66 protein-coding genes (2 of these 66 cut by a window edge) are annotated in these 53,521 nt (G+C 72.0%); 39 read left to right on the forward strand and 27 right to left on the reverse strand.

All coding sequences use genetic code 11. The features are described from left to right. Both CLV56_RS14390 and CLV56_RS14395 read right to left on the reverse strand, forming a co-directional pair. Positions 1-466: the 5' portion of a TrkH family potassium uptake protein gene (locus CLV56_RS14390; RefSeq protein ID WP_100415193.1), read on the reverse strand. It extends 905 nt beyond the left edge of the window; 466 of the gene's 1,371 nt are visible here — the first part of the coding sequence; it begins with the start codon at positions 464-466; its stop codon lies off the left edge, out of view. Between the two features lie 11 nt (positions 467-477). Beyond that, complete coding sequence (locus tag CLV56_RS14395; RefSeq protein ID WP_039361820.1) at positions 478-1,341, reverse strand: formate dehydrogenase accessory sulfurtransferase FdhD; 864 nt, start codon at positions 1,339-1,341, stop codon at positions 478-480. A 55-nt stretch (positions 1,342-1,396) separates the two neighbouring features. Here CLV56_RS14395 and CLV56_RS14400 point away from each other — a divergent pair, with 55 nt between their 5' ends. The 4 genes from CLV56_RS14400 to CLV56_RS14415 are packed head-to-tail and all read left to right on the forward strand — an operon-like array spanning position 1,397 to position 3,840. Beyond that, positions 1,397-2,596 carry an acyl-CoA dehydrogenase family protein gene (locus CLV56_RS14400; protein WP_039361822.1) on the forward strand — a complete coding sequence of 400 codons (1,200 nt, stop codon included), beginning with the start codon at positions 1,397-1,399 and terminating at the stop codon, positions 2,594-2,596. Positions 2,597-2,603: 7 nt separating this feature from the next. Further along, a complete protein-coding gene (locus CLV56_RS14405) occupies positions 2,604-2,966 on the forward strand; it encodes a hypothetical protein (RefSeq protein WP_039361824.1) in 363 nt (120 codons plus the stop codon). After that, positions 2,959-3,414 (forward strand): hypothetical protein, encoded by a 456-nt coding sequence (locus CLV56_RS14410; protein WP_039361827.1) that lies wholly within the window; start codon positions 2,959-2,961, stop codon positions 3,412-3,414. The genes CLV56_RS14405 and CLV56_RS14410 overlap by 8 nt, the downstream gene beginning before the upstream one ends. A gap of 24 nt (positions 3,415-3,438) precedes the next feature. Next, positions 3,439-3,840 carry an FAD synthase family protein gene (locus tag CLV56_RS14415; protein ID WP_039361830.1) on the forward strand — a complete coding sequence of 134 codons (402 nt, stop codon included), beginning with the start codon at positions 3,439-3,441 and terminating at the stop codon, positions 3,838-3,840. Positions 3,841-3,844: 4 nt separating this feature from the next. Here CLV56_RS14415 and CLV56_RS14420 read toward each other — a convergent pair whose 3' ends face one another. Next, entirely contained in the window at positions 3,845-4,480 is a 636-nt protein-coding gene (locus CLV56_RS14420) for a DedA family protein (protein WP_245857946.1), read from the reverse strand. Positions 4,481-4,529: 49 nt separating this feature from the next. Further along, on the reverse strand, positions 4,530-5,036 hold the full coding sequence (locus CLV56_RS14425) for a DnaJ family domain-containing protein (RefSeq protein ID WP_211288155.1): 507 nt from the start codon (positions 5,034-5,036) through the stop codon (positions 4,530-4,532). A gap of 140 nt (positions 5,037-5,176) precedes the next feature. On the opposite strand from CLV56_RS14425, the gene CLV56_RS14430 reads away from it, so the two are divergent. The 6 genes from CLV56_RS14430 (at position 5,177) to CLV56_RS14455 (ending at position 10,074) form a co-directional block, all read left to right on the forward strand. After that, a complete protein-coding gene (locus tag CLV56_RS14430) occupies positions 5,177-6,607 on the forward strand; it encodes an HNH endonuclease signature motif containing protein (RefSeq protein ID WP_039361832.1) in 1,431 nt (476 codons plus the stop codon). 39 nt (positions 6,608-6,646) lie between these two features. After that, positions 6,647-7,657: a threonine dehydratase gene (locus tag CLV56_RS14435; RefSeq protein WP_039361834.1), complete on the forward strand. Its 1,011-nt coding sequence runs from the start codon at positions 6,647-6,649 to the stop codon at positions 7,655-7,657. Positions 7,658-7,779: 122 nt separating this feature from the next. Then, the gene (locus CLV56_RS14440) at positions 7,780-8,592 is read left to right on the forward strand and encodes a hypothetical protein (RefSeq protein WP_039361836.1); all 813 of its coding nucleotides are present in this window, start codon (positions 7,780-7,782) and stop codon (positions 8,590-8,592) included. After that, a complete protein-coding gene (locus CLV56_RS14445) occupies positions 8,589-8,990 on the forward strand; it encodes an acyl-CoA thioesterase (RefSeq protein ID WP_100415195.1) in 402 nt (133 codons plus the stop codon). The genes CLV56_RS14440 and CLV56_RS14445 overlap by 4 nt, the downstream gene beginning before the upstream one ends. A gap of 26 nt (positions 8,991-9,016) precedes the next feature. Continuing rightward, complete coding sequence (locus CLV56_RS14450; protein ID WP_039361840.1) at positions 9,017-9,664, forward strand: SRPBCC family protein; 648 nt, start codon at positions 9,017-9,019, stop codon at positions 9,662-9,664. 5 nt (positions 9,665-9,669) lie between these two features. Next, entirely contained in the window at positions 9,670-10,074 is a 405-nt protein-coding gene (locus CLV56_RS14455; RefSeq protein ID WP_039361842.1) for an ArsR/SmtB family transcription factor, read from the forward strand. A gap of 3 nt (positions 10,075-10,077) precedes the next feature. Here the strand turns inward: CLV56_RS14455 and CLV56_RS14460 are convergent, their stop codons facing one another. Both CLV56_RS14460 and CLV56_RS14465 read right to left on the reverse strand, forming a co-directional pair. After that, positions 10,078-10,950, reverse strand: coding sequence for an RNA polymerase sigma-70 factor (locus tag CLV56_RS14460; protein WP_039361845.1), 873 nt, complete (start codon positions 10,948-10,950; stop codon positions 10,078-10,080). Next, positions 10,947-11,555, reverse strand: a complete 609-nt coding sequence (locus tag CLV56_RS14465; RefSeq protein WP_039361848.1) for a carboxymuconolactone decarboxylase family protein — start codon at positions 11,553-11,555, stop codon at positions 10,947-10,949. Before CLV56_RS14465 ends, CLV56_RS14460 begins: the two co-directional genes overlap by 4 nt. 125 nt (positions 11,556-11,680) lie before the next feature. Between CLV56_RS14465 and CLV56_RS14470 the strand changes: the two genes are divergently transcribed. The 7 genes from CLV56_RS14470 (at position 11,681) to CLV56_RS14500 (ending at position 15,398) form a co-directional block, all read left to right on the forward strand. Then, a complete protein-coding gene (locus CLV56_RS14470) occupies positions 11,681-12,025 on the forward strand; it encodes an iron chaperone (protein WP_039361850.1) in 345 nt (114 codons plus the stop codon). Positions 12,026-12,146: 121 nt separating this feature from the next. After that, positions 12,147-12,611 carry an SRPBCC domain-containing protein gene (locus CLV56_RS14475; protein WP_039361853.1) on the forward strand — a complete coding sequence of 155 codons (465 nt, stop codon included), beginning with the start codon at positions 12,147-12,149 and terminating at the stop codon, positions 12,609-12,611. Next, positions 12,608-12,946, forward strand: coding sequence for an ArsR/SmtB family transcription factor (locus CLV56_RS14480; protein WP_039361856.1), 339 nt, complete (start codon positions 12,608-12,610; stop codon positions 12,944-12,946). Before CLV56_RS14475 ends, CLV56_RS14480 begins: the two co-directional genes overlap by 4 nt. A gap of 89 nt (positions 12,947-13,035) precedes the next feature. Further along, on the forward strand, positions 13,036-13,479 hold the full coding sequence (locus CLV56_RS14485; RefSeq protein ID WP_039361860.1) for an SRPBCC family protein: 444 nt from the start codon (positions 13,036-13,038) through the stop codon (positions 13,477-13,479). A 113-nt stretch (positions 13,480-13,592) separates the two neighbouring features. After that, a complete protein-coding gene (locus CLV56_RS14490) occupies positions 13,593-14,147 on the forward strand; it encodes a dihydrofolate reductase family protein (protein ID WP_039361863.1) in 555 nt (184 codons plus the stop codon). Between the two features lie 40 nt (positions 14,148-14,187). Further along, positions 14,188-14,661: an SRPBCC family protein gene (locus CLV56_RS14495; protein WP_039361866.1), complete on the forward strand. Its 474-nt coding sequence runs from the start codon at positions 14,188-14,190 to the stop codon at positions 14,659-14,661. 80 nt (positions 14,662-14,741) lie between these two features. After that, positions 14,742-15,398 carry a maleylpyruvate isomerase family mycothiol-dependent enzyme gene (locus CLV56_RS14500; RefSeq protein ID WP_039361868.1) on the forward strand — a complete coding sequence of 219 codons (657 nt, stop codon included), beginning with the start codon at positions 14,742-14,744 and terminating at the stop codon, positions 15,396-15,398. Here CLV56_RS14500 and CLV56_RS14505 read toward each other — a convergent pair. The 3 genes from CLV56_RS14505 to CLV56_RS14515 all read right to left on the reverse strand — a co-directional run bounded on the left by CLV56_RS14505 (position 15,389) and on the right by CLV56_RS14515 (position 18,001). Further along, complete coding sequence (locus CLV56_RS14505; RefSeq protein ID WP_039361873.1) at positions 15,389-16,432, reverse strand: S66 family peptidase; 1,044 nt, start codon at positions 16,430-16,432, stop codon at positions 15,389-15,391. The genes CLV56_RS14500 and CLV56_RS14505 overlap by 10 nt on opposite strands. A gap of 21 nt (positions 16,433-16,453) precedes the next feature. Continuing rightward, on the reverse strand, positions 16,454-16,864 hold the full coding sequence (locus CLV56_RS14510) for a YunG family protein (protein ID WP_039361878.1): 411 nt from the start codon (positions 16,862-16,864) through the stop codon (positions 16,454-16,456). Between the two features lie 216 nt (positions 16,865-17,080). Further along, positions 17,081-18,001, reverse strand: coding sequence for a methylenetetrahydrofolate reductase (locus CLV56_RS14515; protein ID WP_039361879.1), 921 nt, complete (start codon positions 17,999-18,001; stop codon positions 17,081-17,083). A gap of 133 nt (positions 18,002-18,134) precedes the next feature. Here CLV56_RS14515 and CLV56_RS14520 point away from each other — a divergent pair, with 133 nt between their 5' ends. Then, positions 18,135-18,863: a DinB family protein gene (locus tag CLV56_RS14520; protein WP_039361882.1), complete on the forward strand. Its 729-nt coding sequence runs from the start codon at positions 18,135-18,137 to the stop codon at positions 18,861-18,863. Here the strand turns inward: CLV56_RS14520 and CLV56_RS14525 are convergent. Continuing rightward, entirely contained in the window at positions 18,830-19,423 is a 594-nt protein-coding gene (locus CLV56_RS14525; RefSeq protein WP_039362194.1) for a GrpB family protein, read from the reverse strand. The genes CLV56_RS14520 and CLV56_RS14525 overlap by 34 nt on opposite strands. Before the next feature lie 18 nt (positions 19,424-19,441). Here CLV56_RS14525 and CLV56_RS14530 point away from each other — a divergent pair, with 18 nt between their 5' ends. Both CLV56_RS14530 and CLV56_RS14535 read left to right on the forward strand, forming a co-directional pair. Beyond that, on the forward strand, positions 19,442-20,206 hold the full coding sequence (locus CLV56_RS14530; RefSeq protein ID WP_039361884.1) for a DinB family protein: 765 nt from the start codon (positions 19,442-19,444) through the stop codon (positions 20,204-20,206). A gap of 45 nt (positions 20,207-20,251) precedes the next feature. Beyond that, positions 20,252-21,559, forward strand: a complete 1,308-nt coding sequence (locus CLV56_RS14535; RefSeq protein ID WP_039361886.1) for an MFS transporter — start codon at positions 20,252-20,254, stop codon at positions 21,557-21,559. 18 nt (positions 21,560-21,577) lie between these two features. On the opposite strand, the gene CLV56_RS14540 is transcribed toward CLV56_RS14535, so the two are convergent. Both CLV56_RS14540 and CLV56_RS14545 read right to left on the reverse strand, forming a co-directional pair. Next, a complete protein-coding gene (locus CLV56_RS14540) occupies positions 21,578-22,186 on the reverse strand; it encodes a dihydrofolate reductase family protein (protein WP_039361889.1) in 609 nt (202 codons plus the stop codon). A gap of 82 nt (positions 22,187-22,268) precedes the next feature. Continuing rightward, a complete protein-coding gene (locus CLV56_RS14545) occupies positions 22,269-22,964 on the reverse strand; it encodes an aspartate/glutamate racemase family protein (RefSeq protein WP_039361891.1) in 696 nt (231 codons plus the stop codon). A gap of 91 nt (positions 22,965-23,055) precedes the next feature. Between CLV56_RS14545 and CLV56_RS14550 the strand changes: the two genes are divergently transcribed. The 4 genes from CLV56_RS14550 (at position 23,056) to helR (ending at position 27,660) form a co-directional block, all read left to right on the forward strand. Then, positions 23,056-23,634, forward strand: coding sequence for a dihydrofolate reductase family protein (locus tag CLV56_RS14550; RefSeq protein ID WP_039361894.1), 579 nt, complete (start codon positions 23,056-23,058; stop codon positions 23,632-23,634). Between the two features lie 23 nt (positions 23,635-23,657). Then, entirely contained in the window at positions 23,658-24,416 is a 759-nt protein-coding gene (locus CLV56_RS14555; RefSeq protein ID WP_245857948.1) for a sulfotransferase-like domain-containing protein, read from the forward strand. Continuing rightward, positions 24,416-25,315, forward strand: coding sequence for an aminotransferase class IV (locus CLV56_RS14560; protein ID WP_039361897.1), 900 nt, complete (start codon positions 24,416-24,418; stop codon positions 25,313-25,315). The genes CLV56_RS14555 and CLV56_RS14560 overlap by 1 nt, the downstream gene beginning before the upstream one ends. A gap of 101 nt (positions 25,316-25,416) precedes the next feature. Next, complete coding sequence (gene helR, locus CLV56_RS14565) at positions 25,417-27,660, forward strand: RNA polymerase recycling motor ATPase HelR (RefSeq protein WP_039361899.1); 2,244 nt, start codon at positions 25,417-25,419, stop codon at positions 27,658-27,660. A 10-nt stretch (positions 27,661-27,670) separates the two neighbouring features. Here the strand turns inward: helR and CLV56_RS14570 are convergent, their stop codons facing one another. Then, positions 27,671-27,994: a hypothetical protein gene (locus CLV56_RS14570; protein WP_039361901.1), complete on the reverse strand. Its 324-nt coding sequence runs from the start codon at positions 27,992-27,994 to the stop codon at positions 27,671-27,673. A 69-nt stretch (positions 27,995-28,063) separates the two neighbouring features. Here CLV56_RS14570 and CLV56_RS14575 point away from each other — a divergent pair, with 69 nt between their 5' ends. Next, complete coding sequence (locus CLV56_RS14575) at positions 28,064-28,579, forward strand: MarR family winged helix-turn-helix transcriptional regulator (RefSeq protein WP_100415197.1); 516 nt, start codon at positions 28,064-28,066, stop codon at positions 28,577-28,579. 15 nt (positions 28,580-28,594) lie between these two features. Here CLV56_RS14575 and CLV56_RS14580 read toward each other — a convergent pair whose 3' ends face one another. The 6 genes from CLV56_RS14580 to CLV56_RS14605 form a co-directional block, all read right to left on the reverse strand. After that, positions 28,595-29,236, reverse strand: coding sequence for a VOC family protein (locus CLV56_RS14580; protein WP_039362201.1), 642 nt, complete (start codon positions 29,234-29,236; stop codon positions 28,595-28,597). An 83-nt stretch (positions 29,237-29,319) separates the two neighbouring features. Beyond that, complete coding sequence (locus CLV56_RS14585) at positions 29,320-30,003, reverse strand: class I SAM-dependent methyltransferase (protein WP_245857950.1); 684 nt, start codon at positions 30,001-30,003, stop codon at positions 29,320-29,322. Next, positions 29,996-32,386 carry an ATP-binding cassette domain-containing protein gene (locus CLV56_RS14590; RefSeq protein WP_039361906.1) on the reverse strand — a complete coding sequence of 797 codons (2,391 nt, stop codon included), beginning with the start codon at positions 32,384-32,386 and terminating at the stop codon, positions 29,996-29,998. The genes CLV56_RS14585 and CLV56_RS14590 overlap by 8 nt, the downstream gene beginning before the upstream one ends. Beyond that, complete coding sequence (locus tag CLV56_RS14595; protein WP_100415483.1) at positions 32,383-32,808, reverse strand: pyridoxamine 5'-phosphate oxidase family protein; 426 nt, start codon at positions 32,806-32,808, stop codon at positions 32,383-32,385. Before CLV56_RS14595 ends, CLV56_RS14590 begins: the two co-directional genes overlap by 4 nt. Before the next feature lie 57 nt (positions 32,809-32,865). Further along, entirely contained in the window at positions 32,866-33,276 is a 411-nt protein-coding gene (locus CLV56_RS14600; protein WP_039361911.1) for a VOC family protein, read from the reverse strand. Positions 33,277-33,280: 4 nt separating this feature from the next. Beyond that, complete coding sequence (locus tag CLV56_RS14605) at positions 33,281-33,727, reverse strand: helix-turn-helix transcriptional regulator (protein WP_039362204.1); 447 nt, start codon at positions 33,725-33,727, stop codon at positions 33,281-33,283. An 82-nt stretch (positions 33,728-33,809) separates the two neighbouring features. Between CLV56_RS14605 and CLV56_RS14610 the strand changes: the two genes are divergently transcribed. From CLV56_RS14610 to CLV56_RS14630, 5 genes are all read left to right on the forward strand, one after another. Next, positions 33,810-34,307, forward strand: a complete 498-nt coding sequence (locus CLV56_RS14610; RefSeq protein ID WP_100415198.1) for a class I SAM-dependent methyltransferase — start codon at positions 33,810-33,812, stop codon at positions 34,305-34,307. A 109-nt stretch (positions 34,308-34,416) separates the two neighbouring features. Further along, positions 34,417-34,998 carry a DUF4956 domain-containing protein gene (locus CLV56_RS14615; RefSeq protein WP_039362209.1) on the forward strand — a complete coding sequence of 194 codons (582 nt, stop codon included), beginning with the start codon at positions 34,417-34,419 and terminating at the stop codon, positions 34,996-34,998. After that, the gene (locus CLV56_RS14620; RefSeq protein WP_211288156.1) at positions 34,995-35,834 is read left to right on the forward strand and encodes a polyphosphate polymerase domain-containing protein; all 840 of its coding nucleotides are present in this window, start codon (positions 34,995-34,997) and stop codon (positions 35,832-35,834) included. Before CLV56_RS14615 ends, CLV56_RS14620 begins: the two co-directional genes overlap by 4 nt. Further along, on the forward strand, positions 35,831-37,756 hold the full coding sequence (locus CLV56_RS14625) for a carbohydrate-binding domain-containing protein (RefSeq protein ID WP_100415199.1): 1,926 nt from the start codon (positions 35,831-35,833) through the stop codon (positions 37,754-37,756). The genes CLV56_RS14620 and CLV56_RS14625 overlap by 4 nt, the downstream gene beginning before the upstream one ends. A 122-nt stretch (positions 37,757-37,878) precedes the next feature. Next, the gene (locus tag CLV56_RS14630) at positions 37,879-39,162 is read left to right on the forward strand and encodes a cation:proton antiporter (protein ID WP_100415200.1); all 1,284 of its coding nucleotides are present in this window, start codon (positions 37,879-37,881) and stop codon (positions 39,160-39,162) included. A gap of 317 nt (positions 39,163-39,479) precedes the next feature. On the opposite strand, the gene CLV56_RS14635 is transcribed toward CLV56_RS14630, so the two are convergent. After that, on the reverse strand, positions 39,480-40,091 hold the full coding sequence (locus tag CLV56_RS14635) for a nucleoside deaminase (protein ID WP_039361914.1): 612 nt from the start codon (positions 40,089-40,091) through the stop codon (positions 39,480-39,482). A 33-nt stretch (positions 40,092-40,124) separates the two neighbouring features. Beyond that, complete coding sequence (locus CLV56_RS14640) at positions 40,125-41,003, reverse strand: hypothetical protein (protein ID WP_039361916.1); 879 nt, start codon at positions 41,001-41,003, stop codon at positions 40,125-40,127. 95 nt (positions 41,004-41,098) lie between these two features. Between CLV56_RS14640 and CLV56_RS14645 the strand changes: the two genes are divergently transcribed. Further along, a complete protein-coding gene (locus CLV56_RS14645; protein ID WP_039361920.1) occupies positions 41,099-41,470 on the forward strand; it encodes a DUF1330 domain-containing protein in 372 nt (123 codons plus the stop codon). Between the two features lie 206 nt (positions 41,471-41,676). After that, entirely contained in the window at positions 41,677-42,816 is a 1,140-nt protein-coding gene (locus tag CLV56_RS14650) for a magnesium and cobalt transport protein CorA (protein ID WP_342745038.1), read from the forward strand. A gap of 17 nt (positions 42,817-42,833) precedes the next feature. On the opposite strand, the gene CLV56_RS14655 is transcribed toward CLV56_RS14650, so the two are convergent. Then, positions 42,834-43,169 (reverse strand): YnfA family protein, encoded by a 336-nt coding sequence (locus CLV56_RS14655; RefSeq protein ID WP_039361925.1) that lies wholly within the window; start codon positions 43,167-43,169, stop codon positions 42,834-42,836. A 54-nt stretch (positions 43,170-43,223) separates the two neighbouring features. Here CLV56_RS14655 and CLV56_RS14660 point away from each other — a divergent pair, with 54 nt between their 5' ends. The 3 genes from CLV56_RS14660 to CLV56_RS14670 all read left to right on the forward strand — a co-directional run bounded on the left by CLV56_RS14660 (position 43,224) and on the right by CLV56_RS14670 (position 44,843). Continuing rightward, positions 43,224-43,868, forward strand: coding sequence for an MBL fold metallo-hydrolase (locus tag CLV56_RS14660; RefSeq protein ID WP_039361928.1), 645 nt, complete (start codon positions 43,224-43,226; stop codon positions 43,866-43,868). A 4-nt stretch (positions 43,869-43,872) separates the two neighbouring features. Beyond that, a complete protein-coding gene (locus CLV56_RS14665; protein ID WP_039361931.1) occupies positions 43,873-44,589 on the forward strand; it encodes a VIT1/CCC1 transporter family protein in 717 nt (238 codons plus the stop codon). Positions 44,590-44,654: 65 nt separating this feature from the next. Continuing rightward, the gene (locus tag CLV56_RS14670) at positions 44,655-44,843 is read left to right on the forward strand and encodes a DUF1918 domain-containing protein (RefSeq protein ID WP_039361933.1); all 189 of its coding nucleotides are present in this window, start codon (positions 44,655-44,657) and stop codon (positions 44,841-44,843) included. A gap of 19 nt (positions 44,844-44,862) precedes the next feature. On the opposite strand, the gene add is transcribed toward CLV56_RS14670, so the two are convergent. Next, on the reverse strand, positions 44,863-45,906 hold the full coding sequence (gene add / locus CLV56_RS14675; protein WP_039361936.1) for an adenosine deaminase: 1,044 nt from the start codon (positions 45,904-45,906) through the stop codon (positions 44,863-44,865). Between the two features lie 128 nt (positions 45,907-46,034). Here add and CLV56_RS14680 point away from each other — a divergent pair, with 128 nt between their 5' ends. The 4 genes from CLV56_RS14680 (at position 46,035) to CLV56_RS14695 (ending at position 50,255) form a co-directional block, all read left to right on the forward strand. Then, positions 46,035-47,564 carry a helix-turn-helix domain-containing protein gene (locus CLV56_RS14680; protein WP_039361938.1) on the forward strand — a complete coding sequence of 510 codons (1,530 nt, stop codon included), beginning with the start codon at positions 46,035-46,037 and terminating at the stop codon, positions 47,562-47,564. Positions 47,565-47,580: 16 nt separating this feature from the next. Continuing rightward, on the forward strand, positions 47,581-48,369 hold the full coding sequence (locus CLV56_RS14685; protein ID WP_039361941.1) for a glycerophosphodiester phosphodiesterase family protein: 789 nt from the start codon (positions 47,581-47,583) through the stop codon (positions 48,367-48,369). Beyond that, a complete protein-coding gene (locus CLV56_RS14690) occupies positions 48,366-49,727 on the forward strand; it encodes an MFS transporter (protein WP_039361944.1) in 1,362 nt (453 codons plus the stop codon). Before CLV56_RS14685 ends, CLV56_RS14690 begins: the two co-directional genes overlap by 4 nt. A 108-nt stretch (positions 49,728-49,835) precedes the next feature. Then, on the forward strand, positions 49,836-50,255 hold the full coding sequence (locus CLV56_RS14695) for an RNA polymerase-binding protein RbpA (protein WP_039361945.1): 420 nt from the start codon (positions 49,836-49,838) through the stop codon (positions 50,253-50,255). A gap of 89 nt (positions 50,256-50,344) precedes the next feature. Here CLV56_RS14695 and CLV56_RS14700 read toward each other — a convergent pair whose 3' ends face one another. The 4 genes from CLV56_RS14700 to CLV56_RS14715 form a co-directional block, all read right to left on the reverse strand. Next, positions 50,345-50,872 carry an FxsA family protein gene (locus tag CLV56_RS14700; protein ID WP_039361949.1) on the reverse strand — a complete coding sequence of 176 codons (528 nt, stop codon included), beginning with the start codon at positions 50,870-50,872 and terminating at the stop codon, positions 50,345-50,347. Between the two features lie 21 nt (positions 50,873-50,893). After that, complete coding sequence (locus CLV56_RS14705; RefSeq protein ID WP_039361952.1) at positions 50,894-51,649, reverse strand: polyprenol monophosphomannose synthase; 756 nt, start codon at positions 51,647-51,649, stop codon at positions 50,894-50,896. Then, positions 51,646-53,187, reverse strand: a complete 1,542-nt coding sequence (gene lnt / locus CLV56_RS14710) for an apolipoprotein N-acyltransferase (protein ID WP_157805180.1) — start codon at positions 53,185-53,187, stop codon at positions 51,646-51,648. Before lnt ends, CLV56_RS14705 begins: the two co-directional genes overlap by 4 nt. 191 nt (positions 53,188-53,378) lie before the next feature. Continuing rightward, positions 53,379-53,521 carry the end of an amidohydrolase gene (locus CLV56_RS14715; RefSeq protein ID WP_157805181.1) on the reverse strand. It continues 1,396 nt past the right edge of the window, so the window shows 143 of its 1,539 coding nt (coding positions 1,397-1,539); the start codon falls outside the window, past its right edge — the gene reads right to left on this strand; the stop codon is at positions 53,379-53,381.

The raw sequence follows: 53,521 nt of genomic DNA on the forward strand, positions 1-53,521 counted from the left end.
TCATGTAGCGGACCGTGAGGACGAGCGCGGTGACGGCCTCCACGGCCACGGTCACGACCGCGATCCGTGCGAGCGTCCGGCGGAGGTCTCCGATGCCGAGCGACTTGGTCTCCGCCTGCGTGTTGAGGGTCAGGCGCAGCCTGAGCTTGCCGGCGACGAGCTGTGCGAGCAGCGAGGCGAGGGTCATGATCCCGAAGCCGCCGACCTGGATCAGCGCGAGGATCGCCACCTCGCCGAACGTGCTCCAGTGCCCGGGGGTGTCGACCACGGCCAGGCCGGTCACGCACACCGCCGACGTGGCGGTGAACAGCGCGGTCACGAGCGAGGTCCCGGTGCCGTCCTCGCTCGAGACCGGCAGGGCGAGGACGGCGGTTCCCAGGGCGATCAGGGCGCCGAACGACAGCGCGATCGTCCGGGCCGGGTGGAATCGCCCGAGAACGCTCGCCCAGGGCCGCAGCCGCGCCACGCGCCGGCCGCTCAGCCGGCCACGGCGGGCTGGGGGACGTGGTGGAGGACGACGCGTCCGTCGCGAGCGAAGGCCGCCAGCGTGATCGCGGCACGCTCGGCCAGGTCGATCGCGAGCGTCGTCGGAGCGCCGACGCCGACGACCGCGCCGATCCCGGCGACTGCGGCCTTCTGGACGATCTCGAACCCCACACGGCCGCTGGTGCACAGCGCGTCCCCGGCGACGTCGACGCGGTTGAGGAGCGCGTACCCGACGGCCTTGTCGACGGCGTTGTGCCGGCCCACGTCCTCGCGCACCACGACCGTGCCGCTGTCGGCGGTGCTCGTGTCGTCGGTGAAGATTCCCGCGGCGTGCGCGCCGCCGGTGCGGTCGAACTGCTGCTGGCGGGTGCGCAGCCGGTCGGGGAGCGCGGCGAGCAGCGCCGGATCCCACGGAGGAGCGGGCGCGGCGTGCGCGCGATCCGAGGCGGTGCGCCCGGCGAGCGCCTCGACCTCGTCGAGGGAGTCGGTCCCGCAGACGCCGCAGGCCGACGTGGCGCGGGCCTGCCGGTCCACCCAGGAGCGGCGCACCGGCCCCGTGAGGTCGACCGTGACGACGTTGAACCTCTGGTCGGGCCGCAGCGTCTCGTCGGTGCAGTACGCGACCCGGGCGAGGTCGTCGATCCCCGCGACGACGCCCTCCGCGAGCAGCAACCCGGCAGCCAGCTCGAAGTCCGCGCCCGGCGTGCGCATCGTCACGCCGAAGCGGCGCGGGGGCTCGCCTGCGGCCGACACCCGGATCTCGAGCGGCTCCTCGGTCAGCACGCGGTCCTCGCGGGCGCGCAGCGAGCCGTCGGCCCACTCGACCACGCGTCGCCTCGCGGTGGGTCTGCTCATGCTCCGAGCCTACGGCGGTGGGGCCGGCGCGCAGCGCAGGACTAGCATCACCAGCATGACGAGTCACCGCCCACCGGCCCTCGATCCCGACGATCTGCTCGGGATCGACGACGTCCTCGACGCCGAGGAGATCGCGATCCGCGACACCGTGCGCGAGGTCCTGGCCAAGGAGGTCACGCCGCACGTCGCCGGCTGGTTCGAGTCCGGCGAGCTGCCGGGCGTCCGGGACCTCGCGAGGACGTTCGGCTCGCTCGGGCTGCTCGGGATGCACCTCGACGGGTACGGGTGCGCGGGCGCGAGCGCCACGGCGTACGGCCTGGCGTGCCTGGAGCTGGAGGCCTGCGACTCCGGGATCCGCTCGATGGTGTCCGTGCAGGGGTCGCTGGCGATGTTCGCGATCCACGCGTTCGGGTCCGAGGAGCACAAGCAGGAGTGGCTGCCGCGGATGGCGTCCGGCGAGGCGATCGGGTGCTTCGGGCTGACGGAGCCGGACGCCGGATCCGACCCGGCGAGCATGCGGACCCGCGCCCGCCGCGACGGCGACGACTGGGTGCTCGACGGCGCCAAGATGTGGATCACGAACGGCTCGGTCGCGGACGTCGCCGTGGTCTGGGCCCGCACCGACGAGGGCGTGCGCGGGTTCGTGGTCCCGACGGCCACGCCGGGCTTCGAGGCACGCACGATCAAGCACAAGATGTCGCTGCGCGCGTCGATCACCTCCGAGCTGGTGCTGGACGGCGTCCGGCTGCCGGCCGACGCGGTGCTGCCCGACGTGACCGGCCTTCGGGGCCCGCTGTCGTGCCTGAGCGAGGCGCGCTACGGGATCGTCTGGGGTGCGATGGGCGCCGCGCGGTCGTCGTACGAGGCCGCGCGGGACTACGCGCTGAGCCGCGAGCAGTTCGGGGCGCCGATCGCGTCCTTCCAGCTGACCCAGGCGAAGCTCGCCGACATGCTGCTCGAGCTCCAGAAGGGCGTCCTGCTCGCGCTGCACCTCGGCCGGCGCAAGGACGCGGTCGGGCTGCGCCCGGAGCAGGTCAGCGTCGGCAAGCTCAACAACGTCCGCGAGGCGCTGGAGATCTGCCGCACGGCCCGCACGATCCTCGGCGCCAACGGCATCTCGCTCGAGTACCCGGTGATCCGGCACGCGAACAACCTCGAGTCCGTCCTCACCTACGAGGGCACCTCGGAGATGCACGCGCTGATCGTCGGCCAGGCGATCACCGGGATCCCCGCCTTCCGGCCGCCGCAGGCCTGAGGGACGCATGGCACTCTGGTCCGCATGGCTCGTCGCCGTGCTCGCGCTCGTCGCGGCGGCGTACGCGGGGTGGCTGATGGTACGCAACCGCCCGGTCGACAACCCGCTCTTCTACCTGGCGTCCGTGCTCGAGGTCGCGCTGGTCGCACAGCTCGTCGGCGGCTGCATCGCGCTCGCACAGACCTCGCGCGCGGTCGAGGGGATCACCTTCGTCGGGTACCTGCTCACCTGCGTCGTGATCCCTCCGGTCGCGATCGTGTGGGGCGTGGCCGAGAAGTCGCGCTGGGGGACCGCGGTCGTCCTCGTGGCGATGCTCACGATCGCGGTCCTCGTGCTGCGCCTGGTCCAGCTGTGGAGCGGACATGTCTGAGGAGTCCGGAGGTGCGTCGGGGGCCGCGCCCGGCCGTGGGCAGCACACCGCGTCCGGCTTCGGCCGCGTCCTGGTCGCGGTCTACGCGGTCTTCGCGTTGTCGGCGACGGCGCGGTCGGTCGTCCAGCTCGCACTCGAGTTCGACGATGCGCCCGTCGCGTACCTCCTGTCCGCCTTCGCCGCGCTGGTCTACGTCGTCGCGACGGTGGCGCTGGTCAAGGGCGGGCCGAGGTGGACCCGGGTGGCGACGATCGCGATCTCGGTGGAGCTGGTCGGTGTCCTCGCGGTCGGCACGCTCACGGTGATCGACCCGGAGCTGTTCCCCGACGCCACCGTGTGGTCGGCGTTCGGGCAGGGCTACGGGTACGTCCCGTTGATCCTGCCGGTCGTCGGGCTCTGGTGGGTCCGGCGGCATCGAGGCGGCAGCGGGGCCACGGCCTCCCGATAGCGACCGACCGGTAACCTCGACCGGGTGAGCCAGCGCACCGTCATCACCTTCGGGACCTTCGACGTCTTCCACGTCGGCCACGTCCGCATCCTCGAGCGGGCCGCCGCCCTCGGCGACCGGCTCGTGGTGGGGGTGTCGGCGGATGCCCTGAACATCCGCAAGAAGGGCCGCGCACCGGTCTTCACCCAGGAGGAGCGGATCGAGATCGTGTCCGCGATGCGGGTCGTCGACGAGGTGTTCGTCGAGGAGAGCCTCGAGCTCAAGGGCGAGTACATCACGAAGTTCGGCGCCGACGTGCTCGCGATGGGCGACGACTGGAAGGGGCGCTTCGACGAGTTCGCGTCGCTGTGCGAGGTCGTCTACTTCCCGCGGACGCCGTCGGTCTCCACGACCGCGCTGATCGAGCACATCGCGACGAGCTCCTGAGCCGCTACGGGTCGTTGCGCTCGGTCGTGCGGCGCAGCTGCACGATCCGGACGACGACGAAGACCATCACCGCGGTGACGCCGACCAGCAGGACCGTCCTGGAGTAGGTCGACACGATCTCGCTGACGCGCTCCCAGTTCTCGCCGAGGCCGTAGCCGAGCATGATGAACAGGACGTTCCAGATCGCGCTGCCGGCCGTGGTGAGCAGCAGGAAGACCGGCAGACGCATCCGTTCGAGACCGGCCGGGATCGAGATCAGGCTGCGGAAGATCGGGATGAACCGGCCGAAGAACACGGCCTTCGTCCCGTGCCGTGCGAACCACGCCTCCGTCCGCTCGACGTCGGCGACCTGGACGAGCGGGAGCCGGTCGACGATCCGGATCAGCCGGTCGCGCCCGAACCACAGGCCGAGCCCGTAGAGCGCCAGCGCGCCGACGACCGAGCCGATCGTGGTCCAGATCATCGCGGCCGCGAGGTTCATCTTGCCCGCGCTGGCGGTGAAGCCAGCGAGCGGCAGGATCACCTCGCTGGGAAGCGGCGGGAACAGGTTCTCGAGCGCGATCGCGAGACCGGCGCCGGGAGCGCCCAGCCAGTCCATCATGTCCGTCGCCCAGCCGGCGATCCCGTCGATCTCGCTCACGGGCCGAAGCCTAGCGACCGGGTCCCAGCACGATCACCCGGGACGACCCTCACCCCGCGCGCCGCCGGCGCCGTCGCTCGTCCCATCGCGCCACCTCGTCGTCGACGTCGCGCGTCGCGGTGACGACCGGGGGACCGCCGCGGAGCTGGCGGCGTGCCTCGACGACCCGGCGGTTGAACGCGTCGACCGCGTCGCGAACCTGTGCGGCGCTGCCCAGCCGGTCGAGGCTGCCGTCCAGCGCGGCGTCGTCCTTGCGGAGCTGGAGGGCCTCCGGGAGGACTCCGGTGATCCGCTCGCGCTCGACGAGCCTGCGGACCCACCAGTCGGGGGAGCGGTCGTCGTCGATCCCGGGGATCGGCTTCCCGGCCAGCGGCAGGTCGTCGAACTCGCCCCGGTCCATGGCGGCGCGGATCTGCCGGTCGACGTACAGCACCTCGTCCACTCGCACCTGGTCCGGATCGACCCAGCCGGAGCGCTGCCGGCCTCGTCGCCGGTCGGCCTGCGGGCGATCCGCGGGAGTGCGGTCGTGGTTGCTGCGGTCGTGGTCGTCGGACATCGACATCCCTCCCGCCCCCAGGCTACGACGCCCCGGAAGCTCCCTGCAGACCCGTCACCGATGTCCTGATGCAGAACCGTCACCGAGGTCCTGGTGCATCGCGACGCGGAACTGTCACCGCCTCCCAGTAGCGTGGACACATGTTCGATACCGGTGCCACCGAGGCGGTCAGTGACCTGCTCGACGCGCTCGAGAAGGCCGTCGGGTCGGTCATCGGCCTCGCCCGGGTCGACGTGGCCGAGGAGGAGCCGACCGCGCTGGCGCTCGGTGCGGGCGAGGTCGACGTCGTCGCGGCGTGCGAGCGCGTCGTGCGGGTGGCGCACGGCCTTCAGCTCGATGCGGTCCTCGCGCTCGACGAGCGACGCCGGGCGACCGAGGGACGGCTGCAGGACGAGGAGACGATGGTGCGGTCGCTGTCGTCGGAGATCGCGCTGGCCCGCCAGGTCTCGAGCCCGGCGGGACGTTCGACCTACGCGCTGGCGCACCTGGCGACCCGGTTCCCGCGGATCCACGCGCTGCTGCGCGACGGGACGGTCTCCAAGGCCGTGGTCGAGGCGGTGTGCCGGGAGACCTCGGTGCTGTCGGCCGACGACTGCGACTGGGTCGAGGAGCGACTCATCGGTGACCTCCCGGGATGGGGCCCGCGTCGGGCCGCCGACGCGACGCGCGCGCTGGTCCTGTCGGTGGACCCGCACGCGGCGTACGAGCGGTCGGTCCGGGCACGCGAGGATCGCGGTGTGGGTGTGACACGTCATCCCGACGCCACGAGCACGCTCCACCTCCACGCGCCCGCGGAGCAGGTCGCCGCGGTCTACGCACGACTCGACCACGAGGCGTCGGCGCGGCGTGCGGACGGCGATGCGCGGACCATCACCCAGCTCATGGCTGACGTCGCCGTCGAGGTCCTGACCGGGGCGCCGGTCGGGGCCGAGGGTTGGTGCAGCGTCCCTGCGACAGTCGACGTCGTGATGCGCCCGGAGACGCTGTTCGGCGACGAGGACTCCGCCGGCGTGCTGCTGGGATACGGGCCGGTCCCGGCCGAGCTCGCGCGACGGCTGGCGACGGACGAGCGGGCCTGGTTGCGGCGGTTCTTCACCGACCGCGACGGGACCCGGCTGGTCGACTCCGAGTCGCGCCGGCGGCGGTTCCCCGCGGGTGTCGCGCGGGCGATCCGTGCGACCGACGGCCACTGCACCCGCCCGTGGTGCGACTGCGGCGGGCGCGACCTGGACCACCAGACACCGTACGCCGCGGGCGGCCTGTCGACCGCAGCGAACGGCGGACCCGTCTGTCGGACGGACAACCTCACGAAGGAAGCGCACGGATGGCGCGTCGACCGCGTGCACACGGACGTCGGAGAGGTGGTGCGGTGGCGCACACCGACCGGGCACTCCTATTCCGCTCCACGCCCGCGGGCGCCCGGTGCGTATCCGGGCACGATCCGGCCCCGGGGATCGGTTCCTGAGCACCAGCTGCGAGGTCTCGTGAACCGCGCGCGGGCGGACGAGCGGGCGGACACGGCTGCCGACGCGCGCGGCCGGCAACGACCCCGGGCACCCCCGACATGCTGACCCGCCGCACGAGGACGACCCGCCTGGCACAGTGGAGCCGTGACGACCTCGACCGGTAGCACTCCGAGCACCTTGCCGAGCCTGTCCGAGATCGAGGAGGCTGCGCGGGAGGTTGCGCGCGCCTTCGGGCCGACGCCGCAGCAGGAGTGGCCGATGCTGTCGGAGGTGGTCGGCACGACGAGCTGGTTGAAGCACGAGAACCACACGCCGGTCGGTGCCTTCAAGATCCGCGGTGGTCTCGCGTACGTCGCCGGGCTCGTCGACAGCGGAGCGCTGGAACGCGCCGGCGGTGGGACGAGGGGCCTGGTGTGCGCGACCCGTGGCAACCACGGCCAGTCCCTGGCGTACGCCGCGGCGCGGCACGGGCTCGAGCTGACGATCGTCGTCCCGCACGGCAACAGCCGGGAGAAGAACGCCGCGATGAACGCGCTGGGCGCACGGCTGATCGAGCACGGGGACGACTTCCAGGCGTCGCTCGAGCACGCCGCCGACCTCGCGACCGATCGCGACCTCCATCTCGTCCCCTCGTACGACCGCGGGCTCGTCGCCGGCGTCGCCACGTACGGGCTCGAGCTGATGCGTGCCGTGCCCGACCTGGATGCGGTCTACGTGCCGATCGGGCTCGGGTCGGGGATCTGCGGCCTGCTCGCCGCCCGCGACGCGCTCGATCGCGACGTCGAGATCGTCGGTGTGGTCTCGGCGCACGCCCCTGCGTACGCCGAGTCCCTCGCCTCCGGTCAGGCGGTGTCCGCGCCGGTCAGCACCGCGCTCGCCGACGGGATGGCGTGCCGCACCCCGAACGCCCAGGCGTTCGCCGTGATGCGTGCGAAGGTCCGGCGGATCGTTCGCGTGACCGACGAGCAGGTGGCGGAGGCGATGCGTGTGATCTTCGCGACGACCCACAACGTGGCCGAGGGTGCGGGTGCCGCCGCCGTGGCGGCCGTGCTCGCCGACCGCGACCGCGTGCGGGGGCGTACGGTCGCCGCGGTCCTGAGCGGCGGGAACGTCGACTCGGACGTGTTCGCGCGGGTGCTGGCCGGACGCGAGTGAGAGGGCCGAGGGGAGGACCTTAGGTCCCGGACTGTCGCATCGCAGGACCCTGGCCGTTCCCTCCCGCTCCGCGGGACGCTGACCGCGAGGAGGTGGCGGCGATGGGGAGCCGGACGAGAGGGATGTGCGTGGTCCTGGGCCTCGCGGTCGTGGCCGGGACGCTCCCGGTCCTGGCGATCGAGGGACTCCTGCGCGGCACGGAGGTGATGAACGGCTCGGCTCGCGGCACGGCGCTCGTCATGCTCCTGGTGGCCCTGCCGGTCCTGTTCGCGGGGATGCGGGCCGCGGAACGCTCGGTACGCGGGCACGCGGTCGCGATCGGCGCACTCGCGTACCTGACCTACAACGCGATGCTGCTCGTGTACGCGACTCCGTTCAACGTGCTGTTCCTGGTCTCCGTGGCCACGCTGGGGCTGGCGTTCTGGACGCTGGTGAGCGCTCTGCTCGACCCGCTGCCGCTGTTCGAGCCCGGGCCCGACATGCCGGTCCGGATGATCGCAGGTTTCATGCTGGTCGTGGTCACCCTCAACGCGCTCGCCTGGGTGGGCGCGGTGGTCCCGGACCTGGGCGAGCACCCGCCGGCCTTCCTCGAGGGGACCGGCCTGACGACCAACCCGATCTACGTGCAGGACCTGGCGTTCTGGCTGCCGGCTCTCGCCGTCGTCGCGGTGCTGCTGTGGCGGCGGACTCCTGCCGGCGGGTTCCTCGCCGGCGCCGGCCTCGTGTTCTGGCTGCTCGAGGCGATCGGGGTCGCCGTCGACCAGGTGCTCGGGCACGCGGCAGACCCCACGTCACCGGTCGCGACGCTTGCGGGTGCGTGGATGTTCGTCGTGCTGGCGGCAGTGACCGTGGTGCCGTTGCTCGCCTGGGTGCGGGCCGCGCCTGCGGCACGGACCGCCCGGGACGGGTCCGCCGTGCCACGATGGCGGGCATGACGAGCCCCGCCCGCAGCACGAGCAGAGAACGAACGACCCGCTGGACCGCGCCGGTGCGGTACGCCGAGACCGATCAGCAGGGCGTCGTGTTCAACGCGCACTACCTGACCTACTGCGACGAGGCCCTGGCCGCCTTCTGCATCGAGCGCGGCCTCGGGGCGTTCGCCGAGGACGTGATGCTGAAGTCGTCGACGCTCACCTGGGCGGCGGGCGTGCGGCACGGGGACCGCGTCGACGTCGACGCGTCGTGCGAGCGGGTCGGTCGGACGAGCCTCCTGATGCGCTTCGTGATCTCGGTCGAGGGCGCGATCTGCTGCGAGGTCGACACGACGTACGTGTACGCACCGGACGGAGAACCGATGGAGGTGCCGCACGCTGCCCGTGCCGTGCTAGTATAAGTTGCGACTTATATAAGGAGGACGGCATGGCTCTGCTCGAGGACCCGATCGCGACCGCGAGGCTGATGACCCGCGAGGTCCGCACCGGCGAGCGTGACGGCGTCGCCACCAGGATCGCGGTGGCGCGCCGGACGTACCGGACGGATCAGGCCGACCTGTGGGACGCCCTGACGGACGCCGAACGGCTGCCGCGGTGGTTCCTGCCGGTCTCGGGGGACCTGAAGGTCGGCGGCCGCTACCAGTTCGAGGGACAGGCGGGCGGCGTCGTCGAGGAGTGCGACGCGCCGCGGACGCTCGCGGTGACCTGGGAGTTCGGCGGCACGGTGTCGTGGCTGCGGGTGAATCTCCTTCCCGCCGACGACGGCACGACGTTCGAGCTCGTGCACGAGGCGGTCGTGGACCCGGACATGTGGGCACAGTTCGGACCGGGGGCCGTCGGCATCGGCTGGGACCTCGCGCTGATGGGGCTCGGCCTGCACCTGGACAGCGGTGCGGCGGTGGATCCTGCCGAGGGACTCCGCTTCCCGCTGACGCCCGAGGGGCTCGACTTCGTCCGCACGGCCGCAGCCGGCTGGTGCGACGCGGCGATCGCCGACGGGGACGACCCCGAGGCCGCCCGCGCGTCGGCTCAGGGATCCGTGACGTTCTACACCGTCGAGCCGGACGGAGCCTGACTATCGTGTCCGGGCGGAGCGCAGGTGCGTTGTTCGATGCGCTGGGCGACCCCGTCCGCCGTGTCGTCCTCGGGCTGGTCTCGGCGGGGGAGACCCCGGCGGGGGAGATCGTCGCCGCCGTCCAGCAGCACGCACCGATGTCCCAACCGGCGGTCTCCCAGCACCTGCGGGTGCTGCGCGATGCCGGACTGGTCTCGGTGCGTGCCGACGGGACGAAGCGGCTGTACGCCGTCGACCCCGAGGCGGTGTCGCGCGCGCGAGCGTGGCTGGAGTCGCTCGTCGACCCCCTCGCCGGGATCGAGCAACCGCTCGACGCGCTGGCGACCGAGGTGGCGCGCGGTCGACGCGCGGCACGGCGGGCGGCGCCGGCGGCGACACGGGCTGAGGACGCAGCCGCGGAGGCCGGCTGACCGCTACCGCGACAACGCGGCCTCGACCTCGAGACGACCGAGCTTCTCCGGGTTCCAGATGCCGAAGATCCGGGTGATCCGGCCGCCCTCGATCGTGAGGCTCACCGCGCCCGCGAGGTCGTCGCCCACGAGGATCCGCGCCCCCGGCGCCCCGTTGAGCGTCGCCGCGACCGCGGAGACCGGACCGCCGGCCCGGGCGTGGGCGACGGTGACGAGCTTCGCGATGCGGTCGGCGCCGATGATCGGGTGCCGTGCAGCAGGCGCCACACCGCCGCCGTCGGACAGGATCACCACGTCGGGTGCGAGCACGTCCATCAGGCCCTGCACGTCCCCGGTCGTGAACGCAGCGAGGAACTTCTCCACGACCACCTCCTGCTCGTCGCGGTCCACCGCGACCCGCGGGCGGCGGGCGGCGACGTGCTCGCGGGCGCGCCGCGCGATCTGCCGTACGGCCGCGGGCTTCTTCTCGATCGCCTGGGCGATCTCCTCGTACGGCGCGTCGAACACCTCGCGCAGCACGAACACGGCGCGCTCGGTCGGCGACAGGGTCTCGAGCACCGTGAGCATCGCGATCGAGACGTTCTCCGCCAGCTCGACGTCTTCAGCCACGTCGGGGCTGGTCAGCAGCGGTTCGGGAAGCCACTCGCCGACGTACGTCTCGCGGCGGCGCGACAGCGCACGGAGCCGGTTGAGCGCCTGGCGGGTGACGATCCGCACGAGGTACGCCCGCGGGTCGCGCACCCCCGACCGGTCGACGCCGTCCCACCGCAGCCAGCTCTCCTGCACCACGTCCTCGGCGTCGGCGACGGAGCCGAGCATCTCGTACGCGACGGTGAAGAGGAGGCTGCGGTGGGTGACGAACGGGTCGTCGCTCATGCCTGGGAGAGTACGGCCAAGGTGACCGGCGCGTCAGGTGCGACCGCGAGGGGCGGGAGACCGCAGGCGCTCGACAGGCCCTGCGCCTCGATCCCCAGGGCGATGTTCATCCGTGTGGTCAGATTCATCATCCCGATGCGCGCGCTGAGCTCGATCACGGCGGGGATCCCCAGGTCCTCGACGAGCTCGTCCACCATCACGTCGGTGACCGTCAGCGGCGTCTCGCTCATCGCCTCCGCGAAGGCGAGCACGCGACGCTCCGTCGGCGTGAAGACGTCGGAGTCCCGCCAGCGGGGGACCTCGCGGGCCTTCTCCTCGTCGAGGTTGTGGTCGTGCGCGAGGTAGTAGTGCAGGTCGAGGCAGAAGCTGCACCCGACGTGGGCCGAGACGGCCATGTTCGCGAAGGTCGCGAGGTTGGGGTCGACCTGGTCCCAGCCCTCGGCCTTGCGCCCCGCCTTCATCAGATCCTTCAGCACGTCCTGGTGGTGCCACAGCACCCCGAGCGACTCGGGGACCTGTCCGAGGATCTTGCGGCTCATCGTCTTCGCGAGCCACCCGTACAGTCCGGTGACCTCGGCTGCGGGGATGCGAGCGGTGCTCGTCATGTCTCCTCCTGGTGATCGTGGTCGGCTTCGGTGCCGTTGGCATGAAGACACCGGCCGGGCTCGTTCTGTGACACCGGCGCACAGCATCCCGGCAGGTCCGCGCGCAGGTCCCTACGCTGAGCGTCATGGGGACGGTCGACGACTACCTGGAGACCCTCGACGAACCGCGGCGCGGTGTGATCACGGCGCTGTACGCAGCCGCGCACGACGCCGTACCGGACGCCGAGCAGGGCAAGGGCTACGGCATGCCGGCGCTGGTGTACCGCGGCAAGCCGCTCGTGAGCGTGATGGCGACGGCGTCGCATCTCGCGCTCTACCCGTTCAGCGGGGAGATCGTGGGGGAGCTCGCCGACGAGCTGGCGGGGTTCGACGCGTCGAAGGGGACGATCCGGTTCCAGCCGGACGCACCGCTGCCGACGGACCTCGCCGTACGGATCGTCGAGGCACGCAAGCGGCAGATCGACCGGTAGAACCGGGGAGACTGCGGTAGAACCGGGGGAGGCTTGCGGATTCGCAACTGATGGTTGCGAATCCGCGGCTGCGGGCGTACGGTATTACGCAACCGATGGTTGCGAGTAGCCGGGAGAGCCGATGGAGTACGCCAGCATCGAACGCGAGATCCACATCGACGCGCCGCCGGAGGTGGTGTTCGAGGTGGTGACGCAGCCCGAGCACGTGCGCGTCTGGTGGGAGAACGAGACCGACATCCCGCCGACCCCCGGCGCGACGGGGGAGATGGTCTGGGGCGACGCCGACACCCCGCGGGCCCACGTCACGCCGATGACGGTGGTCGTTGCCGAGCCGCCCCGGCTCTTCACGTTCCGCTGGACCCATCCGGCGGCGGAGACACCCGTGGACGGCAACTCGCTGCTGGTGACGTTCGAGCTGGTTCCCGTCGGCACCGGGACGCTCCTGAAGATGACCGAGACCGGGTTTCGGGAGCGCGGATGGGAGACCGCGGTGCTCGAGGAGACGTACGCCGACCACGTGAGCGGCTGGGCCTACTTCGTGCCCCGCATCGCCGCCCGTGCCGAAGCCCTGGTGGCAGCGCGATGAGCGAGCCGGTCGACGACGCGCTCTGGTCCGCGATCGGCGACCCGACCCGGCGGCGGATGCTCGACCTGCTGCTCGCCGGCGGTCCCGGGACGGCGACGTCTCTGAGCGAGCAGCTCCCGGTGACCCGGCAGGCGGTCGCGAAGCACCTCGGCGTGCTGGACCGCGTCGGCCTCGTGGAGGCGACGCCGTCCGGGCGGGAGAGGCACTACCACGTCGACGAGGCCCAGCTCGAGCGAGCGGCGGCCCAGCTGAACGCCGTCGGCCAGACCTGGGACGCCCGCCTGCGGCGGATCAAGACGATCGCGGAGGCGATCCAGCGCGACCGCGAGGCCTGAGGAGCCCGCTCGCACCACCCCGTACTGCCCGCCGCGTCCGCGGTGGGAGGAATCCGTGCGCCCTCGCGCACTGACAGGAAGGACATCGGATGCTCAACATCCTGCACCGCGTCGGCGCCACGTCGACGTCTCCGGACGCCGCTTTCACGGCGCTGACCACCATCGACGGGCTCGCCGGCTGGTGGACCCGCGACACCACGGGCAGCGCGGACGTCGACGGCGTGATCGCGTTCCGGTTCCCGCCCGGCGGGTTCGACATGAAGGTGCTCGAGCTCGTCCCGGGCAAGCGCGTCCTCTGGGAGGTCGTCGACGGACCACCGGAGTGGATCGGCACGCACGTCAGCTTCGACCTCCGCCAGGAGGGGGAGTACACGATCATCCTGTTCGAGCACCGCGGCTGGGCCGAGGAGGTCGAGTTCATGTACCACTGCAGCACGAAGTGGGCGTCGTACCTGCTCAGCCTCAAGCAGCTGCTCGAGACAGGGGAGGGAGCCCCGTCGCCCGACGACGTGCAGATCAGCGACTGGCACTGACGACGTCCGCGGCTCGCGATCCGCGTCTCGGTCCGCCCGTCACCGATGAGTTCCTGTCCGGGGTCGCGTCGACCTTCGTAGAGACCGAAGGAATCGACACGGAGGAGGACGGCATGCGCCGACTTCTGCTGAACGAGAACATCACGGCTGACGGGCGGATCGAGATGCTGGACAGCTGGTTCGATCCGTCTCCGGAGGGCGATGTCGACGACCTGCAGGCGGAGCTCCAGCGGCAGGGCGAGGCGTCCGACGGGGTCCTGCTCGGACGTCAGACGTTCGAGGACTTCCGTGGGTACTGGCCGCAGCACACCGACGAGCCTGCCGGCGCCCACCTCGATCAGGTCGAGAAGTACGTCGTCTCGTCGTCGATGACCGATCCGCAGTGGCGGAACTCCACCGTCCTGGGGGGCGATCCTGTCGACGAGGTCCGTCGGCTCAAACTGACCGACGGCGGCGACATCGTGATGTCAGGGAGCATCACCTTGGCGCACGCTCTGCTGGCGGCAGGCGAGCTGGTCGACGAGATCTGCCTGTTCGTCTACCCGTACGTGCAGGGACGCGGACGCGGCCTGGTCGCGGACGGGACCGTGCTTCCGCGTCTCGAGCTGCTCGAGGCGCGGGGGTTCCGGTCGGGCGTGGCGATGCTGCGCTACGCGTGCGTGAGCTGAGCCGTGTGGCCCAGGGTGCGGCGCGTGGTTCGATGGCCCCATGACCGAGGGTGAGGCAGAATCGCGCGTCGTCAGCTCCAGCCGTGACATCGCCGCGGGACCGGCGGAGATCTTCGAGCTGATCGCCGACCCGGCCCAGCAGCCGCGATGGGACGGCAACGACAACCTGTCCGAGGCTGCACCCGAGCAGCGGGTGCGTGCCGTCGGCGACGTCTTCGAGATGACGACGACGAAGGGCCAGCTCCGCGAGAACCACATCGTGGAGTTCGAGGAGGCGCGCCTGATCGCCTGGCGGCCGGCCGAGCCGGGCCGCAAGCCCCCGGGCCACCTCTGGCGGTGGGAGCTGGAGCCGATCGACGACGCGACGACACGGGTCACCCACACGTACGACTGGTCGCAGCTGACCGACACCAAGCGGCTTCCGCGGGCGCGCGCGACCACGGCTGACAGCCTGCGCGCGTCGATCGACCGGCTCGCGGGGCTGGTGGAAGAGGGGCCCGACGGGGAGGCGTAGCCGACCGATGAGTTCCGGGCACCGAACGGGTCCGTGTGCCTGGCACCATGGCCGACCCGATCAGACGAGGACTGTGCGCGATGGCACGAGCTGACGACGACCGACTCTGGGACCTGGCGCGGATCGAGCGCGCGGCGCTCGTGAAGGACCTCGAGACACTGGACGCCGAGCAGTGGCGTCACGCGACGCTGTGCGGGCGGTGGGACGTGGAGGAGGTCGTCGCCCACCTCACGGCTTCGGGGAGCGTCGGCTCGTGGCGGTGGTTCCGCAGCATGATCGGCGCCGGCTTCCGGACCGACGTGCACAACCAGCGGCGGATGGAGGAGCACCGGGGGAGCGACCCCGCGGAGACGCTCGAACGATTCCGGGCCGTGGTCGACAGCACGACCGCGCCGTCGAGCCACACCCCGGCGTACCTCGGCGAGGTCGTCGTGCACGCGCAAGACATCCGTCGGCCCTTGGGACTGGCGCACCGACCGAGCGTCGAGGCGTCCACGCCCGTCGCGGAGTTCTTCGTCCGGCAGAACTTCACGGTGTCGAGCCGTACGCACGCCGCTGGGCTCCGGTTGAGCGCGGACGACGGGCCGTTCGAGGCAGGGGAGGGGCCGCTGGTGACCGGGTCCACGCTCGCGCTGGTGATGGGCATGGCAGGTCGCGACGCGTATCTCGACGAGCTCGACGGTCCGGGAGCGGCGCTGCTGCGGTCGCAGGTGCGGGCGGCCGCAGATCACCGGTAGTCGGCGAACAGACGCTGGGTGCTCCCGTCGACGGTCATGAATCCGCCGTACGGCACGATCCACTGCGGGCGGGTGTGCCCGAACGGTGGTCCGACCACGATGACGGCGTCGGGGTTGTAGCGACTCACGACCGCGATCGCCGCATCGCGCTGCTCGTCCCGTTTCGCGCGCCGTACCTCGGCAGGCGGCCGTACGACGAAGTCCGACGTCGGCGGACGCGCGACGACCACGGCCTCGACGGCTGCGAGAAGGCCGCGCTCGCCGAGCGACCGGAGGATCCAGCCGAACTCGCGGGCCGGCATCAGCTCCTCGGAGGTCTCGACCAGCAGGACCCCGCCGTCGAGGACCGCAGGGTCGGTGGGGAAGCGGCCCGCGGTGAGGATCCACTGGAGGACGTCGACGCAGCCGCCCCAGGTCCGGCCGGTGACGGTCCGTTCGGGCCCGGCCCAGGTCCACGGCTCGGTCGGTTCACGCTCACCGAACTCGGACAGCGAGCGAGGATCCTCCCAGTCGATGCCGATGTCCTCGGACTCGCCGGGTTCGACGAGCTCGAGGCGCTCACCCGTGAGCAGTGCCGCTCGGAGGCTCTGCTCGTGGACCGGATCGACGTGCGGGCCCGCTCCCAGGTGGACCTGGGTCGAACCGCCGTAGAAGCCCGGCACGCCGTGGCTCCACAGCCAGTTCAGGAGGTTCGTGTTGTCGCTGTAGCCGAGGAAGGGCTTCGGGTCGCGGCTGGCAAGCTGCGCGTCGAGGTGGGGGACGACCGTGATCTGGTCCTCGCCGCCGATCGTGGCGAGGACAGCACGGATCTCGGGGTCTCCGAACGCGGCGTTCAAGTCGGCCGCACGGTCCTCGGCTGAGGCGTCCAGGCGGCGTGTCGTCGGGTACTCGACCGGTACGAGTCCCGTGAGCGCGGCGAGTCGCTCGAGTGCCTGGTCGTGGACGGCCGGTGCCACGGCGGGCGCGGCGAACGAAGGGGAGAGGACGGCGACCTTGTCGCCAGGCTGGGCCTTCGGAACCGACACGAACTCCATGCCTCGACGGTAGGGCGTGTGTCACCTGGTTTTCGGGTCGTCCGCGGCGTCGAGGCGGTCGAGGACGCGAGTGCTGAGACGCTCGTACTCGCGCTCGACGCGGTGAGGGCCGGTCGGTCGTTCGACCATCTGCCTGCCCGTCACCAGCTCGTCAGCGCCGAACTGCTCGCGAGTCAGATCGATCTCCGTGCCGTCCGCGAGCCGGTTCCACCAGTGGTAATCGACCTGTTGCCCGCCGACGTGCACCTCGCCGCGTACGAGCTCGCCCCCGAGGAAGTCGTGGACGACGAGCACGGTCGTGATGCACTGACCGCGAGCCGGGTTCTGTGGGCTCCACGCCGGACGGTCCTCGGGTGCGCACGTGTCGGCATCCCAGGCGTCGCGCAGTGCGCGAGTGAGCTCCTCGAGGGTTACGGTGCGCGCGGTCGACACCGCGTCAGTCTAGGTGCAGGGAGTTGCGTGCGGTGGTCAGTCGCTACAGAATGACATAATGTCGCTTATCGGCGCACCAGGGAGCCCGCGGCGGTGCCTCGCACGGCGGGCCCCTCGGTTCGCCATGCGGTCAGCAGGCGTACGTCGCCCGACGCTGCGACGAGGTCGACGTCGCGTACCGAGACTGCGGCCGCGCAGCGCCTTCCGGCGCTGCGCCTAGCGGCGAAGGTCTCCGCCGATCACGCGAGCGAGGTCCACCGACGCCTCGATCTCCGCACGACGGATCGACACGCTCTCCACGTTGACCCCGAACGGGACGCCCATGCGTCGGCAGAATCCGATCAGCTCGCGCGCGGCGCCGAGCGCGTGCTCGTACGACGCCTGGAGCGTGTCGTCGGCGTGCCGCAGGTCGTTCTGGATCCACCTCGGCACGTCGACACCGAGCCAGTCCAGGAACTCCATCGTCTTCAGCGATCCGCACACCGAGAACGTGAACACGATCGGCACGGGATCGAGGCCGCGCGCGACGCACTCGTACCGATAGTCGGAGACGAGGTTCTTCGCGGCATTGGCGTCGTAGACGACCTGCGTGACGAAGAACGAGCAGCCGGCTTCCTGCTTCGCGATCAGGCGAAGGTGCTCGTCTCCCCTGCGGGTGTGGCGCTCGGGGATCGCGACTCCCCCGAGCCTCAGGTCGGGTCGGGTCTGCGCCCACAGCTCCTGAGCGCGTACGAGCGAGGTCGCCGGCTGCGCGTGTCGCGACGACGCGCCGACGAAGACCGTCAGGGCGCGGTCGGCGTCCTGCGCCTCCAACCACGCACGGAGGTCGTCCTCGTCGTACTTGCCGACCGCCCGGTACACCACGACCGGTGTGGTCACGTCCGTCAGGTGCTGGGCACGGAACGCCGCCGGGTCCATCGTGGGCAGGAACGGGAAGGGCCGTTCCGCCGGGTTGCGGTTGCTCTCGTCGTCGATGTCGTAGAGGACGAGCCCGTCGAGGCGCAGCGGAGCGAGGCGCTCCTGCGTCACGTCGGCGATCTCCCGGGCCCGCTCACGCGTGACCGTGACCCGAGGAGGAGTCACAGCGAAGAACAAGAGCTCGCTCCCCCGTGCCGCGATCCGTTGCGCCAGGTCCATGGGCCGAAAGTAGCGGACCGCCGGCCGCTCAGCGCCTTCCGCCGGCGTTCGTGGGCCCTGGTCTCGTGACGATCGCGGACTACCGGAACACGATGCCCGCGCGGACCCGGCTTCTCATGGCCATGATGGCCTGATGACGGTCTACTCCGGCACTCAGGAGTTCGAGGGCGCGACCTTCGTTCGAGCAAGCTTCAAGGGAGCCACCATGCGGTTCTCCGACGTCAGCGGTGTCACGATGCGCGGCGTCGACCTGGACGGCCTCGACATCGACAGCCACGACCTGGCCTTCGGCAGCCTCGTCGTCAACGGCGTCGACGTCGTGCCGATGGTCGAGGCCGAGCTCAACCGCCGGTTCCCCGGCCGCGAGCTCCAGTCGGCGCAGACGCCCGAGGGACTCCGCGAGGGCTGGGTGGCCGCGCAGTCCGCGTGGCGCGAGACCGTGACAGGCACGCCGCCCGAGCTCCGCGACGCTCACGTCGAGGACGAGTGGTCCCTGGCGCAGACGTTGCGGCACCTCGTCCTCGCGACCGACGCCTGGCTCCGTGGCGCGATCCTGCGTCTGCCGCAGCCGTTCCACGAGATCGGCCAGATCTTCACCGGCGCCGAGCAGATGGGCTTCGACACCTCGATCTTCCGTACGGACCCGGCGTCGTACGACGAGATCCTCACCGTGCGCGCCGACCGGCAGCAGCAGGTCACCGACTTCCTGGAGTCGGCCACGCCGGAGCTGCTCGCTCAGGAGCGCGACGACCCGTGGGGCAACGACTGGCATCCCAGCGTCGGCGACTGCGTACGCGTGATCCTGGAGGAGGAGTGGGCGCACCTGCGCTACGTACGCCGGGATCTCGCGCGTCTGCGCTGATCGCGCGCGCGTGCCTTGATCTCCTCGATGACCGCGGTCTTCGCGTCGGCGTACGCGTTCATGTCCGCCCAGTCGCGCGCGACCAGATCCCGCTTCGTCGCCTCGTAGAGCCGACGGTCGGCCTCGTCGACCCGAAGGTGGTCCCGCAGCAGCAGGTGGTCGTCGGCGGCCGGGTCGTCCGGCTCGAGGATGTGGACGTGCACGTCCCGCTCGGTCGTCCGAATCATCCGGTGGCCCGGCTCGCGCACGCGCAGGACGTAACCGGCCGCCAGCAACGGCTCGAGGTAGTCCTCCTCCGCGGTGATGTCGGGCACCGTGAGCTGGACGTCGATGATCGGCTTGGCGGCGAGTCCCGGCACCGAGGTCGAGCCGATGTGCTGGACGTCGACCACGCCGCCGCCGACCGCGTCGCGCACCCGGGACTCGTGGGTCGCGTACGCGACCGCCCACGCCGGGTCGTGCTCGACCAGGAACAGGTCGCGCCGCTCGACTCCCCCGACGAGCTCGAGGTCGGTCACGTCGTCGCGACGGCGCGTGCGGGTCTCGCGAGTTTCGTCCACGAGCAGCACACTAGTCACGTGCCTGACGACGACATCGCTACCGGCCAGCTCCGTGGCGCACGCATCCACCTGAGCGACCTGGCCGGGCTCGAGATCCGTGACTGCGACGTCAGCGGCCTCAAGATCGTCGACTGCTACGGGGACCGCGTCGCACTGAGCGGCGCGTTCGAGCGTGTGCTCGTCAACGACGTCGACGTCACGGCCTACGTCCAGGCCGAGCTCGATCGGGTGGAGCCCGCACGTGCGCTGGCACGCGACGCCGACTCCCCCGACGACTACCGGTCGACCTGGGACGCACTGGAGTCCGTGTGGGACGCCACGATCGAGCGCGCTCGCCGGTTGCCCGAGGCCGCGCTGCACGAACGGGTCGACGGCGAGTGGTCGTTCGTCGAGACGCAACGGCACCTGCTGTTCGCGAGCGACGCGTGGCTCGGCAACGCGGTGCTCGAGGAGCACGCCCCGTACCACCCGCTCGGCTGTCCGGCCGACGGGATGCCCGCCGCGGACACGGCCCGGCTCGGGCTGACGCTCGACGCCGAGCCGACGCTCGAGGACGTGCTCGCGCCACGGCGTGCACGCATGGCGACGATGCGCGCGACCGTCGGGCGACTCACGGACGACGAGCTCGACCGGGTGTGCGGCCGCAAGCCCGCCGACCCGTACCCGGACCAGACCTACGTCGTGCGCCGCTGCCTGAAGGTCGTCCTGAAGGAGGAGGCCGAGCACCATCGGTACGCGGTGCGCGACCTCGCGGTGCTCGAGGGTCGCCCCGCGCCTGCGTGAAGGCGTTCCGCGCCGACGTGATCGCCTGACATACGCTTCCAGGCGATGAGCAGGAACACGGACTTCGAGGACGAGATCTTCACGGCCCTCGCCGACGGCGTCGACGACGGTGTGGCCGACGACGACGGCGGGCTCTCCGAGTACGCGCTGGAGCGCGAGGCGGCGAGCTTCACCCGGCACGTCGGGTCGTTGAGCGCGACCAAGGTCGCCGACGGCCTGCTCGATCCCAAGCTCGTGCTCAGCTGGTTGCTGAGCCACCTCGGCGCCTCCAGCTTCTTCACCGGCCTGCTCGTCCCGCTCCGCGAGGCCGGATCGCTGCTCCCCCAGCTCGTCATCGCGCCACGGGTCCACGCGCTCGCGCGCCGCAAGTGGGCCTGGGCGGCCGGCTCGCTGGTCCAGGGGCTCGCGTGCGCCGGGATCGTGGTCGCCGCACTCACCCTGGAGGGCAACGCCGCCGGGATCGCCGTCTGCGTGCTCCTGACGATCCTCGCCGCCGCCCGCGCGGCCTGTTCGGTCAGCCACAAGGACGTCCTGCGCAAGACCGTCGGCAAGACACGGCGCGGGTCGTCGACCGGCTTCGCGTCCTCGGCCGCATCGGTCGGCGTGATCGTGTTCGCCGTCCTGCTCATGATCGGCGCTCCCAGCCGGTACGTGCTCGTCGTCGGAGCGCTGACGCTCGCGTCCGTGCTGTGGATCGGTGCGGCTGCGCTCTTCGCGACCATTCCCGAGGAGGCGTCGCACAGCGAGACCGACCGCGCCGTGTGGAGCCAGCTGTCGCTGCTGCGCGAGGATCCGCAGCTGCGTCTGTTCATCGTGGTGCGGGGACTGCTGACCGCGACCGCCCTCGCTCCCCCGTACCTCGTGCTGCTCGCCTCGTCCGGCGCTCGCGACTCGCTCGACCAGCTCGGCGCGCTGGTGCTCGCGTCCGCGCTGGCCTCGCTCGTCAGCAGCTACGTCTGGGGGCGGCTCAGCGACCGGTCCAGCCGCGCCGTCCTGCAGCGGTCCGGGATCGCCGCGGCCGTCGCGCTCGGCGCCGCGCTCGGGCTCGCCGCCGCCGGCCTGGCCGACACGCTGTGGGCGATGCCGGTCGCGCTGTTCGTCCTCATGATCGCGTACGAGGGTGTTCGGCAGGGCCGATCGACCTATCTCGTGGACATGGCGCCCGCCGATCAGACCCCGGCGTACACGGCGGTCGCGAACACGGTGATCGGAGTCGTCCTGCTCGCATCGGGTCTCTTCGGGGCCCTGGCGTCGCTGGCGGGCGTCGAGGTGACCGTGGCGCTGTTCGCCCTGATGTCGCTCGGCGCTGCGGTCGCGGCGATCCGCCTGCGCGAGGTCGAGCACCGACGCTGAGGCCAGACGGCGACGCGATCACGCCGGGTCGGGTGCGCCGCCGGCCTCCGGCGGGCCGTCGAGGCGCCGCAACCGCAGCTCGAGGATGCCGGTGGCGTACGCGCGCGGCGGCCGGAGCTGCTCGAACCGCGTCGGTGCGGAGCCCTCGGGGAACAACCGCTTGCCGGTCCCGATCACGACCGGGCACACCCACAGGTTCAGCTGGTCGACGAGGTCGGCACGGAACAGCGTCCGGAGCAGGTCGGCGCTCCCCCACGTGTGGATCTGCTCGTGCCGGGTCCGCAGCTCCCGGACCTCGGGCTCGACGTCGCGCAGCTGCGTGCTCGCGCGCCAGGTGAGGTCGGGCGTCCCCCGCGACGCGACGTACTTCGGGATCCGGTCGAACGCCTGTCCGATCGGGTCGGTCTGCCCGGGCCAGTAGTCACGGAAGATGTCGTACGTCACCCGGCCCAGCAGGAGCGCGTCGGACGCCTGCGCATCGAGCTCGAGCCGGTGGTTGGCCTCGTCGTCCCAGTACGGCCGCTCCCAGCCGCCGTACGCGAACCCGGCGTCCTGCGGCGTCGGGCCGCCGTTGGCCTGGATCACACCGTCCAGCGTCGAGATGATGTTGACGTGGAGCTCGCCCATGGTTCCGCCTCCCGGTCGTCGGATCTCGTCAGGGCTGACCCTGCGTGTCCGCCGAACTCATCGGCCGGCTCTCCGGCCCCGGTCACCCGCGCGCGAGGGCGAAGTCGACGGCGGCCACCGCATGGAGCGCGGTCGTCGGGAAGACGGGCACGTCGACGTCGCCCTGCCCGACCAGCAGCTCGATCTCGGTGCACCCGAGGATCACGCCCTGCGCGCCGCGCTCGACCAGGCGATCGATGACCTCGACGTACGCAGCGCGTGACGCGTCCCGGACGACCCCCTGGACGAGCTCGTCGTAGATGATGGCGTGGACCGTCTCCCGATCCGCTGCATCCGGCACGATCGTCTCGATCCCGCGGTCGGCGAGACGGTCGGGGTAGAGCGGGCTGCTCATGGTGTAGCCGGTCGCGAGCAGGGCCACCGTGGTGACGCCGGCCGCCGCGATCGCGTCGGCGGCGACGTCGACGATGTGGAGCAGCGGGATGCTCACGGCGTCGGTGATCCGGTCGGCGACCAGGTGCATCGTGTTGGTGCAGAGGACCAAGCACTCCGCGCCGCCCGCCTCGAGCGCCGCTGCCTCGCGGGCGAGGAGCTCCCCCGCGCGGTCCCAGTCGTCGGCGGCCTGGAGCGCCTCGACGTCGTGGAAGTCCACCGACGCCATCGTGCAGAGCGCCGAGTGGAAGCCACCGAGCCGGTCCCGCACGTGCTCGTTCACGAGCTGGTAGTAGAGCGCCGAGCTCTCCCAGCTCATCCCGCCCACCAGTCCGATCCTGCGCATGGTCTCGAACCTACCCCGCCGGCGGACCGATGAGTCCGCGACCGCGAGCCGGTCGGACAGTAGGACGAACGACCCCACGAAGGGAACTGTCATGTCCGACTTGATGATCGACTGCATCACGTCTCTCGACGGATTCGGGGCGGCGGAGGGGTGGCCGGGACTGTGGGGGCTGGGCGGACCGGAGTACTTCGAGCTGCTCGAGACCGATCCCCACCGCCACGACACGCTGCTCATGGGTGCCACGACGTACCGCCTGTTCGAGGAGTTCCTCCGGACCGGAGAACCGGGGATCGAGGCGCTCGCGGAGATCCCCAAGGTCGTCTTCTCGAGCACGCTCACCGAGCCGCTCGCATGGGAGCGCACGACGCTCGTCTCCTCGGACGCCACAGAGGCGGTCCGGACGATGAAACGGGAGTCCGACGCGGGTCTGCGGACGCTGGGGAGCCCGACGCTGTGCCGCTCGCTGCTCGAAGCCGGGCTGGTCGACCGGTACCGCGTCGTGGTGTTCCCGGTCGTCAACGGCGCCACAGGTCAGGACCGGATGTACGACGGCTGGCCGGACGTCGCGCTCGACCTGATCGAGTCGCGCACGCTCGACGGGCGGCTGCAGCTCCTCGAGTACGCACCGACGGTCCTCGACGGCCCGCCGGGGACGGACGCGACCGCATGACGGAAGCGTCCTAGGCTCGGGGCGTGGACGTACGTCGGATCGCGATGTGGTCGGGGCCCCGCAACCTCTCGACCGCGCTGCTGCGCAGCTTCGAGAACCGTCCCGACTGCTCGGTCGTCGACGAGCCGCTCTACGCCGTCTACCTGGCAGCGACCGGGCTCGACCACCCGGGACGCGACGACGTCCTCGCGTCGCAGTCGCAGGATCCGGATGCCGTCCTCGCGGAGCTGACGCAGGGGCCGGTGGCGACGCCGCTGCAGTACCAGAAGCACATGACGCACCACCTGCTCCCCGGCATCGCGCGCGAGCCGCTCGCCGTGCTCACCCACGCGTACCTCGTCCGTGACCCCGAGCGGGTGCTCGTCTCGTACGCGAAGGTGCGCGAGGAGCCCACGCTCGACGACCTCGGGCTCCCCCAACAGGTCGAGCTGTACGAGACCTTCGGCGGACCCGTCGTCGACGCCGCCGACGTCCTCGCGGAGCCGCGCGGCACGCTGACAGCACTGTGCGACGCCCTCGGTCTCGCGTTCGACGAGGCGATGCTGTCGTGGCCGGCCGGGCCGCGCGACAGCGACGGCGTCTGGGCGCCGCACTGGTACGCGGGGGTGGCGGCCTCGACCGGGTTCGCGACGGACTCCCCCGGCTCGGGCGACCCCTTGCCGTCCCGCCTCGAGCCGTTGCTCGAGCAGTGCCGCCCGTACTACGACGCCCTCGCGCCGTACCGCCTCTCCCCCGCCGACCCTTCCTCCGCCGACCAATTCTCCGCCGACCAGGAGCCCTGATGCTGCAGACCTACGACCCGCGCAACGACGATCTGCTGATCGGGATCGACGACAGGATCGTGCACCGTGACACCGCCGGTGTGAGCCCGTTCGACTCGGTGGTCCAGGGTGGCGACGCCGTGTGGGAGGGTCTGCGGCTGCACGGTGGGCGGATCTTCAAGCTCACCGAGCACCTCGACCGCCTGCGCCGGTCCGCGCAGGCTCTGGCGTTCGCCGAGATCCCCGGCCACGACGCGATCACGGCACGGATCTGCGCGGTGCTCGCCGCGAACGCAATGACCGACGACGTCCACATCCGACTGACCCTCACCCGTGGCGTCAAGCTCACGTCCGGGATGGATCCACGCCTCAACACGGGTGGGCCGACGCTGATCGTCCTCGCCGAGTTCAAGTCGCCGGTCTACGACGACACGGGGATCACGCTCGTGACGTCGTCGGTGCGGCGCCACCGGCCCGACTCGCTCGACCCCAAGATCCACCACAACAACCTCCTCACGTCGATCCTCGCGAAGATCGAGGCGAACGTCGCCGGCGCCGACGACGCGCTGATGCTCGACGACGACGGGTTCGTGGCCGAGACGAACGCGACCCACGTCTTCCACGTCGGCGGCGGCGTCGTCCGGACGTCGAGCACCCGGGCGTGCCCAGAAGGCATCACGCGCGAGACCGTGCTCGAGATCTGCGAGGCCGAGGCGATCCCGTACGAGGTCGGCGACTTCTCGCTCCCCCAGGTCTATGCCGCGGACGAGGTCTTCGTGACCGGCACGATGGGCGGCGTGACGCCGGTGGTCGCGGTCGACGGGCGCACGATCGGCGACGGCACTGCGGGGCCGGTGCTCGCCCGGATCGCCGAGGCGTACGCCGCGCGGACGGCCGCGGAGGGCACCCCGGTGGTCTGACCTGCGCCACACCGGCGTTGCGGGACCTCCCGCCCTTTCCAATGTATAGCCGACCCCGGGGCTTGAATCAAGCCCCAGTCCTTGACGCACAATCGTCCTTCGTGAGCACCAGCGCCTTCGATCTGCCCGCCCGCCTGGCCGCCAAGACCGACCCCGACCTCATCGCCGACGACGAACGACACTTCGCCGCGATCGCCCGCACGATCGACGCCACGATCGCCGACCTGACCGAGCGTCTCGAGACCGAGCGCAAGCGCCCCGGCGGCACCGGCCAGGAGGTGATGGATCGCGACCTCGAGGTCCACCGCCTCACCTCCCGGCTCCGCACGCTGCGGAGGTTCGGGCTCGACCTGTGCCTCGGGCGGGTGGTCCCCGCCGACACCGGCCGTGACGGCGACACCGACGGCGAGCCGGTGTACGTGGGCCGCCTCGGCCTCACCGACGCCGACGGGCGCAGGCTCCTCGTCGACTGGCGCTCGCCTGCTGCCGAGCCCTTCTTCGGCGCGACCCACGCCGATCCGATGGGACTGGCGAGCCGGCGCCGGTACCGGTGGACCGACGGCCGGATCACCGACTACTGGGACGAGGCGTTCACCGCCGAAGGGCTCGAGCGCGGCATCGCCCTGGACGACGAGTCGGCGTTCGTCGCCAGCCTCGGCAGCAGCCGGTCGCCGCAGATGCGCGACGTGCTCGGGACCATCCAGGCCGACCAGGACGCGATCATCCGCGCCGGGTCGCGTGGTGCCCTCGTGGTCGACGGCGGCCCGGGCACCGGCAAGACCGTCGTCGCCCTGCACCGCACCGCGTACCTGCTCTACGCGGACCCTCGGCTCGGGCACCGGCGCGGTGGGGTGCTGTTCGTCGGCCCGCACCGGCCGTACCTGTCCTACGTCGCCGACGTCCTTCCGAGCCTCGGCGAGGAAGGCGTCCAGACCTGCACGGTGCGCGATCTCGTTCCCGAGGGTGCCGAGGCCGGGCCCGAGCTCGACCCCGAGGTCGCCCGGCTCAAGGCGTCGGTCGACCTCGTCCGGGCGATCGAGCCCGCGGTCGGGCTGTACGAGGAGCCGCCGACCCGCACGCTCGTCGTCGAGACCCCGTGGTCGGAGGCCAGGCTGACTGCGGCCGACTGGGCCGAGGCGTTCGACGCGCCCGATCCCGGGACGCCGCACAACGAGGCACGCGACGACGTGTGGGAGGCGGTGCTCGACATCCTCGTCGACCAGCACCACGCCGCCACGGACGACGAGCGCGAGGACGACCGCGAGGCCGGCGACATGTTCGACGCGTACGGGATCGCCGGTGAGGATCCCGACGCCCAGGTCCGGGAGGCGTTCGCGGCGAGCGACGAGCTCGTCGACGCCTTCGGCCGCGCCTGGCCGCTGATCGAGCCGACGGACCTCGTCGGCGACCTGTGGACGGTGCCCGCGTACCTGCGCCGCTGCGCGCCGTCGCTGGCGCCGGACGAGGTCGGGGCTCTGCAGCGCGACGACCCGAACGCCTGGACCGTCTCCGACCTGCCCCTGCTCGACGCCGCCCGGCAACGGCTCGGAGACCCCGAGGCGTCGCGTCGGCGGCGGCGCCAGGAGGCCGCCGACGCCGCCGAGCGCGCCCGGATGGCCGACGTGATCGGGGACCTGATCGCGTCGGACGACTCCGAGATGCACGTGATGTCGATGCTGCGGGGCCAGGACCTGCGCGCCACCCTGGTCGACGAGGACGCGCTCCCGCCCGCCGACCCGGACCTGCTCGCGGGGCCGTTCGCCCACGTCGTCGTCGACGAGGCCCAGGAGCTGACCGACGCCGAGTGGCAGATGCTGCTGTCCCGCTGCCCGTCGGCCAGCTTCACGATCGTCGGCGACCGCGCCCAGGCGCGGAACGGGTTCACGGAGTCGTGGGAGGAACGGCTGCAGCGGATCGGGCTCGACCGGGTCGAGCGCACCTCGCTCGGCATCAACTACCGCACACCCGCGGCCGTGATGGCTGCGGCCGAGCCGGTGATCCGCTCCGTGCTCCCCGACGCCAACGTGCCGACGTCGATCCGGCGCACCGGCGACGCCGTCGTCCACGGGTCCAGCGCGGACCTCGACGGGCTGCTGGCGGACTGGCTCGCCGAGCACGCCGAGGGCACCGCCTGCGTGGTGGGACACCCGACGTATCCGTCGACCGACGAGCCGACCGGACGGGTCCGGTCGCTCGCGCCGGAGCTCGTGAAGGGCCTCGAGTTCGATCTCGTGGTCCTGGTCGACCCCGACCGGTTCGGCGACGGCTACTCCGGCGCCGTCGACCGCTACGTGGCGATGACCCGGGCGACGCAGCGCCTGGTCATCCTCACGAGCACCCGGTGAGGGTGCGCTCTCAGAGGTGCTTGCGGCGGAGGTCGTAGTGGCGCGAGTGCTCGTCGAAGCGCCGCAGGACCGCCCGCGCCTGCGGCGGGACGACGGAGCCGTGCGGGTCTCCCCCGGTGAAGCGTGCGACGGCGTCCAGGTCGGCGAAGCGCATCGCGGTGAGGAACTCGCGCTCTCCCCGCTCCTCGTCGGCCCGTCTCGTCCACACTTCGAAGCTCTCGAGGCCGCCGAGCCTGCGCGCCACGATGCCGGGGGCCACGTCCTCGTCGAGCACGCGGTCGTAGTCGGCGGCACCCTCGGGGGTGGTCCAGCCGCTCCAGAGCCTGAGAATCATGGGGTCTCCTGATGCCAACATGTTGTCATTCCATCGACCTCATGGTGCCACATATGACAACATGTTGTCATGCCTCATGACCTCCTGGAGCCCTACCGCCTGCTGATCGCCGACGTGTACGAGCTGGCCGGCGCCTCGCGCAGCACGAGCGAGACCCTCGCCCGTGCCGAGCGACGCACGGCTGCCCAGTGGCACGTGCTCAGCGTCCTCCTGGACGGCTCCACGACCGTGCCGCGCATCGCAGCCAGGCTCGGTCTGAGCCGCCAGGCCGTGCAGCGCGTCGTGCACGACCTGCGCGGCGACGCGCAGGTCGACGTCACGCCGAACTCGCGCGACGCGCGATCGCCCCTCGTCGTACTCACGCCGGCCGGACGAGAGACCGTCGATCGGCTCTACGAACGCTCCGCGGCGGACCGCTCGCTCCTGCTCGAGTCTGCGGGCGTCAGCCGTTCCGATCTCGAGCGTGCCCGGGCTACCGTGCAGGCGCTGGTGACGGCGATCCGCTCGGTTCCGCCGGGCGCGGGGGCGGCTCCGGGACGCGGGTCGACCGGTGGTCGCTCGTCGGCGTCCTCCGCGGAGGGCTGAACGGCGGGCGGCACATCAGGTCTGGGTGGGCTCGGCGGTGTCGGAGGCCCGCGCGGCCTCCCACGCGAACCCGTCGGGGTCGCTCAATGCGCCCAGGCTGCCGGCGATCGCGATCCGGTGCGATCCGCTGCCCTCGACCCCGACGCCCGCGTCCTTCGCGGCAGCCTTCCGGCCGTACAACGACAGCTCGATCGTGCTGTCGCCGGTGTCCAGCTCGACGTACTTCTTGCCGAAGCTCTTCTGGATCCCCAGCCCCTGCTCGACGTAGAACTCCTTGCTCGCCGCGACGTCGTCGACGCCCAGCAGGAGCACCAGCGCCTCGTACGTGCGCTCAGCCGGCCGCTTGTTCTTCTTCGACTGGGTCACGACCTTCCAGAGCGTGCCGTCGGGCGCCTGGACGACGCCGCCGTAGCCCCACAGGGACTTCGAGGCGGGCTTGATCGTGGTGGCCCCGGCCGCGACCGCGGCGTCGAGGTACGCGTCGGCGTCGGCGGGCTGCGAGACGATCAGGGAGATCGTGAACCCGCGGAACCCGCTGGTCGCTGCGTCGGACGCACGGACCTGGACGAGGTCGCCGAGGTCGAACGCCTCGGCGTAGAAGCGCTCGGCGGCGCTCGGGTCGGAGGCTTCGAGGATCAGGGAGTCGATGTGGTTCATGTCGTCCACACTAGGAATCCGGGGCCCTCCGGCGCTTCTCGATTCCTGACCGATGCGCGGCCTCGCGCTCCGCAGGACGGGAGTCAGAGACGCCGCACGGTCGCGAGCCAGCCCGGAGCGCCGTCGGGGCCGTGGAAGCGGGTCTCGATCCGTTCCTCGACGATCCGTACGACCTCCCAGCCGGTCGCCGGCGCGAACGCCGCACGCAGCTCGCCCCGGCTGACCGGGTGGGGGCCGACGTCCTCCCCTTCGTCGCCGAGGCACAGCACGTGCAGCGTGCCGCCCCGCTCGGTCGCCACCGCGAGGCTCGCGACGTAGCGGGGCCGTTCGTCGGCGTCGCACGTGTGGAACATGCCGCAGTCGAGCACGGTCGCGAAACGGCGGCCGAGAACGGCCAGGTCGAAGGCGTCGCCGACCTCGAACCGCGCCGTCGCTCCCTGGGCGCCGCTCCCCCGCGCCGCGGCCTTCGTGCGGGCCTCGGCGATGGCCGTCGGCGCCACGTCGACACCGAGGACCTCGACCCCGAGCGACGCGACGTGCAGGGCGTTCTCGCCGGTCCCGCAGCCCGCGTCGAGCACCGGACCGCAGAAGGCGCCGGCCTCGGCCAGGCGTACGATCGCCGGCTGCGGACGGCCGAGGTCCCACGGGGCGGGCCCCTGGGTGTACGAGGCGTCCCACGGCACGCCGGACATCCGCTCGTGGCTCGTGGGCTCGCGACCGTCGAACGGGTCGCGGCCAGAGGGCCCTGCACCGGACGCGTCAGCCACCGACGTACGCCGCCAGGTGCTCGCCGGTCAGGGTGGAGCGCGCCGCGACGAGCTCGGACGGTGTGCCCTCGAACACGACCGTCCCTCCGTCGTGGCCCGCGCCCGGGCCGAGGTCGATGATCCAGTCCGCGTGCGCCATCACGGCCTGGTGGTGCTCGATCACGATCACCGACTTGCCGGACTCGACCAGCCGGTCGAGCAGCCCGAGGAGGTTCTCGACGTCCGCGAGGTGGAGGCCCGTGGTCGGCTCGTCGAGCACGTAGACACCGCCCTTCTCCCCCAGGTGCGTCGCCAGCTTGATCCGCTGGCGCTCGCCGCCGGAGAGCGTGGTGAGCGGCTGGCCGAGCTTGAGGTAGCCGAGCCCGACGTCCGCGAGGCGGTCGAGGATCTTGTGCGCGGCCGGTGTCCGGGCGTCGCCGTCGGCGAAGAACGCCTCCGCCTGGGCCACCGACATCGCGAGGACGTCCGCGATGTTCTGCCCACCGAGCGTGTACTCGAGCACCGCCGCCTGGAAGCGCTTGCCCTCGCACTCCTCGCACGTCGTCTCGACGGTGTCCATGATCCCGAGGTCGGTGTAGATCACCCCGGCGCCCTTGCACGCGGGGCAGGCGCCCTCGGAGTTGGAGCTGAACAGGGCCGGCTTCACGCCGTTGGCCTTCGCGAACGCCTTGCGGATCGGGTCGAGCAGCCCGGTGTAGGTCGCCGGGTTGCTTCGCCGCGACCCACGGATCGCGCCCTGGTCGATCACGACCACGTCGTCGCGATCGGCCAGCTCCCCGTGGATCAACGAGCTCTTGCCGGACCCGGCGACCCCCGTGACGACGCACAGGACCCCGAGCGGGACGTCGACGTCCACGTCGCGGAGGTTGTGGGTCGAGGCGCCGCGGATCTCGAGGGCGTCGGTCGCCTTGCGGACCTCGTCCTTCAACGACGCCCGGTCCTCGAGGTGCCGCCCCGTGATCGTGTCGCTGCCGCGCAGCTCGTCGACGCTGCCCTCGAAGCACACCGTCCCGCCGTCGGAGCCGGCACCCGGCCCGAGGTCGACGACGTGGTCGGCGATCGCGATCGTCTCCGGCTTGTGCTCCACGACCAGCACCGTGTTGCCCTTGTCGCGCAGCTGCACGAGCAGGGCGTTCATCCGCTCGATGTCGTGCGGGTGCAGGCCGATCGTGGGCTCGTCGAACACGTAGGTGACGTCGGTCAGGGAGGACCCGAGGTGGCGGATCATCTTCGTACGCTGTGCCTCGCCGCCCGAGAGCGTCCCGGCCGGACGGTCCAGCGACAGGTAGCCGAGCCCGATCTCGGAGAACGAGTCCAGCAGGTGCTGCAGCCCGCGCAGCAGCGGCGCGACGCTCGGCTCGTCGAGGTCACGGATCCATGCCGCGAGGTCGGTGATCTGCATCGCGCACAGGTCGGCGATGCTGTGGCCCCGGATCTTCGACGAGCGGGCTTCGGGAGCGAGCCGTGTCCCCTCGCACTCCGGGCAGGTCTGGAACGTCACCGCACGCTCGACGAACCGTTGGATGTGGGGCTGCAGCGCGTCGACGTCCTTCGACAGCATCGACTTCTGGATCGACGGGATGAGACCGCTGTAGGTGAGGTTGATGCCGTCGACCTTGATCTTCGTCGGCTCCCGGTAGAGCAGGTCGTGGAGCTCCTTCTTGGTGTACTTCGCGATCGGCTTGTCCGGGTCGAAGTAGCCGGCGCCGCGGAAGATCCGCCCGTACCAGCCGTCCATCGAGTAGCCGGGGATCGTCAGCGCACCCTCGTTCAACGACTTGGAGTCGTCGTAGAGGGCCGTCAGATCGACGTCGCTGACGCTGCCCATCCCCTCGCACCGGGGGCACATGCCGCCGAGGCGGGTGAACGTCGCCTTCTCGGCCTTGGTCTTGCTGCCTCGCTCCACGGTGATCGCGCCGCTGGCCCGCACCGTGGGGATGTTGAACGAGTAGGCGTTCGGGGAGCCGATGTGCGGGTCCCCGAGCCGGCTGAACAGGATCCTCAGCATGGCGTTCGCGTCGGTCGCGGTGCCGACGGTCGAGCGAGGGTTGGACCCCATCCGCTCCTGGTCGACGATGATCGCCGTCGTGAGGCCCTCGAGCAGGTCCACCTCCGGACGCGCCAGGCTCGGCATGAAGCCCTGCACGAACGCCGGGTACGTCTCGTTGATCATGCGCTGCGACTCGGCGGCGATCGTCGCGAATACCAACGAGCTCTTGCCCGAGCCGGACACCCCGGTGAACGCGGTCAGCCGCCGCTTCGGGATCTCGACCGAGACGTCCTTCAGGTTGTGCACCCGCGCGCCCTGGACGCGGATGAGGTCGTGGCTGTCGGCGAGGTGCGGGGGCGTGCTCGCGGCGTCGGACTTCGTCGGCGGGGTCATGCGTCCATTGTCTCCTCGGTCGGGTCCAGCCAGCGGCCGCCGCGCATCAGCGTGCGGCCCTCGATCTCGTTCGCCTCGCGCCACGCCTGCATCCGTACGGGGCGCAGCACGAGGTAGAGGTAGTCGTCGCCGTCGCGCGGATCCCAGTCGGCCTGCGCGGCGTACGCCGCGGCCAGCGCCGGATCGTCGGTCGCCGTGCCGCTGCGGTCGAGCTCGGCGTCGATCATGACGACGTCGCGGGTCGGCCCGACGCCGAGCCGCGCCGTTCCGGAGGTCAGCAGGTTGCGAGCGGTCACCGACCTCGCCTGCACCGCGATCACGGCGCGTTCGCCGACCCAGGCCAGCGACACCGGGACCAGGTGCGGTGCCCCGGCTGCGGAGGCGGTCGCGACCCACACGTCGATCGCCGGGGTGGCGAGCATCACCCGGGCGTCCGCGATGCGGGCCCTGAGCGGACGGGGCGGTGCGGGCGGCACCGTTCAGCCGGCCTGGTCGATCCGGATGAGGTTGCCCGACGGGTCGCGGAACGCGCAGTCGCGCACGCCGTACGGCTGGTCGGTCGGCTCCTGGACCACCTCGCCGTTGCCCGCCTGGACCCGCTCGAAGACGGCGTCGAGATCGGGTGTGGCGAGCGTGAGGGCGCCGTAGCTGCCCTTCGCCATCAGCTCGAGGATCGTCTTCCGTTCCTCGTCGGTGATCCCGGGGTCGGCGGCCGGGGGGTGCAGCACGATCGACGTGCCCGGCTGGTTGGGCGGGCCGACGGTGATCCACCGCATCCCGTCGTAGCCTACGTCGTTGCGGACCTCGAAGCCGAGGGTGTCGCGATAGAACTCCAGGGCGGCATCGGCGTCGGTGTGCGGCAGGAACGCGTATTGAATCGTGATGTCCATGGGCTCACGCTAGATGCCGCGCACGCTCCGGCGCTTCTTCATTCCTGATCGGTCGGGTGACCTGCTTGGCGACGCACGCGGGGATCCCGTCGGTCACCCGCGCCTGGTGGCGGTAGGTGCTCGGCGGCACGCCGACGAGCTCGGTGAACCGCGTGCTGAAGGTCCCCAGCGACGAGCATCCCACCGCGAAGCAGATGTCGGTCACGCTCATGTCGCCGCGGCGCAGCAGGGCCATCGCACGCTCGATCCGGCGGGTCATGAGGTAGGAGTACGGCGACTCGCCGTAGGCCTGGCGGAACCGGCGGCTCAGGTGGCCCGAGGACATGCCGACCCCGCGCGCGAGCGCCTCGACGTCGAGCGGCTGCGCGTACTCCCGGTCGATCCGGTCGCGCACCCGCCGGAGCAGCGCGAGATCGCGCAGCCGCTGCTCGTCGGCCGAGGAGTTCCCCACGTGCCCGATCGTGCCACGCGGCACCGACGGATGCACCCGTACCCGGTTGCGCGCGACCCGGCGGCCGCGCGAGCATCACGGCATGCGGTCCTTCGAGGAGCTGGTCGCGGAGGCGGAGGCCGCTGACGTCGGCGGGTGGGACTTCGGGTGGCTCGACGGCCGCGCGACCGAAGAGCGCCCGCCGTGGGGGTACGCCCGGCGGCTCGCGGGCCGGCTCGCGGAGGTCGGATCTGCGCTGGACCTCGACACCGGTGGCGGCGAGGTGCTCGCCCAGGCACCGATCCTGCCGTCTCGCACCTGCGCGACCGAGTCCTGGCCGCCGAACGCGCAACGGGCCCGAGACCGGCTCGCCCAGCGCGGTGTCGCGGTGGTCGAGACGGCGCCGGGCGAGGCGCTGCCGTTCGCGGACGACGCGTTCGCGCTCGTGTCGTCGCGACACCCGGTCCGGCCGGCGTGGGGCGAGATCGCCCGCGTCCTCGAACCCGGCGGCCGCTACCTCGCGCAGCACGTCGGTCCGGCGTCGGCGTTCGAGCTGATCGAGCACTTCCTCGGTCCCCGCCACCCCCAGGCCGAGGCCTGAGCCTCGCCGCGGTCTCCGCGGCTCCCAGGAACCTCCCAGCCGGCTCCCAGCCGGTGCTGCAGCCTGCGTGGTGATCTGGACTCCGACCGTCACGAAGGAGCTCATGTCCATGTCACTGTCCCTGGCCCACCTGGCCGACCTCGTCGCGATCGCGGTGCTGGTCGGTGCGCTCTTCCTGCCCCGGCACGGGCGGCGCGAGCTCGTCGTCGCGTACCTCGTCGTGAACGTCGGAGTGATGGCCGTCGCGACCGCGCTCGCGTCCAGCACCGTCGGTGCAGGCCTCGGGCTCGGGATCTTCGGTGTCCTCTCGATCATCCGGCTGCGCTCCGAGGAGCTGTCGCAGCCCGAGGTCGCGTACTACTTCGCCGCGCTCGCGCTCGGGCTCCTCGGCGGTCTCGGCTCGGAGTCGTGGCTCACGCCGGCGCTCATGGCCGCCGTCCTCGTCGTCCTGTGGATCGGCGACCACCCCCGGCTGACCCACCGCGCCCGTCGGCAGGAGCTCGTGCTCGACCAGGCGTTCACCGACGAGGACACGCTCCGCCACCACCTCACGCAGCTGCTCGGCGCCGAGCCCACCCGGGTCGACATCCGCAAGACCGACCTCGTCAACGACACGACCGTCGCGACCGTGAGCTATCGGACGTCGGCGACCGCGGTCTCCCGGCCCGCGACCGTCGGAGGCGACCGGTGAACGCCGCCGTCACGACGGCGCCGGCGGACGTGATCCGCGACGGCCTCGCGCACCTCGCCCCGGTCGCCCTCGACGCCCTGGTCGACGTCGCCGGCCTGCTCACCCGGGTCGACCGCAAGTACGTGGTCGAGCTACAGCGGGTCCCGGGGCTCCTCGCCGGACTGCCCGAGGGCGCCCGGGCGCTCGAGATCGACGGCGAGCGCGTGTTCGGATACCGCTCGACGTACCTCGACACGCCGGCGCTCGACGGCTACTTCGCTGCGGGGCAGGGTCGGCGTCGTCGGTTCAAGGTCCGCACCCGCGCGTACCTCGACACCGGGACGTCGTGGCTCGAGGTCAAGACCCGCGGCAGCCGCGGGACCACGGTCAAGCAGCGCATGCCGCACCCGGACGCCGAAACGGTGCCGGTCTCTCCCGACGGTCACACCTTCGTGGACGCTGCGCTCGCGTCCGGACGGATCAACCGGGTGCGGCCACAGGAACTCACCCCGGTCCTGGTGACCGCGTACCGGCGCGCCACCGTGCTGCTGCCCGCGACCGCCAGCCGCGTCACGATCGACGTGGACCTCGGCTGGACGTCGCTGCGCCCGCGGTGCCCGGGCGAGCTGGCCCGGCCCAGCCTCGCGATCGTCGAGACCAAGACCGGGTCCACCCCCTCGGAGGTCGACCGGCTGCTGTGGTCTCACGGCCACCGGCCGGTCCGGATCTCCAAGTACGCGGTCGGCATGGCCGCGCTCGACCCCACGCTGCCGCGGCTCAGGTGGGCGCGCACCCTGCGCCGCGAGCTCGCGATCCCAGCCCCGACCCTCCCCTCGTCCCCCCAGGAGGACCGATGACCCACCGGATCACCCGAACCCCGACCGCTCCGCGCCCGGGCGGGCGCCGGCGACGGCGCACGGCGGCGGCGGCCGCTGTCGGCGCGCTCCTGCTGGTGGCCGCGTGCGGCGGCACGTCCGAGGCGAGCTCGGCCAGCGACGGGACCGGCTCCGACGCCACGGCCGACGCGGTCGCCGCGATGACCGGGGTGACCGGCGCGGAGGCGATGGCGCAGAACGCCGCCCCGCACGCCGACGCCTCCGACGCCGAGAGCGCGGCGGCGTACGACGCGTCGACGGCCGACACGATCGAGCTCGCCGACGGTGCCTCCTCGACCAGCGCGGACAGCGGCGTGGACGTCGACGGCGACACCGTGACGATCACCGAGGCCGGGACCTACGTCCTGAGCGGTTCGCTGAGCGACGGCCAGGTCGTCGTGGACAGCGACGTCGACGGTGCCGTCCGGGTCGTCCTCGACGGCGTCGACATCACGTCGTCCTCGACCTCTCCCCTGGTGGTGTCGCAGGCCGACGAGACGGTCGTGCTCCTCGCCGACGGGTCGACGAACAGCCTGAGCGACGGTACGGCGTCGGCCGACGACGACGACGAGACCGAGGACGCGCCGAACGCCACGCTGTGGTCGGCCGACGACCTCACGATCGTCGGCACCGGGGCGCTGGCGGTGACCTCGCAGGAGGCTGACGGCATCACCAGCAAGGACGGTCTGGTGATCCTCGGCGGCACGATCACGGTCGACGCCGGCGACGACGGGATCCGCGGCAAGGACGATCTCGTGGTCGACGCGGGGACGGTCACCGTCCGGTCCGGCGGCGACGGGCTGAAGTCCGACCAGGACGGCGACGAGACCCAGGGCTACGTGGCCGTGACCGGTGGCACGGTGCGCGTCGACGCGCAGGGCGACGGGATCACCGCCGCCACGGACGTGATCGTCCTCGGGGGCACGGGCGACGTGACCGCGGGCGGCGGGAGCACCGAGGCGGTCGACGAGGACACCTCCACCAAGGGCCTCGAGGGCGGCGTCAGCGTCGTGGTCTCCGGCGGCGACCTGACCGTGGACGCGTCCGACGACGCCGTGCACTCCGACGGCGCGGTCTCGATCACCGACGGGACGCTCGAGCTCGCGACCGGGGACGACGGGATCCACGGCGACGTCGACGCGACGATCGCCGGCGGCTCGGTGGCCGTCACCGGATCCGAGGAGGCCCTGGAGGCACAGACGATCACGATCTCCGGTGGCGCCGTCGACCTGACGGCGTCCGACGACGGGGTCAACGCCTCGAGCGGGTCGAGCAGCAGCTCCGGCACCGACGGCGGCGGGCCGGGTGCGATGCCCGACGGCGGGCAGCCGCCCGCCGACGGCGGCGGCATGCCCCAGGGCGGCGGCACGGGCGGCGGCGGCATGGGCGGCGGCGGCATGGGCGGCGGCATGGGCCAGGCCGAGGACGGTGTCTCCCTGACCATCAGTGGCGGGACCGTGACCGTCGACGCCGGCGGCGACGGGCTCGACTCCAACGGCACCACGACGATCACCGGGGGCGAGATCACGGTGGACGGGCCGACCAACGACGGCAACGGCGCCCTCGACAGCGCCGGCGGGCTCGTGATGGACGGCGGCACCCTGGTCGCGCTCGGCAGCGGCGGGATGGCCGAGTCCCCCGACGCCGACTCCGAGCAGGGTTGGCTCCAGGCGGACCTCGGCTCCGCGTCGGCCGGCGACACCGTCACGGTCGTCTCGGACGACGGGGACGCGATCCTCTCGTACCGGCTCTCGAAGGAGGCCGCCAACCTCGTCCTCGCCTCCGACGACGTCGAGGCCGGCGCGACGTACACCGTCCAGGTCGACGGCCAGGACGCGGCGACCGTCACGGCCGGCGAGTCGACTGCGGGCGGGATGGGCGGGACGGGCGGCACGGGCGGCTGACAGGCCCAGCTCCCGGCGATGCCGCACCCTCGACCGGTTCCTGCGACGACGTCCACGCCGTCGGGATCGCGGACCGGTAGGGTCACCGCCATGGCGAGGCGCCGCAGACCACGGGGGGCCCGGTGGACGCGTCCCTGGTGACGGCGATCGCGGGCCTCGTGCTCGCCTGGTCGCTGCTGTCCGGGGCGCTGTCGCAGCGCGAGGTGACCGGGCCGATCGTGTTCGTCCTCGCCGGCTACCTGCTCGGCAACCCGGCCTGGGGCCCGTTCCCGGTCGACATCGAGACGGGCGCGGTGCACACCCTCGCCGAGGTCACCCTCGCTCTCGTGCTGTTCTCGGACGCGTCACGCGTCGACCTGCGGCGCCTGAGGCGCCAGGTCGCGCTCCCGGCGCGGCTGCTCGGGATCGGGCTCCCGCTGACCCTGCTGCTCGGCGCGGCCGCCGCGTACGTCCTGCTGGACGACCCGGCGTGGTCGCTCGCCCTGTTCGTCGGAGCCGCCCTCGCGCCCACGGACGCGGCCCTGAGCGCGCAGGTGATCGGCGACGAGCGGGTCCCCCGTCGCCTGCGTCTCGCGGTCAACGTGGAGAGCGGTCTCAACGATGGCATCGCCACCCCGGTCGTCGCCGTCGCCCTGGCGCTCGCGGTCTCCGACCTGGGTCTCGGGCCGGGTGCGGACCACCCGTCGGTCGGCGAGGCGCTTGCCGCCATCGTGGTCGCGTGCGTGATCGGCGTCGCCCTCGGCGTGCTCGGGGCCGTCGGGGTGAACGTCGCGGGCGCACGCGGCTCCGCACTGCCGGGAGGCCGCCAGCTCGCTGCGCTGGCCGTCGCGGTCGGCGGCTTCGCCCTCGCCGTCGCGATCGACGGCAACGGGTTCATCGCCGCCTTCGTCGCCGGCCTCGCGTTCGGGCACGTGGTCGATCGTTCGCAGACCGAGGACGACGCGGACGGGGACGTCACGGTCCTTCCGGAGCTCGGCGGAGAGCTGCTCGCTCTCGTGGTGTGGTTCCTGTTCGGCGCGGCGCTCGTGCCGCTCGCGATCGAGGACGGTGGCCCGCTGGCCTGGGTGTACGCGCTCCTCAGCCTGACCCTGCTGCGGATGGTGCCGGTCGCGGTGGCGCTGGCCGGTGCCGGGCTCCGGCCCCGCGAGGTCCTGTTCCTGGGCTGGTTCGGTCCGCGGGGGTTGGCGTCGGTGGTCTTCGCGCTGCTGGCGCTGGAGCAGCTCGGCGAGTCCGACCGGGTCGGGTCCGTCGTCGCCGTCGTGGCCACCACGGTGCTGCTCAGCGTGGTGCTGCACGGGGTCTCCGCGGGACCGGCCGCTCGCCGGTTCGGCGTGGCGGGCGAGCCGACCCCGACCCGCTCGGGCGAGCGACCCCGGCGGAGCTGGGCGCAGCGGACGCGCCACTGAGCTGCGACGCCTGGGCGCTCTCGGTCTGCGGCGGCCGACATGAGTCTCGACATTGACGTGAGCCTCGACATCGCCGCTGTTCGGGCAACGGGATTGTCGAGAATCGCGTGATCTCGCCGGGGACGGCCGACGTGAGTCTCGACATGGCCGTTGCTCGGGCCACCGCTTTGTCGAGATGCCGGTCCGCAGCGCGGAGATGTCGAGACGCGTGTCGCTGATCGCTGTGGGCCGGTCCCCGCGGCACACCCCGACCCGGCTGCACTCGGCCACCACGCTGCTGGACGAGCGCCCGTGTGGGTGAAGACCGCCGAACGACGTCAGGCGTGCGGGATGCCGTGGCCGCCCTTGCCGCGCTGGTACGTGGCGGACAGCCGCGCGTACTCCTCGCCGATCCGCTCGACCCGCGCCCAGAGATCCGGGTCGCCGCTCCCGCGGACCTCGGCGGCGAGGTCCGAGCTCGTGAAGTACGCGTTCTGCCGGTTGTACAGGTCGCGGTGCGGGTCCGGTGCGGCGCGATCGGGGTCCGCGACCGCGTAGACGCCCCGCAGGATCGCGATGTCGTACGGGATGGCGAAGCTGTCCGCCGAGTCGGCGTGGCTGAAGAGGTAGGTGAACAAGGGGAAGCCGCTCCACGCGATCCCGCTGAGGCACAGCGAGCACGGCTCGTGCGTCGTCAGGAACAGGCAGTCGGCCGGCGCCGGGCGCGCGCCGCCCGGCAGCTCGTAGAACCGCTTGATCGCATGGATCTCCCCGTGCCACAGCGGGTTCTCGACCTCGTTGTTGGTCTCGGCGACCACGAGCGACAGGTCGTCGGCGCGCAGGATCGCGGCGCCGAAGACCTTGTTGCCGTGCTCCACCCCGACCCGGGTGCGCGGTGCGATGTCGTGCTCGATCACGTCGAGGAGGCGGGCGAGACGCTCGTGCGGCATGGACGGAGACTACGCGAGCGGTGCCTGCGCGCCTCAGCAGTAGCCGTACGGGTCGCCCACCCCGGTCGTGTCTGGCTCGAGCCCCTGCCCGTCGGTGAACCAGTAGACCGGCGTGTCCTCGGGGACCGCCGTCACGACGAACGGGCCGCCCGGCCCCTGGACCGGGAGCGTCCCGGTGCCCTCGGTCGTCTCGTAGGCGAGCACGACCTCCCACTGCACGGCCTCCGATCGGCTCGAGCCCTGAACGGTGACCGCTTCCGGCTCGTCGCGGGAGACTCGCAGGACGAGCGCGTCGCCGGGCGGATCGCCTTCACCGGTCTCGTAGCTGATCGACACCGGGTCGGTCTCGAAGTCGGCGAGGGCCGTGCGGACCGGCATCACGCCGCAGCCGTAGGGCACCTTGACGGCGTAGCTGCCCGGCTCGACCAGGCGGCGCTCGACGACGCGGGGCGTGATCGACGTGACCACGACCGGGTCGGCCAGGTCGGTGCGGACGACGAGGGTCGCCGCCTCCGCGCCCGCCGCGACCCCGCCGTGCTGACGGGCGAAATCCTCGGGGTCCTCGAGGCGGCGCGGCCACTCCTCCGGCACGATCGCACCCGGCGGCATCAGGAAGGTGGCGCCGGCGCCCGGGAACCCGCCGAAGCTCTGGGTCACGCTCACGCTCAGGACGTCGTCCTCGGCGCTCCAGGCCGTCGCGGACGCCGCTGCCGTGACCGGAGCGGTCGAGGGCGGTGCCGACGCGATCGTGGTGGCCGGGGTCGGGTCCGGTCGGTCGCCGCCTCCGGTGGTCCACACCGTGACGAGCACGCCGACCAGCCCGACGACGGCCGTGGCGAGCGTGATCAGCTGGCCGGTGCTGCTGGCCTCCCAGAACCGCCAGAACGGGTGCTCCCCCGTGCGCTCCCCCATGCCTCAGGGTACGGCGGCCTCGGGTCGCCGGCGTGAGACCGCGTCTCCCGGCGTAGGAACGTCCGCGACCCACCGGCGCCGGTAGGGTGCGCCACATGGCGATCGATCCCCGTGGAGCCGACCTGAAGCGCTACCTGGGTGAGGATCCCGGCGGTCCCGTCGTGATGCTCAACCTGCTGCGCTTCGCCGAGGGCGGCCGCGCGACGTACCAGCAGTACGCCGACGCGCTGAACGCGACGTTCCTGCCCCGCTACGGCGGCGAGGTCCTCTTCGCCGGCGAGGGCTCCACCGCGCTGGTCGCCGAGGACGGGCAGTCCTGGGACGCCGTCGTCCTCGTCCGCTACCCCTCGCGTGAGGCCTTCAGCCGGATGGTGGCGGACCCCGAGTACCAGCAGGTCACCCACCTGCGGACCGAAGCCCTGAGCGAGGCCGTGCTCCAGGCCACATCGGGTTGGACTCCCGCCTGAGGCGGGCCTAGACTCGTCGCGGCCCCGAGCCGGGCCCGCGAGCGCAGGAGCCACGACCGCAGGAGGTGTCGCCATGTCGAGCGAACCTCCCAGTCGTCCCTCGGTGGATGACCCCGCGATCCCCCAACCGTCCTGACGCCGCCCGGCACGCTGACCCCCCGGAGCGACCCAGGCGGCCCGTCCGCCCGCGCTCCTTGGAGGCCGTCGTGTCCCAGCACACCCTGCTGCCGTTCTTCTCCCGCCGCCGCTCCACACCCGTCGGCGCCCCTGCGCCCGACGACGCCGGCACCGAGCAGGCGCTCGCCGAGGCCGAGCGGGCCGCCCGCTCGAGCGTGGTCGACGCCGGCGTCTACGCCGACGGCGTCCGCGTCGCCTCGCCCCGCACCCTCGCCGCGACGTACCGCGAGCTGCGCGAACGACCGGGCGCGATGGCGTGGATCGGCCTGTACCGCCCCCGCGAGTCCGAGCTGACGTCGCTCGCGGTCCACTTCGACCTGCACGAGCTCGCGGTCGAGGACGCGATCGCGGCGCACCAGCGTCCGAAGATCGAGCGGTACGGCGACACGCGGTTCGTGGTCCTGCGCGCCGCCCGCTACGTCGACGCCGACGAGAAGGTCGAGTTCGGCGAGCTGCACCTGTTCGTCGGCCCGGACTTCGTGATCAGCGTCCGGCACAGCGAGGCGCCCGACCTGACCGAGGTCCGGCGGCGGGTCGAGTCCGACCCGGACCTGCTGCGCGGCGGCCCGAACGCCGTGCTGCACGCGATCGTCGATGCGGTCGTCGACGGGTACGGCCCGGTCGTGTCCGGTCTCGAGATCGACATCGACGAGATCGAGTCGGAGGTGTTCGGCGGCGACCCGTACGTCTCCCGCCGGATCTACGAGCTGTCGCGCGAGGTGATGGAGTTCCAGCGCGCCGTCCGTCCGCTCGACGGTCTGCTCGCGTCCCTGGCCTCGGGCCTGGGGGTCGGCAGCGCGGCCGAGGAGCTGCGGCGCGGGCTGCGGGACGTGCGCGACCACGTCGTCGAGACCGAGGAGCAGGTCCGCGGGTTCCGCAGCGCGTTGCGCGACATCCTCACGGTGAACGCCACACTGGTGGCTCAACGCCAGAACGAGGAGATGAAGGCGCTCAGCGAGGCGAGCAACGAGCAGAACGAAGAGGTGAAGAAGATCTCCGCCTGGGCGGCCATCCTGTTCGCCCCGACGCTCGTCGGCACCGTCTACGGGATGAACTTCGACGCCATGCCCGAGCTGCACTGGCAGCTCGGCTACCCGTTCGCGGTGGCCCTGATGGCCGGCGTGAGCGTCGCGCTGTTCCTCGTCTTCAAGAGCCGGCGCTGGATCTGAGCGGACGCCCCGTCCGCTCAGGCGCTGCGTGGGGCGTACATGATCAGGCCCACGCCGACCAGGCACACCAGCGCGCCGCTGACGTCCCAGCGGTCCGGTCGGAAGCCGTCGACGACCATCCCCCACAGCAGCGAGCCGGCGACGAACACGCCGCCGTACGCGGCGAGGATCCGCCCGAAGTGGGCGTCGGGCTGGAGCGTGGCGACGAAACCGTACGCGCCGAGCGCCAGCACCCCCGCCCCGACCCAGACCCAGCCGCGGTGCTCCCGCACGCCCTGCCAGACCAGCCAGGCTCCGCCGATCTCGAGCAGTGCGGCGAGGCCGAACAGCACGATCGAGCGTGACAGCGTCATGCGGGGAGCCTACCGACGTGCTGAGGGTGCGGCAGCGGCGGTTTACTGGGGCCCATGAGGATCACCCGCTTCGGACACGCAGCCCTGCTCGTCGAGACCGACCGGACCCGGGTGCTGATCGACCCGGGCACGTTCAGCCTCGACGCGGCCTTCGACCTGACGGACCTCGACGCCGTCGTCGTCACCCACCAGCACCCGGACCACGTCGACCCGACCCGGGTCGGGCGTCTGGTCGGCGCGAACTCCTCGGCCCGCCTGCTGGCCGAGCCGCAGACGGTCGCGTCGCTGCGCGGCTTCGGCGTGTGGGAGGCGACGGCTGCCGAGGTCACCTACGAGGTCGGCGACGTCACGCTGACCGGGGTGGGCTTCCTGCACGCGGTGATCCACCCCGACATCCCGACGATCGGCAACGTGGGCGTGCTGGTCGAGCACGACGGCACCCGCCTGCTGCACCCGGGCGACAGCTACGCCAGCGCGCCCCTCGAGGTCGACGCGCTCGCGGTGCCGCTGAGTGCGCCGTGGGCGAAGGTGAGCGAGACCGTCGACTTCGTGCGCGCGGTCTCCCCGCGCGTGGTGTTCCCGATCCACGACAGCCTGCTCACCGAGAGCGCGCACGCGATGTACTGGGCCCGGGTGTCGGAGATGTCCGGCGTCGCGGACGCCCGCGCGGTGGCGGCCGACGGCAGCCTGGAGGTCTGAGCCGATGACGCAGCCGGCGCCGCATCCCGGCGAGCCGCACGACGCCGGGACCTCGGGGCGGCTGAACCAGCTGCGCGCCGGTGTGCTCGGCGCCAATGACGGGATCGTCTCGACGGCCGGCATCGTGGTGGGCATGGCGGCGGCGACCACGTCGGGGCCGGTGATCCTGTCGGCCGGTCTGGCCGGCGTGGCCGCGGGCGCGCTGTCGATGGCCGCCGGGGAGTACGTGTCGGTGAGCACCCAGCGCGACACCGAGAAGGCGATGCTCGCCACCGAGCGGATCGAGCTCCGGGAGGACCCGGAGGCCGAGCTGGACGAGCTCGCCGGGCTCTACGAGGCGAAGGGGCTCACGCCGGACCTGGCGCACGAGGTCGCGGTCGCACTGACCGAGAAGGACGCGCTGCGGGCGCACGCGGAGGTGGAGCTGCACATCGACCCGGACGAGCTGACCAGCCCCTGGCAGGCCGCGGTGGCGTCGATCGTCGCGTTCACGATCGGCGGCGCCCTCCCGCTGCTCGCCGTCCTGCTGGTGCCGACGACGGCCAGGATCCCGGTGACGTTCGTCGCCGTGGTGCTGGCTCTCGCGCTGACCGGCTCGGTCAGCGCCCGGCTCGGCCAGGCGCCACCGGGTCGTGCGACGGTGCGCACCGTGATCGGCGGCGCACTGGCGATGGGGGTCACGTACGCGCTCGGGTCCGCGTTCGACGTGTCGGGGATGTAGCGAGCCGTGCACGGCTGTTCGGGCCGCCGCGCGGGACCTACCGTGGAACCACGGAGGTGAGGTCCATGCACGCACAGCCCGGCGAGAAGGTCACGATCCACGGCGGGAAGGTCGGGACTCCGGACCGGCACGGGGAGGTCGTCGAGGTGCACGGCGAGGACGGCGGCCCGCCGTTCCTGGTGCGCTTCGACGACGGCAGCGAGACGCTGCTCTTCCCCGGACCGGACTGCACGATCGAGCACGCCGGCGGCTGAGCCGACGCTCTCGCGCTCGTCACGACGTCAGCAGCTGGTCGGCGACGACCTGGTCGATCTCGGTGTGGACGGCGCGCCGGACCTCGGCGGAGGCGAAGGACGCGTCGACGGCCGCGCGGGCGACGTCGGCGAGCTCGGCGAGGGTGAGCCCCCAGCGGTCGTGTGCGAGGAGGTACTCCCTCTCGAGCGTCGTGTCGAACATCCCCGGGTCGTCGGAGTTCAGCGTGACGATCACGCCGGCGTCTCGCAGCGCGAGGAACGGGTGGTGGTCGAGCGAGTCGACGGCCCGGGTCCGCAGGTTGGACGTCGGCGCGACCTCGAGCGGGATCCGCCGCTCGACCAGCTCGGCGACCAGCGCCGGGTCGTCGACGGCACGGATCCCGTGCCCGACCCGGACGGCGCCGAGGTGCTCGAGCGCGTCACGCACGGTCTGGGGGCCGGTCGTCTCGCCGGCGTGCGGGACGCTCGCGAGCCCGAGCGCGCGCGCCCGGGCGAACACGTCGGCGAACTGGGGGCGCTCGACCCCGATCTCCGGACCGCCGAGCCCGAAGCCGACCGTGCCCTCGGGGGCGTGCCGCTCGACCCAGTCGATGGTCCGTTCCCCCGAGACCAGCCCGAGCTCGCCGGGGATGTCGAAGACCCACGCGAGCTCGACGCCGGTCGCGCGCGCACGGCGCCGTCCCTCGGTCAGGGCCTCGGCCAGCGCCTCGGGTGCGATCCCCATCAGGAGCTGGCTGTCCGGCGTGACGGTGAGCTCGGCGTACCGGACGGTCTGGGCCGCCATGTCCTCGGCCACACCGGCGACGAGGTCCGCTACGTCGTCGGGCGTCGTCACCAGCTGGTTCGTGCGGATGTAGACCTCGATGAAGTGTGCGAAGTCGCGGAACTCGTAGAAGTCGCGCAGCGCGGCCTCGTCGGTCGGGACACCCACCTCGGGGTGCCGCCGGGCCAGTCCGAGCACGGTCTCGACCGAGGCGGCCCCGAGCAGGTGGACGTGGATCTCGGCCTTCGGGAGCGCGTGGACGAACGCAGCAGCCGGCGACACGGGCGCTGGGGATGTCATCGAGACATTGAACCACCGCGTACCGTGGGGCGGGTGCGCGGACTCGGGCCCGCGCGGCGCAGCGGCGACACGCCGTACGCATCCAACGTCCCGACGATTTATCTCAGATATGAGATACGGTGGAGTGCATGACCGACGACTACCTGACCCGGATCGGCAACCTGATCCGCGACGCGCGCAAGCACCGAGGCCTCACCCAGGCCAAGCTCGCCGACCTGCTGAAGACCAGCCAGAGCGCGATCAACCGGATCGAGCAGGGTCAGCAGAACCTCTCCCTCGAGATGCTCGCCCGGATCGGCGAGGCGCTCGACTCCGAGTTCGTCTCCCTCGGCACCTCCGGTCCCAGCCACCTCCGCGTGGTCGGCGAGACCACGCTGTCGGGCTCCATCGACGTCAAGTCGTCGAAGAACGCCGGCGTCGCGCTGCTGTGCGCCGCCCTCCTGAACGAGGGCCGCACCACGCTGCGCAAGGTCGCCCGGATCGAGGAGGTCAACCGGCTCCTCGAGGTGCTCGGCTCCATCGGCTTCAAGACCCGCTGGATCGGCGACGAGGGTGACCTCGAGCTGGTGCCCCCGGCCGAGCTCGACCTGGACGCGATCGACGTCGAGGCCGCCAAGCGCACCCGCAGCATCATCATGTTCCTCGGCCCGCTGATGCACCGCGCGGCGACCTTCGAGATCCCCTACGCCGGCGGCTGCTCGCTCGGCACCCGGACCGTCGAGCCGCACATGACCGCGCTGCGGCCGTTCGGCCTCGAGGTCAAGGCGACGGAGGGCAGCTACCACGCCACCGTCGACGCCGAGGTCCGTCCGGTGCGCCCGATCGTGCTCACCGAGCGCGGCGACACGGTGACCGAGAACGCCCTGCTCGCCGCCGCGCGGCACGACGGCGTCACCGTGATCCGCAACGCCAGCCCGAACTACATGGTCCAGGACCTGTGCTTCTTCCTCACCGAGCTCGGGGTCGAGATCGACGGCATCGGCACGACCACGCTGCGCGTCACGGGGAAGCCGCGGATCGACGTCGACGTCGAGTACGCCCCCAGCGAGGACCCGATCGAGGCCATGAGCCTGATCACCGCCGCGATCGTCACGGAGTCGAGCATCACGGTGCGGCGCGTGCCGATCGAGTTCATGGAGATCGAGCTCGCGCTGCTCGAGGAGATGGGCTTCAAGTACGACCGCAGCGAGGAGTACCTCGCCGCGAACGGTCACACCCGGCTGGTCGACATCACCACCTACCCGTCGGTGCTGCACGCCCCGATCGACAAGATCCACCCGATGCCGTTCCCGGGTCTCAACATCGACAACCTGCCCTTCTTCGCCGTGATCGCGGCGACCGCGTCGGGCGCGACGCTCCTGCACGACTGGGTCTACGAGAACCGCGCGATCTACCTCACCGACCTCACCAAGCTCGGCGCCGACGTGAAGCTCCTCGACCCGCACCGCGTGCTGATCGAAGGGCCGACCCGCTGGCGCGCGACCGAGATCGTCTGCCCGCCCGCGCTGCGACCGGCCGTGGTCATCCTGATCGCGATGCTCGCCGCGAAGGGCACCTCGGTGCTGCGCAGCGTGTACGTCATCAACCGCGGGTACGAGGACCTGGCCGAGCGGCTCAACGCACTCGGCGCGCAGATCGAGACGTTCCGGGACATCTGAGCGCCATACTGAGCGGGTGAGACGCCCGAACACCTTCCTCGACTCCCCCGTTCCCCTGGCGTTCGCCCACCGCGGCGGCGTGGCCTACCCGCCCAACGCGGGGATCGAGAACTCGCTCGCAGCGTTCGGGAACGCCGTCGACCTCGGGTACCGCTACGTCGAGACCGACGCCCGCGCCAGTGCGGACGGGGTCGTCTACGCGTTCCACGACGCGCGGCTCGACCGCGTCACCGACAGGACCGGCGCGCTCGCCGAGCTCCGAGCCGAGCAGATCGACGAGGCTCGGATCGGCGGGCGGGAGCCGATCCCCCGGCTGAGCGAGCTGCTCGCTCGATTCGAGGACCTCCGGGTGAACATCGACGTCAAGGACATGGCCTCGATCGAACCCACCGTCGCGGCGATCCGCCGGGCCGGAGCCGAGGACCGGGTCTGCCTGGCGTCGTTCTCGCACCGCCGCCTCCGGGAGGTCCGCAGGCTGGCGCCGCGGCTCGCGACCTCGGCGTCGCCGCCCGAGGTCGCGCGCGTCGTCGCCCACCCGTGGCACGTGCTGCGTCGGGTCCGGGGCCTCGGCGCGTGCTGCGTCCAGGTGCCGGTACGGTCGGGTCCGCTGCGCGTCGTCACCCGCCGCTTCGTCGACTCCGCCCACGACCTGGGTCTCCAGGTCCACGTGTGGACCGTCGACGATCCGGAGGAGATCGGTCACCTGCTCGACCTCGGGGTCGATGGGATCATGACGGACCGGATCGACGTCCTGCGCGACGTGCTCGTCGACCGTGACCAGTGGACCGGAAGGACGCAGGGATGACCGCAGAGCCCCTCACCGACGCGAGGCGCGCCGAGCAACGCTCGTGGTACTGGTACGACTGGGCGAACTCCGCGTACATCACGAGCGTCGGCACCGTCCTGATCGGCCCGTACCTCACGTCGGTCGCCGAGCGGGACGCGTGCGGGACGGCCGAGGGCACGTGCACGACCGACCTGTCCGTCCTGGGCGTGGCGATCTCGCCCGGGTCGCTCGTGTTCTACGTCATCACCTTCGCGACCCTCCTGTCGGCCCTGGTGCTGCCGGTCGTCGGCGCGGTCGCGGACCGCGTCGACTCCAAGCGGACGCTGATGGCGCGGTTCGCCTGGGCGGGCGCAGCGGCGGCGTGCGGGCTGTTCTTCGTCGCCGGCACGAACTGGCAGCTCGGGGCGCTCCTGCTCGTGGTCGCGAACCTCTGCATGGCGGCGTCGTTGACGGTCTACGACGCGATCCTCGTCGACGTCGCCGAGCCCGACGACCGCGACCGCGTCTCCTCGCGGGGATGGGCGTTCGGGTACCTCGGCGGCGGCACGCTGCTCGTCGTCAACCTCGGGATCGTGCTCGGCGGCCCCGCCCTCGGGATCGGGACGGAGATGGCGGTCCGGATCAGCCTGCTGTCGGCCGGCCTGTGGTGGGGCGGATTCACGATCCGGGCCTTCCGCGGACTGCGCGACCACCCGCCGACGGTGCTGCCCGAGCAGGACGGCCGGACGCTGATGAGCCGCAGCTTCGGGCAGCTGTGGGCCACGCTGCGCGAGCTGCGCCGCTACCCGCAGACGATGCTCTTCCTGATCGCCTACCTCTTCTACAACGACGGCATCCAGACCGTCATCTACTCCTCGTCGGTCTACGGGCAGGAGGAGCTCGGCTTCGCCGAGGAGGTCCTGATCGTCACGATCCTGCTGGTTCAGTTCGTCGCGATCGGCGGGGCCCTGTCGTTCGGGAGGGCCGCGGCACGCTACGGCGCCCGCCGTACGATCATGGTCGGCCTGCTGGGCTGGATGGTGATCGTGACCGTCGGCTTCGTGCTCCCCGCCGGCCGGATCGTGCCGTTCCTGCTGCTCGCCGCCGGGATCGGCCTGGTGATGGGGGGAACTCAGGCGCTGTCCCGGTCGTTCTACTCCCAGATGATCCCGCGTGGCCGGGAGGCCGAGTACTTCAGCCTCTACCAGGCCGTCGAGCGTGGGACCAGCTGGTTCGGGACACTGGTGTTCGGGCTCGTGCACCAGTTCACGGACTCCTACCGGTACGCGATCGTGGCACTGATCGTGTTCTTCGCCCTCGGGCTCCTCCTGCTGACCAGGCTGGACGCACCACGGGCGATCCGGGAGGCCGGGAACGTCGTACCCAGACGGGTCTGAACCAGCCGTAACGTGTCCGAAGTCTCCCTCTCAGGGGAATCTCACTCGGGCCCGTTACGTTGGATATTACGTACGGAAACGGACGTGTGACGACATCGGGAGGCAGACATGGCGGAACGCGCACTCAGGGGGGCGCGCCTCGGGACGCAGAGCTTCGAGGACGAGCGCGGAGTCGAGATGGCACCCCGCCAGGACGTGACGTACGTCCTGCCCGACGGCAAGGCCTTCACGGTCACCATGGCCGACGACGCCGAGGTCCCCACCGAGTGGGAGGATCCGCGCACCGGCAAGATCGGGCGCCTCGCCGACGGCGCCGAGCCCGAGACGAAGGACGTGAAGGCTCCGCGGACGCACTGGGACATGCTCCTGGAGCGCCGCTCCATCCCGGAGCTCGAGGAGATCCTCACCGAGCGGCTGCAGATGCTCCGCGCCGGTGAGATCGGGCCGGCGCACCTGCACCGCCCCGCGAAGACGAAGGCCAAGACGAAGTCGACGACGAAGGCGAAGTCCAGCAAGCGGACCGCCTGAGTCCCCCCGCCCCAGCGGGCCTCTGCCGCCTGGGCCGCATCTCTCCCCCCGTGGTGCGGCTCAGGCTTTCGTCTGTCCGGGGACGGACCCTAGGCCTGGCCGGGTGAACGGGGGTCGACGATCTCGCCCTCGACCACCGGGCCGTTGCCGCCCGCCTCGTCCACGACCTCACCCGGGACCACGGTCGAGTCGGAGCCGTCCGGACGCCCCGCCCGGGAGGCGAAGCGCTCCGAGGCCGCGAACGCGCCCGAGCTGACCACCCAGGCGCCCGTCCGGTGCCGTGCGAGCGCGCGGACCGGCGGCAGCAGCAGGACCAGCCCGACCAGGGCGGTCAGGAACCCCGGGAGCACCAGGAGGAGTCCGGACAGCGCCAGCAGGCCCCGGTCGCCCGTGCGGGAGCCGACGCCGGGTGCCGTCCCTGCGGGCGCCCGTGCGGCCTCGCGCAGCTCGCGCCACGCTCGCCGGCTCACGGTGCGCAGGACGACGACCCCGAGCACGGACAGGCCGACGAGAGCGAGCAGCGTCAGGCCGCCCCCGATCAGGCGCGCCACGGCGAGAGCGACCGCGATCTCGACCACCGGCAGCAGGATCAGACCTGCCGCGACAGCTCGGCGCATGCTGGTGCTCCTCTCCGGGCCTCAGACCTCGCGGGTCCGCTCACGGTTCGAGACTACGCCGCGCAGCCAACGGGTCCGGTCGCGCGCACCCCACACGGCGACCCGCCAGACCGCCTCGCGCACGATGTCGCCGGTCATCTTCGAGACCCCGGCCTCGCGCTCGACGAACGTGATCGGGACCTCCCGGACGTCGAGCCCGGCGCGCACCGTCCGGCGCGCCAGGTCGATCTGGAAGGTGTAGCCGCGCGACGCCACCTCCTCGAGGTCGATCCGCCGCAGCGTCTCGGCGCGGAACGCGCGGTAGCCGGCGGTGGCGTCCCGCAGGTGCAGACCGAGCGCCATCCGGACGTACAGGTTGCCGCCGCGCGACAGCAGCTGACGGCGCAGGGGCCAGTTGCGGACCGCGCCGCCGTCGACCCAGCGCGCACCCAGCACGAGGTCCGCGCCGTCGCCGACGGCCTCGAGCAGCCGCCCGAGCTCCTCCGGCTGGTGCGATCCGTCGGCGTCCATCTCGACCAGCACGTCGTAGTCGCGCTGCAGACCCCACGCGAACCCCGCGAGGTACGCGGCGCCGAGCCCGTTCTTGGCGAGCCGGTGCAGGACGTGCACCCGCGCGTCCTCGACGCTCATCGCGTCCGCGAGCGCGCCCGTACCGTCCGGCGAGCCGTCGTCGACGACGAGGACGTCGGCCGACGGCACCGACGCGAGGATGCGCTGGACCACCCCCGGCAGCGTCTCGGCCTCGTTGTAGGTCGGCGTCACCACCAGCGTCCTCATCGGGTGTGCCCCGGACGACGCACGAGCAGGACGACCGCGGCCACCGTCACCAGCAGAGCCACGAGCTCCAGCCACACCCCGAATCGCGTCCCGGTCGTCACCGAGGTCGCCGCCCGAACCTCCTGGGCCAGCCAGGCCGGCTCCTGGGTCGGCGCGACCTGGTCCACCGCGCCGTCCGGGGCGATGAAGCCCGAGATCCCGTTCGTCGACGGCACGGCGACGTAGCGCCCCGACTCGATTGCGCGCATCCGCGCTACCTCCCACTGCTGGTCCGGCTGTGCGGTGCCGGTGAACGTCGCGTTGTTGGTCTGGACGACGAGCATCTCCGCCCCGCCGATCACCGCCGAGCGGGCCAGCCGGTCGAAGACCACGTCGAAGCACATCATCGTGCCGACGACGCCGCCGTCGATCCGCAGCTCGCCGGACTCCTCACCGGGCAGGATGTCCCGGGGGATCTCGTCGGCCAGCCGCGGGACCAGCCACTCGGAGAACGACCGCAGAGGCACGTACTCGCCCCACGGCACCAGGTGCTGCTTCACGTACTGCTCCCCCGGTCCGGAGACCGGGTCCCACACGATGCCCGCGTTGTAGGCGGTGCCGTCGTCCGGGCCGTCCAGGATCGCCCCGACGAGGATCGGCGCGTCGACGTCCTGGGCCGCGGCACTGATCATGGCGTTCGCGGTGGCATCGGTCAAGGGGTCGATGTCGGAGGCGTTCTCGGGCCAGAGCACGACATCCGGCTGCGGGCTCTCGCCGGTGCGGACGGCCGAGGCGTACGCCTGGGTCTCACGGACGTGGTTCTCGAGCACCTCGCGCTGCTCGCCGAGGAACTGGGCCCCCGTGCCCGGGACGTCGCCCTGCACGACGGCGACCTGGATGCTGCGTCCCGACCCCGCCAGGCCGACCGGGAGCACGGCCGCGATCGTGAAGGTCGCGGCGAGGACGACCGCGGCGGTCGCGAGCCGGCGCCGGCGCCCCACCGCTCCCCGCTGGAACGCCCACACGGCGAGCGCGGCCGTGCCGAAGACCACCCCGCTCAGCACCGCGACCCCCAGCCAGCGCGCCACGGACGCGAGCGGGGTGTCGACCGCGGCGAAGGCGAGACGTCCCCAGACGAACCCACCGAACGGGACGAGGCTGCGCAGCATCTCGGTCGCCATCCACGCGCACGCGCCGAGCAGCGGCCACCACCGGCTGCGGCTCAGCACGGCGAACACGGCGCCGAAGCCCGCGTAGAACGCCCCTTCGACGAGTGCGAGGGCGACGTAGGCGCCGGGGACGTCGAAGACCAGGACCCAGCGCAGCAGGACCAGCAGGAAGGCCGACCCGAAGATCCAGCCGATCCACGCCGCGTCCCGCACGCGCGCACCGAGCAGCGCCACCACGAGCAGCACCAGGCCGGGCCACATCAGCGCGGCGACCCCCACCGGAGGGAACGCGCAGGCCAGCAGGACGCCGCCGACCGCGGCAGCAGCGGCACGCGCCAGCGCGGTCACGAGAGACGTCCGCGACCGCGGCACTGCAGAGACGAGAGGCACGCACCCACGCTACCGGTCCCCGGATTCAGAAAGGCCAGGAGCCTGGCACCCATCGGCCCAGCGTTGACGCTGTTATCTAGCGGGTGCCAGTGCCCCTGGCAGAGAGCCTCTCCCCGTGATGTCTCGCCGGCATCCGAGAGGCGAACAGATACGACAGTGCCGAACCTCGCGGCTGCTGTCAACCGCTGGCGTCAATCGCTCGGCGTGTCGTGCACGACGCGCCCGGAGACGACCGTACGGACGCAGCGCGCACCGCCGGCGAGCGCCGCCGCAGCCGCGTCGCCGTCGGCGTCGGGGGTCTCCCACAGCGCCAGGTGGGCCGGCGCGCCGGTCC

The sequence above is a fragment of the Mumia flava genome, from assembly GCF_002797495.1.
Taxonomy (GTDB): Bacteria; Actinomycetota; Actinomycetes; order Propionibacteriales; family Nocardioidaceae; genus Mumia; species Mumia flava.

Bases quoted from the DNA above. Each gene is read 5' to 3' on its own strand.
- CLV56_RS14395 (WP_039361820.1), bottom strand. From the start codon at position 1,341: ATGAGCAGACCCACCGCGAGGCGACGCGTGGTCGAGTGGGCCGACGGC.
- CLV56_RS14400 (WP_039361822.1), top strand. From the start codon at position 1,397: ATGACGAGTCACCGCCCACCGGCCCTCGATCCCGACGATCTGCTCGGG.
- CLV56_RS14405 (WP_039361824.1), top strand. From the start codon at position 2,604: ATGGCACTCTGGTCCGCATGGCTCGTCGCCGTGCTCGCGCTCGTCGCG.
- CLV56_RS14410 (WP_039361827.1), top strand. From the start codon at position 2,959: ATGTCTGAGGAGTCCGGAGGTGCGTCGGGGGCCGCGCCCGGCCGTGGG.
- CLV56_RS14425 (WP_211288155.1), bottom strand. From the start codon at position 5,036: ATGTCCGACGACCACGACCGCAGCAACCACGACCGCACTCCCGCGGAT.
- CLV56_RS14430 (WP_039361832.1), top strand. From the start codon at position 5,177: ATGTTCGATACCGGTGCCACCGAGGCGGTCAGTGACCTGCTCGACGCG.
- CLV56_RS14440 (WP_039361836.1), top strand. From the start codon at position 7,780: ATGTGCGTGGTCCTGGGCCTCGCGGTCGTGGCCGGGACGCTCCCGGTC.
- CLV56_RS14445 (WP_100415195.1), top strand. From the start codon at position 8,589: ATGACGAGCCCCGCCCGCAGCACGAGCAGAGAACGAACGACCCGCTGG.
- CLV56_RS14450 (WP_039361840.1), top strand. From the start codon at position 9,017: ATGGCTCTGCTCGAGGACCCGATCGCGACCGCGAGGCTGATGACCCGC.
- CLV56_RS14460 (WP_039361845.1), bottom strand. From the start codon at position 10,950: ATGAGCGACGACCCGTTCGTCACCCACCGCAGCCTCCTCTTCACCGTC.
- CLV56_RS14465 (WP_039361848.1), bottom strand. From the start codon at position 11,555: ATGACGAGCACCGCTCGCATCCCCGCAGCCGAGGTCACCGGACTGTAC.
- CLV56_RS14470 (WP_039361850.1), top strand. From the start codon at position 11,681: ATGGGGACGGTCGACGACTACCTGGAGACCCTCGACGAACCGCGGCGC.
- CLV56_RS14475 (WP_039361853.1), top strand. From the start codon at position 12,147: ATGGAGTACGCCAGCATCGAACGCGAGATCCACATCGACGCGCCGCCG.
- CLV56_RS14480 (WP_039361856.1), top strand. From the start codon at position 12,608: ATGAGCGAGCCGGTCGACGACGCGCTCTGGTCCGCGATCGGCGACCCG.
- CLV56_RS14485 (WP_039361860.1), top strand. From the start codon at position 13,036: ATGCTCAACATCCTGCACCGCGTCGGCGCCACGTCGACGTCTCCGGAC.
- CLV56_RS14490 (WP_039361863.1), top strand. From the start codon at position 13,593: ATGCGCCGACTTCTGCTGAACGAGAACATCACGGCTGACGGGCGGATC.
- CLV56_RS14495 (WP_039361866.1), top strand. From the start codon at position 14,188: ATGACCGAGGGTGAGGCAGAATCGCGCGTCGTCAGCTCCAGCCGTGAC.
- CLV56_RS14500 (WP_039361868.1), top strand. From the start codon at position 14,742: ATGGCACGAGCTGACGACGACCGACTCTGGGACCTGGCGCGGATCGAG.
- CLV56_RS14505 (WP_039361873.1), bottom strand. From the start codon at position 16,432: ATGGAGTTCGTGTCGGTTCCGAAGGCCCAGCCTGGCGACAAGGTCGCC.
- CLV56_RS14515 (WP_039361879.1), bottom strand. From the start codon at position 18,001: ATGGACCTGGCGCAACGGATCGCGGCACGGGGGAGCGAGCTCTTGTTC.
- CLV56_RS14520 (WP_039361882.1), top strand. From the start codon at position 18,135: ATGACGGTCTACTCCGGCACTCAGGAGTTCGAGGGCGCGACCTTCGTT.
- CLV56_RS14535 (WP_039361886.1), top strand. From the start codon at position 20,252: ATGAGCAGGAACACGGACTTCGAGGACGAGATCTTCACGGCCCTCGCC.
- CLV56_RS14540 (WP_039361889.1), bottom strand. From the start codon at position 22,186: ATGGGCGAGCTCCACGTCAACATCATCTCGACGCTGGACGGTGTGATC.
- CLV56_RS14545 (WP_039361891.1), bottom strand. From the start codon at position 22,964: ATGCGCAGGATCGGACTGGTGGGCGGGATGAGCTGGGAGAGCTCGGCG.
- CLV56_RS14550 (WP_039361894.1), top strand. From the start codon at position 23,056: ATGTCCGACTTGATGATCGACTGCATCACGTCTCTCGACGGATTCGGG.
- CLV56_RS14560 (WP_039361897.1), top strand. From the start codon at position 24,416: ATGCTGCAGACCTACGACCCGCGCAACGACGATCTGCTGATCGGGATC.
- CLV56_RS14570 (WP_039361901.1), bottom strand. From the start codon at position 27,994: ATGATTCTCAGGCTCTGGAGCGGCTGGACCACCCCCGAGGGTGCCGCC.
- CLV56_RS14575 (WP_100415197.1), top strand. From the start codon at position 28,064: ATGCCTCATGACCTCCTGGAGCCCTACCGCCTGCTGATCGCCGACGTG.
- CLV56_RS14580 (WP_039362201.1), bottom strand. From the start codon at position 29,236: ATGAACCACATCGACTCCCTGATCCTCGAAGCCTCCGACCCGAGCGCC.
- CLV56_RS14590 (WP_039361906.1), bottom strand. From the start codon at position 32,386: ATGACCCCGCCGACGAAGTCCGACGCCGCGAGCACGCCCCCGCACCTC.
- CLV56_RS14595 (WP_100415483.1), bottom strand. From the start codon at position 32,808: ATGCTCGCCACCCCGGCGATCGACGTGTGGGTCGCGACCGCCTCCGCA.
- CLV56_RS14600 (WP_039361911.1), bottom strand. From the start codon at position 33,276: ATGGACATCACGATTCAATACGCGTTCCTGCCGCACACCGACGCCGAT.
- CLV56_RS14610 (WP_100415198.1), top strand. From the start codon at position 33,810: ATGCGGTCCTTCGAGGAGCTGGTCGCGGAGGCGGAGGCCGCTGACGTC.
- CLV56_RS14615 (WP_039362209.1), top strand. From the start codon at position 34,417: ATGTCACTGTCCCTGGCCCACCTGGCCGACCTCGTCGCGATCGCGGTG.
- CLV56_RS14625 (WP_100415199.1), top strand. From the start codon at position 35,831: ATGACCCACCGGATCACCCGAACCCCGACCGCTCCGCGCCCGGGCGGG.
- CLV56_RS14635 (WP_039361914.1), bottom strand. From the start codon at position 40,091: ATGCCGCACGAGCGTCTCGCCCGCCTCCTCGACGTGATCGAGCACGAC.
- CLV56_RS14640 (WP_039361916.1), bottom strand. From the start codon at position 41,003: ATGGGGGAGCGCACGGGGGAGCACCCGTTCTGGCGGTTCTGGGAGGCC.
- CLV56_RS14645 (WP_039361920.1), top strand. From the start codon at position 41,099: ATGGCGATCGATCCCCGTGGAGCCGACCTGAAGCGCTACCTGGGTGAG.
- CLV56_RS14655 (WP_039361925.1), bottom strand. From the start codon at position 43,169: ATGACGCTGTCACGCTCGATCGTGCTGTTCGGCCTCGCCGCACTGCTC.
- CLV56_RS14660 (WP_039361928.1), top strand. From the start codon at position 43,224: ATGAGGATCACCCGCTTCGGACACGCAGCCCTGCTCGTCGAGACCGAC.
- CLV56_RS14665 (WP_039361931.1), top strand. From the start codon at position 43,873: ATGACGCAGCCGGCGCCGCATCCCGGCGAGCCGCACGACGCCGGGACC.
- CLV56_RS14670 (WP_039361933.1), top strand. From the start codon at position 44,655: ATGCACGCACAGCCCGGCGAGAAGGTCACGATCCACGGCGGGAAGGTC.
- add (WP_039361936.1), bottom strand. From the start codon at position 45,906: ATGACATCCCCAGCGCCCGTGTCGCCGGCTGCTGCGTTCGTCCACGCG.
- CLV56_RS14680 (WP_039361938.1), top strand. From the start codon at position 46,035: ATGACCGACGACTACCTGACCCGGATCGGCAACCTGATCCGCGACGCG.
- CLV56_RS14690 (WP_039361944.1), top strand. From the start codon at position 48,366: ATGACCGCAGAGCCCCTCACCGACGCGAGGCGCGCCGAGCAACGCTCG.
- CLV56_RS14695 (WP_039361945.1), top strand. From the start codon at position 49,836: ATGGCGGAACGCGCACTCAGGGGGGCGCGCCTCGGGACGCAGAGCTTC.
- CLV56_RS14700 (WP_039361949.1), bottom strand. From the start codon at position 50,872: ATGCGCCGAGCTGTCGCGGCAGGTCTGATCCTGCTGCCGGTGGTCGAG.
- CLV56_RS14705 (WP_039361952.1), bottom strand. From the start codon at position 51,649: ATGAGGACGCTGGTGGTGACGCCGACCTACAACGAGGCCGAGACGCTG.